The sequence below is a fragment of the Pseudoalteromonas sp. 1CM17D genome (assembly GCF_023161805.1).
GTDB classification, from domain to species: domain Bacteria; phylum Pseudomonadota; class Gammaproteobacteria; order Enterobacterales; family Alteromonadaceae; genus Pseudoalteromonas; species Pseudoalteromonas atlantica.
This window is the reverse complement of the sequence record NZ_JALNTP010000011.1, coordinates 1-45,338: the sequence shown is the minus strand read 5'-3', so window position 1 is coordinate 45,338 and position 45,338 is coordinate 1. Positions and strand designations below refer to the sequence as shown.

Annotated in this window: 39 protein-coding genes, 3 tRNA genes and 1 pseudogene; 16 read left to right on the top strand and 27 right to left on the bottom strand. The window is 41.1% G+C overall.

Going from position 1 to position 45,338, the window contains the following annotated elements:
* Positions 1 to 537: 537 nt before the first annotated feature.
* Positions 538 to 2,178, top strand: coding sequence for a response regulator (locus MSC25_RS17005; protein WP_248444017.1), 1,641 nt, complete (start codon positions 538 to 540; stop codon positions 2,176 to 2,178).
* A 62-nt stretch (positions 2,179 to 2,240) separates the two neighbouring features.
* On the opposite strand, the gene msrB is transcribed toward MSC25_RS17005, so the two are convergent.
* The 7 genes from msrB to MSC25_RS16970 all read right to left on the bottom strand — a co-directional run bounded on the left by msrB (position 2,241) and on the right by MSC25_RS16970 (position 11,057).
* A complete protein-coding gene (gene msrB / locus MSC25_RS17000; protein ID WP_248444016.1) occupies positions 2,241 to 2,681 on the bottom strand; it encodes a peptide-methionine (R)-S-oxide reductase MsrB in 441 nt (146 codons plus the stop codon).
* A 294-nt stretch (positions 2,682 to 2,975) separates the two neighbouring features.
* Entirely contained in the window at positions 2,976 to 3,416 is a 441-nt protein-coding gene (locus MSC25_RS16995) for a hypothetical protein (protein ID WP_248444015.1), read from the bottom strand.
* Between the two features lie 11 nt (positions 3,417 to 3,427).
* Positions 3,428 to 3,934 carry a DUF2919 domain-containing protein gene (locus tag MSC25_RS16990; protein WP_004588866.1) on the bottom strand — a complete coding sequence of 169 codons (507 nt, stop codon included), beginning with the start codon at positions 3,932 to 3,934 and terminating at the stop codon, positions 3,428 to 3,430.
* A gap of 9 nt (positions 3,935 to 3,943) precedes the next feature.
* On the bottom strand, positions 3,944 to 5,962 hold the full coding sequence (gene ligA, locus MSC25_RS16985; RefSeq protein ID WP_248444014.1) for an NAD-dependent DNA ligase LigA: 2,019 nt from the start codon (positions 5,960 to 5,962) through the stop codon (positions 3,944 to 3,946).
* A 72-nt stretch (positions 5,963 to 6,034) separates the two neighbouring features.
* Positions 6,035 to 6,790 carry a cell division protein ZipA gene (gene zipA / locus MSC25_RS16980; RefSeq protein ID WP_248444013.1) on the bottom strand — a complete coding sequence of 252 codons (756 nt, stop codon included), beginning with the start codon at positions 6,788 to 6,790 and terminating at the stop codon, positions 6,035 to 6,037.
* 72 nt (positions 6,791 to 6,862) lie between these two features.
* The gene (locus MSC25_RS16975) at positions 6,863 to 10,258 is read right to left on the bottom strand and encodes an AAA family ATPase (RefSeq protein WP_248444012.1); all 3,396 of its coding nucleotides are present in this window, start codon (positions 10,256 to 10,258) and stop codon (positions 6,863 to 6,865) included.
* Positions 10,259 to 10,325: 67 nt separating this feature from the next.
* Entirely contained in the window at positions 10,326 to 11,057 is a 732-nt protein-coding gene (locus MSC25_RS16970; protein WP_248444011.1) for an RNA methyltransferase, read from the bottom strand.
* Positions 11,058 to 11,219: 162 nt separating this feature from the next.
* Between MSC25_RS16970 and MSC25_RS16965 the strand changes: the two genes are divergently transcribed.
* From MSC25_RS16965 to MSC25_RS16955, 3 genes are read left to right on the top strand one after another with little or no spacing between them, the layout of a single operon-like run.
* Positions 11,220 to 12,329, top strand: a complete 1,110-nt coding sequence (locus MSC25_RS16965) for a YjgN family protein (RefSeq protein ID WP_248444010.1) — start codon at positions 11,220 to 11,222, stop codon at positions 12,327 to 12,329.
* Positions 12,330 to 12,338: 9 nt separating this feature from the next.
* Positions 12,339 to 13,361 (top strand): M48 family metallopeptidase, encoded by a 1,023-nt coding sequence (locus MSC25_RS16960; protein ID WP_248444009.1) that lies wholly within the window; start codon positions 12,339 to 12,341, stop codon positions 13,359 to 13,361.
* Positions 13,348 to 13,746, top strand: a complete 399-nt coding sequence (locus MSC25_RS16955) for a DoxX-like family protein (protein ID WP_248444008.1) — start codon at positions 13,348 to 13,350, stop codon at positions 13,744 to 13,746. The genes MSC25_RS16960 and MSC25_RS16955 overlap by 14 nt, the downstream gene beginning before the upstream one ends.
* A 53-nt stretch (positions 13,747 to 13,799) precedes the next feature.
* Here MSC25_RS16955 and speB read toward each other — a convergent pair whose 3' ends face one another.
* Positions 13,800 to 14,723, bottom strand: a complete 924-nt coding sequence (gene speB, locus MSC25_RS16950) for an agmatinase (RefSeq protein WP_004588858.1) — start codon at positions 14,721 to 14,723, stop codon at positions 13,800 to 13,802.
* Between the two features lie 3 nt (positions 14,724 to 14,726).
* On the bottom strand, positions 14,727 to 16,640 hold the full coding sequence (gene speA, locus MSC25_RS16945; RefSeq protein WP_248444007.1) for a biosynthetic arginine decarboxylase: 1,914 nt from the start codon (positions 16,638 to 16,640) through the stop codon (positions 14,727 to 14,729).
* A 252-nt stretch (positions 16,641 to 16,892) separates the two neighbouring features.
* On the opposite strand from speA, the gene MSC25_RS16940 reads away from it, so the two are divergent.
* Both MSC25_RS16940 and MSC25_RS16935 read left to right on the top strand, forming a co-directional pair.
* Positions 16,893 to 17,756: an alpha/beta fold hydrolase gene (locus MSC25_RS16940; RefSeq protein ID WP_029772733.1), complete on the top strand. Its 864-nt coding sequence runs from the start codon at positions 16,893 to 16,895 to the stop codon at positions 17,754 to 17,756.
* Between the two features lie 2 nt (positions 17,757 to 17,758).
* Positions 17,759 to 18,364, top strand: coding sequence for a TetR/AcrR family transcriptional regulator (locus tag MSC25_RS16935; protein WP_248444006.1), 606 nt, complete (start codon positions 17,759 to 17,761; stop codon positions 18,362 to 18,364).
* Between the two features lie 44 nt (positions 18,365 to 18,408).
* Here the strand turns inward: MSC25_RS16935 and MSC25_RS16930 are convergent, their stop codons facing one another.
* The 4 genes from MSC25_RS16930 to MSC25_RS16915 all read right to left on the bottom strand — a co-directional run bounded on the left by MSC25_RS16930 (position 18,409) and on the right by MSC25_RS16915 (position 22,893).
* Positions 18,409 to 18,741 (bottom strand): YnfA family protein, encoded by a 333-nt coding sequence (locus MSC25_RS16930; protein ID WP_096041441.1) that lies wholly within the window; start codon positions 18,739 to 18,741, stop codon positions 18,409 to 18,411.
* A gap of 120 nt (positions 18,742 to 18,861) precedes the next feature.
* Positions 18,862 to 19,731 (bottom strand): MYG1 family protein, encoded by an 870-nt coding sequence (locus MSC25_RS16925; RefSeq protein WP_055253080.1) that lies wholly within the window; start codon positions 19,729 to 19,731, stop codon positions 18,862 to 18,864.
* A gap of 268 nt (positions 19,732 to 19,999) precedes the next feature.
* Positions 20,000 to 20,470, bottom strand: coding sequence for a GNAT family N-acetyltransferase (locus MSC25_RS16920; protein ID WP_004588851.1), 471 nt, complete (start codon positions 20,468 to 20,470; stop codon positions 20,000 to 20,002).
* 158 nt (positions 20,471 to 20,628) lie between these two features.
* Positions 20,629 to 22,893, bottom strand: a complete 2,265-nt coding sequence (locus MSC25_RS16915) for an EAL domain-containing protein (RefSeq protein ID WP_096041440.1) — start codon at positions 22,891 to 22,893, stop codon at positions 20,629 to 20,631.
* 368 nt (positions 22,894 to 23,261) lie between these two features.
* Here MSC25_RS16915 and cysZ point away from each other — a divergent pair, with 368 nt between their 5' ends.
* Complete coding sequence (gene cysZ, locus MSC25_RS16910) at positions 23,262 to 23,993, top strand: sulfate transporter CysZ (RefSeq protein ID WP_024034179.1); 732 nt, start codon at positions 23,262 to 23,264, stop codon at positions 23,991 to 23,993.
* A gap of 49 nt (positions 23,994 to 24,042) precedes the next feature.
* Here the strand turns inward: cysZ and MSC25_RS16905 are convergent, their stop codons facing one another.
* The 14 genes and pseudogenes from MSC25_RS16905 to hemA form a co-directional block, all read right to left on the bottom strand.
* On the bottom strand, positions 24,043 to 24,582 hold the full coding sequence (locus tag MSC25_RS16905; RefSeq protein ID WP_096041439.1) for a hypothetical protein: 540 nt from the start codon (positions 24,580 to 24,582) through the stop codon (positions 24,043 to 24,045).
* Positions 24,583 to 27,897 (bottom strand): Ig-like domain-containing protein, encoded by a 3,315-nt coding sequence (locus MSC25_RS20370; RefSeq protein ID WP_096041438.1) that lies wholly within the window; start codon positions 27,895 to 27,897, stop codon positions 24,583 to 24,585.
* A 17-nt stretch (positions 27,898 to 27,914) separates the two neighbouring features.
* Positions 27,915 to 29,000 (bottom strand): 23S rRNA (cytidine(2498)-2'-O)-methyltransferase RlmM, encoded by a 1,086-nt coding sequence (rlmM, locus tag MSC25_RS16895; protein ID WP_004588846.1) that lies wholly within the window; start codon positions 28,998 to 29,000, stop codon positions 27,915 to 27,917.
* 17 nt (positions 29,001 to 29,017) lie between these two features.
* Positions 29,018 to 29,386, bottom strand: coding sequence for a DUF423 domain-containing protein (locus MSC25_RS16890; RefSeq protein ID WP_024034182.1), 369 nt, complete (start codon positions 29,384 to 29,386; stop codon positions 29,018 to 29,020).
* Complete coding sequence (locus MSC25_RS16885) at positions 29,383 to 30,018, bottom strand: alpha/beta family hydrolase (RefSeq protein ID WP_096041437.1); 636 nt, start codon at positions 30,016 to 30,018, stop codon at positions 29,383 to 29,385. Before MSC25_RS16885 ends, MSC25_RS16890 begins: the two co-directional genes overlap by 4 nt.
* Positions 30,019 to 30,020: 2 nt before the next feature.
* A complete protein-coding gene (locus MSC25_RS16880; protein ID WP_004588843.1) occupies positions 30,021 to 30,917 on the bottom strand; it encodes a transcriptional regulator GcvA in 897 nt (298 codons plus the stop codon).
* Positions 30,918 to 31,045: 128 nt separating this feature from the next.
* Complete coding sequence (kdsA, locus tag MSC25_RS16875) at positions 31,046 to 31,900, bottom strand: 3-deoxy-8-phosphooctulonate synthase (RefSeq protein ID WP_054983446.1); 855 nt, start codon at positions 31,898 to 31,900, stop codon at positions 31,046 to 31,048.
* Positions 31,901 to 31,909: 9 nt separating this feature from the next.
* Positions 31,910 to 33,163, bottom strand: a complete 1,254-nt coding sequence (locus MSC25_RS16870) for a DUF819 family protein (protein ID WP_004588841.1) — start codon at positions 33,161 to 33,163, stop codon at positions 31,910 to 31,912.
* Between the two features lie 14 nt (positions 33,164 to 33,177).
* A complete protein-coding gene (locus tag MSC25_RS16865) occupies positions 33,178 to 34,005 on the bottom strand; it encodes a tetratricopeptide repeat protein (RefSeq protein ID WP_096041435.1) in 828 nt (275 codons plus the stop codon).
* Between the two features lie 305 nt (positions 34,006 to 34,310).
* Positions 34,311 to 34,685, bottom strand: a complete 375-nt coding sequence (locus MSC25_RS16860) for a SirB2 family protein (RefSeq protein WP_064384853.1) — start codon at positions 34,683 to 34,685, stop codon at positions 34,311 to 34,313.
* Positions 34,686 to 35,005: 320 nt separating this feature from the next.
* Positions 35,006 to 35,941 (bottom strand): annotated as a pseudogene (locus MSC25_RS16855) (DUF3369 domain-containing protein); the annotation flags it as partial.
* A gap of 57 nt (positions 35,942 to 35,998) precedes the next feature.
* Complete coding sequence (gene prmC, locus MSC25_RS16850) at positions 35,999 to 36,838, bottom strand: peptide chain release factor N(5)-glutamine methyltransferase (protein ID WP_096041434.1); 840 nt, start codon at positions 36,836 to 36,838, stop codon at positions 35,999 to 36,001.
* Positions 36,839 to 36,840: 2 nt separating this feature from the next.
* Positions 36,841 to 37,926, bottom strand: coding sequence for a peptide chain release factor 1 (prfA, locus tag MSC25_RS16845; protein ID WP_004588836.1), 1,086 nt, complete (start codon positions 37,924 to 37,926; stop codon positions 36,841 to 36,843).
* A gap of 7 nt (positions 37,927 to 37,933) precedes the next feature.
* Positions 37,934 to 39,190 (bottom strand): glutamyl-tRNA reductase, encoded by a 1,257-nt coding sequence (hemA, locus tag MSC25_RS16840; RefSeq protein WP_174694608.1) that lies wholly within the window; start codon positions 39,188 to 39,190, stop codon positions 37,934 to 37,936.
* Positions 39,191 to 39,273: 83 nt separating this feature from the next.
* On the opposite strand from hemA, the gene lolB reads away from it, so the two are divergent.
* The 9 genes from lolB (at position 39,274) to MSC25_RS16795 (ending at position 45,336) form a co-directional block, all read left to right on the top strand.
* Positions 39,274 to 39,861, top strand: coding sequence for a lipoprotein insertase outer membrane protein LolB (gene lolB, locus MSC25_RS16835; protein WP_004588834.1), 588 nt, complete (start codon positions 39,274 to 39,276; stop codon positions 39,859 to 39,861).
* Between the two features lie 2 nt (positions 39,862 to 39,863).
* Positions 39,864 to 40,721 carry a 4-(cytidine 5'-diphospho)-2-C-methyl-D-erythritol kinase gene (gene ispE / locus MSC25_RS16830; RefSeq protein ID WP_004588833.1) on the top strand — a complete coding sequence of 286 codons (858 nt, stop codon included), beginning with the start codon at positions 39,864 to 39,866 and terminating at the stop codon, positions 40,719 to 40,721.
* Between the two features lie 90 nt (positions 40,722 to 40,811).
* Positions 40,812 to 41,759, top strand: coding sequence for a ribose-phosphate pyrophosphokinase (locus MSC25_RS16825; protein WP_004588832.1), 948 nt, complete (start codon positions 40,812 to 40,814; stop codon positions 41,757 to 41,759).
* Between the two features lie 151 nt (positions 41,760 to 41,910).
* On the top strand, positions 41,911 to 42,525 hold the full coding sequence (locus MSC25_RS16820) for a 50S ribosomal protein L25/general stress protein Ctc (RefSeq protein ID WP_004588831.1): 615 nt from the start codon (positions 41,911 to 41,913) through the stop codon (positions 42,523 to 42,525).
* Between the two features lie 18 nt (positions 42,526 to 42,543).
* Complete coding sequence (pth, locus tag MSC25_RS16815; RefSeq protein ID WP_024033868.1) at positions 42,544 to 43,128, top strand: aminoacyl-tRNA hydrolase; 585 nt, start codon at positions 42,544 to 42,546, stop codon at positions 43,126 to 43,128.
* Between the two features lie 33 nt (positions 43,129 to 43,161).
* Entirely contained in the window at positions 43,162 to 44,253 is a 1,092-nt protein-coding gene (ychF, locus tag MSC25_RS16810) for a redox-regulated ATPase YchF (RefSeq protein ID WP_004588829.1), read from the top strand.
* 745 nt (positions 44,254 to 44,998) lie between these two features.
* A tRNA-Met gene (locus MSC25_RS16805) sits at positions 44,999 to 45,075 on the top strand.
* 67 nt (positions 45,076 to 45,142) lie between these two features.
* A tRNA-Leu gene (locus MSC25_RS16800) sits at positions 45,143 to 45,227 on the top strand.
* A 37-nt stretch (positions 45,228 to 45,264) separates the two neighbouring features.
* A tRNA-Gln gene (locus MSC25_RS16795) sits at positions 45,265 to 45,336 on the top strand.
* The last annotated feature ends 2 nt before the right edge of the window (positions 45,337 to 45,338 follow it).

Here is a 45,338-nt window from a genome sequence, read left to right as displayed (position 1 = left end):
TAGCTCAGTTGGGAGAGCATCGCCCTTACAAGGCGAGGGTCACTGGTTCAAGTCCAGTATCACCCACCACATATAAACACTTCTTAATAATTATTATAAAATCCTATTTGGGTAATTAACTCAGTTATAAGAAAAAGAAAGCATCGCCGTCCTTTACAAATAATGGCGAGTGTCACCGGTATCAAGCCAAGTAATCACTCACCACCTATAAACACTTCAAAATACCTAAGTTAAAAACTTCCAAAAAAATCACTCTTAATTTGTCTTTTTCAAAACGATTAATCTGTAACATGTAAAGTTCTATATGGGTTATAAACTGCGCCATAAGCAAACATATAGTTAATCGCTCATTTAGAGCATCTTTTTACCTATTAATTAAACATTGATTTTAAATCGCTAAGGCTAAGATAATATGAAGCCATCTAAACGTATGAAAATAACTTAATCTTCTAATAACCTCGGCTAATAGTTAAATTCCCTTGTAAGCAGCTAAACTGTTGATTATAGTCTGTGATAAATCAAACAACATGTAAGCCAATGCCAACTAAGATCTACGCCAAAGCCAAAATACTGATAGTGGAAGAGCAACCCCTCGCTCAAAGCTATATGAAACAGTCGCTAGAAAGGCTTGGCTTTCGGCAGTTGCACTTTGCCGATCATGCAATTGCAGCAAAAGAGCAATGTTTGGCTGAGCAATTTGATTTAATTGTATGTTCGTTTAATTTAAGCAAACACCAAGACGGCTACCAACTCTACGAAGAACTCCGTGTTAAGCAACTGATAAAAAACTCCACCGCGTTTATTTTTATTTCTTCAGAAACCAGTGGTGCGCTAGTGCATAGCGTTTTAGAGCTTCAACCCGACGACTTTTTGGTAAAGCCATTTACGGTACAAGAGTTAAAAACGCGGATTGAGCGTATTCTAAAACGTAAAAATGAGCTACAGAGCATTTATACCTTAGTAGATGATGGCAACGACTCTAAAGCAATAAAAGTGATCGATGCCACTTTAAATAAAAAAAACAATATATACAGCCCTATTCTCCTTCGCTTAAAAGGAGATGCATTGCTTAGGCTAAACCGCAGTGAAGAAGCTAAAGACTTTTTTACATCGGTGCTAGACATACAAAAATTTGCCTGGGCCAAAGTTGGTTTAGTAGAAGCACTGATTGCTAATAATGAGCATATTCTTGCTCAGCGTATGTTAAAAGCCATGCTTGAACGTCATGAAACACGTTTAGTTGCACTGGATTTACTCGGCCGATTAGAAATAAAACTAAACAAATTTGAGTTGGCGCAAGACTTTTTAAGTCAAGCAGTCGATATTGCGCCACGTAATATCCAAAGACAAAAATCGTTAAGCAATGTTTCGTTAATAAACCACGATTATGAAAAAAGCTATTTAGCCCAAAAAGACATAGCCAGCTATGCGCGTCATTCTATTCACGACAGCCCCGACATCTATCTCAATGCAGCCCGTGCCGGTATAGACTTTGCTTTAACCACAGATCAAACAGACCAAATACAACGTATTTCACGTCAAACTAATAAATACATAAATGATTTAAAAAAGCAGTTTCCTAACAACGCAAATCAATCTCAAATTGATGTACTCAATGCCCGTTTACATTATTTAAAAGACGAGCACCAAAAGGCCAAGCGCTTGATAGAGCAACTCGATGACGACGATACGTTAATACGCTCTGTAGATGGAGCGCTTGATAAAGCAAAAGCGTTTCACGAGCTGGGTTTTCATCAAAAGGCACAAACATTATTTAGCCAAATAGTTAGCCACTGTGAGCGCCATCCTAATATGAGTGATGCAACTTACCTGCGTTACATTCAAAGGGAACAAAGTGAGCGTCGCGACATTAAAATGGGCCCTAAAGAGCTTAACAACCATGCAGTAACTCAGTTTAATAGAGGGCAATTAAATACGGCGTTAGAGGCGTTTACGCAAGCATTTAGAGTAATGCCGCGTAACCCAAGCATTGCTCTTAATTTATTACAGTGTTTGTTTGATTCGACAAAACAAAAAGGCGGCACTTTTAACTTGGTTATTGCTAAAAAGTGTTACGCCCTTTTGAGTAATTCTACACTGCAGTCAGATCAGTCGCAGCGATTAGATAAAATTTTGCATATGGCAAAAGAAATGAAACTCGATATACAATCCCCCTAGCGCTAACTAGCGGCTAAAATAGCTGTTTTATCTAGATTGAAGGCTAACTATATACTATATAATTAAAGCTTTTTCATTGCAGCGGCATTTACACAATAGCGCAAACCCGACGGTGCTGGCCCATCAGGAAAAATATGCCCTAAGTGTGCATCACACACATTACACACCACTTCAACGCGCTGCATACCATGGCTTAAATCGTTCACATAACCAATTGCATCGACAGTTGCAGGCTGCGTGAATGATGGCCAGCCTGTGCCGCTATCAAACTTTTCATCGGCATCAAAAAGTAAATTATCGCAGCATACACACGCGTATTTACCCGGTTCTAGTAATGTGCAACTTTGTGAGCTGTGAGGGCGTTCTGTGCCCTTTTTACGTGTCACATAGTATTGCTCATCACTTAGCATTGCCTGCCATTGCACGTCTGTTTTTACAACCTTTTCGCGTGGCGTAGGATTGCCATTATTGGCAAAATTTATAACATCATTCCAAGTAAGCATAATAGCCTCCTTCGGTATTAATAAGTGATTAGGGTCTGTTGATCTTTTAAGGTTAAATTTGCAGCAGTCTGTTTGGTATTTAGGCAAGGCAGAGCCTATGCAGTGTGGTTATTCCCCATAATTGGGCGATAACGTAGCATTAATGCCAAACAGGCGCTGCCCAACGGGTTCTTCCTAGGGGTTATTTACTCTTTGTTGCTCAGCTTTTACTTAGCCCACTAGGTTACAAACTTCGCGCCGCGATTAAATAGCCCCTAGTTTAAACAAACTTTAATCCGCAAAGTTCAACAGCCCCTAACTAAAGCGAATAGTTTGCTTTTCTTGATCTGAAAGTATGCGCTTCATGTAGGCGTCTATGTCATTTTTTTGTGCGGGTAAACTTACACTAAATTGTCGCTCGTTATTGCTATGAATAATAAGCTCATCGTTCTTACTTTCTATATGTTCAATGTTGCCAATAACAAGCCATTGCGGGCCAAATTTTTTATCAAAAAAACCTGCCAAGCTAAATAACATTAAGTGCTGTGCATCGCGCTGAATAAAATTATCAAGTGTATTGCGCTTTTTAAAGGCGGGTGTCAGCCTGTAACAACACGAACAAAACACAAATAACCATAACCCTATTACGGCACAAAACCAAATATGATCAGTTAACGATGTAAACAACACCAAAGCGCCTAAAATAATGCCAATACCAAGCACTACAATGGCAATTTTTTTATTAATGTTATCCATTTAGCTCCCTTTTATTTAGCGTTTTTATCATCTGCTTTTTCGGTAGGCTCTGGCCAATCGTTAAAAAACACCTGCAAATAACGACTCTTTGCCAAGTACCACATTACCCAAAACACAATCACCATTTGCACAGCTAAAAATAGTGAAAACCTGTAATGACTATGTGCAGCTTGTATTGTTAACCAGCTTAAGTCGGTTATTGCACACACAAGTAACGGCCAGCGCATGTAGCGCCACACCATCGCTAAACGCGCACTTTGTTGATGAGAGTCGCGCGGTCGTCTTAAGCAAAATAAAAAAGTGGGCACTATCGCAATAGCGCCAATCGAAATTGCGATAAAAAAATCGTTTTTAGATTTAAAAAATAACGACATTAAATCAAGCTCAGGGCGACGACTCAGCGCCGCTATAACCCAAATAAAATACGCACGTAGTAACACCAATAAACTTAGATGAAATGCAATCGGCGTACGGTAGCTTCCGTATTTATCCCAGTACTCGGGTCCATATCGGCTCATTTTATTACCCTAAGCATTGTACTTATCAAACAGTGCAATTAAGTCATCTTCGCTAAGTATGTCTATGCCTAAATCTTGTGCTTTAGTTAATTTAGAGCCGGCTTTTTCGCCCGCCACCAATGCATCTGTTTTAGCCGACACACTACCGGCTACTTTTGCACCTAACTGTTGTAAGCGTGCTTTAGCATCGTTTCGGTTTAAAGTATTAAGAGTGCCAGTTAATACATAGGTTAGCCCAGCTAAGGGTTGCTCATCCTCTGAAGGCGGCGTTAGCGCTGGCCAATTAATGCCTTGTTCAATTAAAGCATTAACCACATCTACATTATGTTGCTCATCAAAAAAGCCACGAACATGAGTTGCTACAATAACCCCTACATCACTCACTTGTGTAAGGCTTTCAATACTTGCCTGGGTTACCTTTTCAAGTGTTAAAAAATGATTTGCTAAGTTTTGCGCTGTGGCCTCGCCAACCTCACGAATACCCAGCGAGTATAAAAACTTTGCAAGCGTCGTTGTTTTTGCAACTTCAAGCGCATCCACTAAGTTTTTAGCCGACTTAGGACCCATACGCTCAAGTGACTCAAAGTGACCTTGTTTTAATATAAATAAATCTGCGGGGGTTTTTACCAGCTCTCTATCAACCAGTTGATCAACTATTTTGTCGCCTAAGCCATCTATATCAAGCGCTTTGCGTGATGCAAAATGCTTAATCGCTTGTTTACGCTGAGCTTGGCACACTAAGCCTCCGGTACAACGAGCCACGGCCTCGCCTTCTACTTTTTCAACGTGTGAGTCACAAATGGGGCAACTGGCAGGAAATACAATGTCGCGTGCATCATCTGGGCGGCGCTCAAGTACTACTTGTGTAATTTGCGGAATAACATCGCCGGCGCGGCGTATAATTACTGTATCGCCTACCTTTACGCCTAAGCGGGCTATTTCATCGCCATTGTGCAGCGTTGCGTTTGATACCGTAACACCGCCTACAAATACAGGCTCTAAACGCGCTACCGGCGTTATTGCGCCTGTGCGACCAACCTGAAATTCTACATCAAGTAACTGGGTTATTTCTTCTTGCGCAGGAAACTTATAAGCAATTGCCCAGCGCGGTGCACGTGCAACAAACCCTAAACGCTCTTGTAAGGCTTTTTGGTTTATTTTAATTACTACGCCATCAATTTCATATTTAAGCTCGCTTCTGCGCGTTAAAATATCACTGTAGTAATCTAAAGCCGCTTGCGTACCTTCAACTAACTTTGTTTCTGGGCACAGCGGTAAACCCCAATCGGTTAATTTTGCCAATTGTTGGTAGTGATCCTCAGGGATTGTGCCATCGGCCACCAGCCCTGTGCTATACGCATAAAACATTAGTGGGCGCTTAGCGGTGATTTTTGAATCAAGCTGGCGTAGGCTACCTGCGGCTGCATTTCGAGGATTTACAAATACTTTTTCGCCACGTTTTTCGGCTTCGCTGTTTAGTTTTTCGAACCCAGCGCTATCCATAAATACTTCGCCACGTACTTCAAGCTCTGCGGGGTAATCGCCACGCAGCTTAAGGGGCACGTTACGGATTGTTTTTACATTTTGTGTAATATTCTCGCCAGTAAAACCATCGCCACGAGTTGCGGCCTGCACAAGCACGCCGTCACGGTAAATAATCGACACAGCCAAGCCATCTAACTTAGGCTCACAACAAAAAGTAAGCTCATCTTGGCTCATTAAACGCTCTTTAATACGGCGGTTAAAGGCGCTAAATTCTTCTTCACTAAAGGCGTTATCAAGCGATAACATAGGCACTTGGTGAGCAACTTGTTCAAATTTACTCAGCGCAGCGCCTCCGACCTTTTGAGTGGGTGAGTCAGGCGTTAAAAATTCTGGGTTTTCTCTTTCAAGGGCGCTTAACTCGCGCAATAGTCTATCGTATTCTGCATCAGGAATACTGGGTGTATCAAGGACATAATAATTGTAGTTGTGTTGCTCTAACGTACTACGAAGATGATTAATTTGCTCACTAATGCTGCTAGACATTTAAACCTCAAAAAACATAAAAAAAGCCACTTTTAGGTAAGTGGCTTAATAAAAATAATGTGTGCGTATAAATTACGCAGAAAATGCACGAACCTGCTCAACATATTGGCGAACGCGCTCAACGGTCATTTCTTCACGCTCGGCATCTAAAATTTGTGCACCAAATTCATCGGCAATTTTCTTAGCTGCGCTATGTAACATATTAAAGGCAGCTAGCCCGTCGCCTTCACAAGGTAAAGTCATAAATAAGCTAACCCCTGCGGTGCTAAACTGTTCCATATTATCAATATCAAACGTACCTGGGTTATACATATTTACTAATCTAAATAACACTGGACCTTGCCCTGCAGGGTCTATGTGGCGATTAAAAAAGCCTTCTTCTGAATATTTAAATCCTAAGGTATTTACTGCAGGCAATAACTTACTGCCTTGCATGCTTAGTCCTTCAGGCATTTGAATATGCACAATAACAAAGTCAGACACATCTGCTGGCGCTTCTTTTTCGCTCTCTGGCTCTGGTTCTAGCTCTGGCTCTTGAACTACTTGCAGGTCGTCTTCAATGGGTGTTTGCGCCACGCTAGTATCTATTTGCGGCTCGTTTGCATCAAAGTTTAGCTCACCAAATTGCGGCTCATCTAGCTGGGCAACAACCGGCCCTTTAGGTTCAACTGGTGTATGCGAAGGTGTATCTTGCATTGGTTCAACCCGCTCTGAAGGCGCTACCTCTGGGCTGTCTTTTTTTCTAACTGACCATAAACCATGCACTAATAAGCCACCTATGACAAGTACACTGATCACAATTAAAACCAATCTTAGTTCTTCGGCCATCCCCTCACCTTTTATTATTTGTTATGCCTAAACCCGTGTATTAATTAACACTAATACGCTTAAAATAAACTGTTATGTGTGTGCAAGTTGCACTGCTTGTTCTATATCTACTGCTACCATGCGTGATACGCCTGGCTCTGCCATAGTAACGCCAGTTAAACGCCCTGCCATTTCCATTGCAATTTTATTATGACTAATATAAATAAACTGCACCGATTGTGACATTTCTTCAACCAAACGGCAAAAGCGTACCACGTTAGCATCATCAAGCGGCGCATCTACTTCATCCAGCATACAGAATGGAGCTGGATTGAGCCTGAATATAGAAAACACCAATGATAATGCGCTCAGCGCTTTTTCTCCACCACTTAACAGGTGAATTGTCGAATTTTTCTTGCCTGGCGGCTGTGCCATTATACTAACACCACTTTCGAGTAAATCGTCACTGGTTAATTCTAAATACGCGCTACCACCGCCAAATACTTTTGGAAATAGCTCGGCAAAGTCGTTGTTCACTTGATCGAAGGTAGCTTTAAAGCGTGTTTTGGTTTCGCTGTCAATTTTACGAATCGCCCCTTCAAGCGTATTTAGCGCTTTGGTTAAATCTTCAAGTTGATTATTCAGATAATCACTGCGCTCTTTAGCTTGTTCAAACTCATCTATTGCGGCTAAATTAACTGGACCTAGCTTATCTAATTGATGCACAAGCCCACTGATCTGATTTTGCGCTGCATTTAAACTCAGTGAATCAGGTAGTGTATCTAAAACACTTTTTAAACTTTGCTTTAATTCTTCAAGCGGCTCAAGTGCTGCCTGCGCTTTTATAATTAGGCTTTGCTCTTCAATGCTTAGCTTTTGATGTTGTTCTTGCAAACCTGTCAGCTCACCTTGAGAGTGCTTAAGGCTGGCTTGTTTACTTATAAGTGTTTGCTTTGCCTCGTTAAGCTTTTTTTGTAACGCGACCAAGCTAGCTTCGCCCTGCTGATGTTTTATTAAAAGCTGTGCTATTTGCTCAGTGAGCTCTTGCTCGGGTATTAGCAACGCTTCCATTTGCGATTGCAGCTCTTGCGCTTCTTCTTGCGCACTCATGAGTTCTTGCTCAGCATGATTAAGCTTTGTTTGACTAAGCTGCCACTCACTGTGTGCTTTTTGCTCTTTTAACGTGGCTTGATGCGCTTGTGTTTTATATTGCTCAAGTGTAGCTGCAGCTTGGCTGTATGCAGTATTACTGCGTGTGCAAGCAGCGTCGGCGCTTGCCAGTTCGTCAGCTAAATTACGTTGCTGTTGATGTAACGCTTCAAGCGCAGTGTTGTGCTCATCGCGCGTTTTTAATAATTGTGATTGCTCAGTGGTTAATGCACGCTTTTGTTGCTGGTACTTTTCTAGTTGCTGTAAAAATTGTGCTACTTGCTCTTTTAACATGTCGCTGCGCGTAGTGGCCACGGCAATGTTTTGTGCTAATTGATGAATTGCGCTTTTAAGTACCGCTAACTCATCACTTAACTTTTGCTGCTGTGTTTTTAGCGCATTAAGATTCTCAAAATCCCTTGCAAGGGTATTTTCGGCCTCTACTAAGCTCGCTGTTTTTTGCTTTAACTGTGTGTGTTTTAAAAGTTGTGAGTTTTCGGCGTTTTTGTCTGCGCTACGGTGCCAGTTTCGAGCATGTAAAGCACCGCTTTTATCCATAACCGCAATATAAAACGTATCATTTAACGCAGCGAGTTCAGCGTTTTCACTGTACGCAATGCGGGTCAGTAAATCTGGATAAACACCCTCAGTAATCAACGCCGCAACGCTATTGACTGGTATTTCACTTTTATGCGGCCACACACTATTGTTGCTTTGCACATCAGCTACGTTTAGGTGCTCAAGCGTTTGCAGTGCCTGTTCAACTATATGTTCAAACCCTTGCTTTACTTGTAATTGATTAAATAAAGTGTGCTGCTTATTGTCATCTTCAATCCCTAAACTGCTTTTAAGCCCAGCAATGCGAGCTTTTAGCTCATTAACGTGCTGTAAGCTTTGCTGATGCTGTTGCTCAGCGTCATTTACTAAATCGGTTTGCTCTTTAAGCGCTGCGGTGCAGTGTGTTTGCGCCGTTTGCTTACTGGCAAGCTCTTGAGTAAGGGTTTGTTTGTATTTTTGTTGCTCGGCTAGTTGCTGCTCTAATTGGCTACTTTTAATATCGTCAATTTGGCTATTTAGTTGGCTTAGCTGTGTGTTTACATGGGTTAAGGCTTGCTCTGTTTGCTTAACACTACTTTGCTGCGCCTGTACTTTATTATTAAGCGCGTGCTGTTGTTGATTAAGGCTTTGCCACACGGCTGTGTGCTTATTTTTTTCATCAGCTAAATCTGCAAGTGTAAGGGTAAGCTCTTCAACTTGTTCGCTGCACTCTAAACTGTACTCGCTTATCTCTTGGTGGCTCACTGCTAACTGCTCACACACATTTTGCTGCTGTGTTTTTAGCGCTTCACTTTGCAGCTTTCTCTGCTCAAGCTTAGCCACACTTTGTTTAAGTGTTTGCGTTTGCTGTTTAATATTAATGTGTTGTTGTTCGGCGCGGGTCAACTCTGTGTGGGTAACGTGTTGCTGATGCTGCGCATCGTTAAGCGCATCTTGCTCTGCATTTACTTGAGCCTCTAGGCTTGCAAGCACATCGTCGTGGCCTGAGTGGGCCGTTTTAAAAAAGGCGATTTGCTCATTAAGCTTTTTAATTTGCTCACTTTTTTCAAGCTGTTGTTGATGCAGCTTTTGCCATTTTAATACAGCCACTTGGCCTTTTAAGGTACGCTCTTGCGCTTTTAAATCTCGGTATTTTTTCGCATCAACCGACTGCACAGCCAGTTTATCTAGTTGCGCTTGTAACTCTTTGCGCACATCAAGTAAACGCTCAAGGTTTTCGCGGGTACTTTTAATTCGGGTTTGCGTTTCGCGGCGGCGTTCTTTGTATTTAGACACGCCCGCGGCTTCTTCTAAAAATACGCGCAGCTCTTGAGGTTTGCTCTCGATTAAACGCGAGATCATCCCTTGCTCTATAATTGCGTAACTACGCGGGCCAAGCCCGGTGCCTAAAAATATATCGGTAATATCGCGCTTACGACATTTGCTCCCATTTAAAAAGTACAGCGATTGGCCATCGCGTGTTACTAAACGCTTAATCGCTATTTGGTTTCTGTGGGCAAATGTATTAGGTAAATCACCTTGGGTATTATCAAAAATAAGCTCTACTGAGGCTTGCGAGATAGGTTTACGATTAGTTGAGCCATTAAAAATAACATCGGTCATGGCATCGCCACGTAAGTTTTTAGCTGAGCTTTCACCAAGCACCCATCGCACAGCGTCAATTACGTTTGATTTGCCGCAGCCGTTAGGCCCAACAACACACGTCATTTGATCAGGAAATGGAATTTTAGTGGGCTCTACAAACGATTTAAAGCCCGCTAATTTAATAGTGCTTAAGCGCATCTTATTGTTATTACCGATTATTATTGTTATTACTTACAAACAATTTAACTCATAAACAGTTAAAAAGTTAAGCTTGGCGTTTAAAGTTATCTAAAATAATACCTGTGGCCATTGCTACATTAAGTGACTCTGCCTCACCAAAAGCCGGTATGGTTATTTTGTCGCTTACTAATTTTGCACACTGCTCGCGTATGCCATGCGACTCACTGCCCATAAGCAATACACCCTTTGCGCTAAGGTCCGTTGTATGTACGCTTTGCCCATCTAAAAATGCCCCATAAATAGGCATATTTAATGTTTGTAAGTATTCAGGTAGCTCTACTTGGCTTACCGATACTCTGACAAACGAACCCATGGTAGCGCTAATTGTTTTAGGGTTGTAAGCATCGGCGCTGTCGGTACTTGTTACTATATGTTTAATGCCATACCAATCAGCAACTCTGATAATAGTGCCTAAATTGCCCGGATCAGAAACTCCATCAAGCGCCAATATTAAGCCGGTATTATTAGGTAAATCAGCCTTTGGCATATCAACCACTGCAATGGCCGCGTTATTACTCACTAAGGTACTGGCTTTAGTCAGCGACTCTTCTTCTGCTGGCGTAAAATCTACATGTGGAAACTGGTTTTGGTGAGTGTTTATAAACGCCTGTGTTGCAAATATATCAACCGCCTTTAATGGGCTGTTTAACAACTCAAGTACGTTTTTTTCACCTTGTACAAGGTATTGATTATATTGCTTTCGGTACTTTTTTTGGCCAAGTTGGCGAATAAGCTTGAGTTGGTTTTTTGAAATCATAACAGCCCCATAAAATTATCGCCCTAGTATACCAGAGATGATTTAAAGTGCAGCACCACATATATTAAAAGCAGCGCCATTGTAGGCTGTAAGGCTTTTAAAGATTGAGCTTTGCACCAAATTTAGGTAAATTAACAAAAAAACAACATGGATATAATTTTAATGGAATCAATACACCCTACTCCCCCAGAAACCACCCCTGCAGTAAATGAACCTGCTGCCCCTATTTTTAGCGGTAAAGTACAGTTTAGCGGTAAAGGCGGTGAGTTTTTTGGTATTTGGATAGTCAATATTTTACTGAGCGTACTTACTTTAGGTATTTACTCGGCTTGGGCAAAAGTACGCACAATGCGATATTTTTATGGCCACACCCGCATTGACGGACACAGCTTTGACTACTTAGCCACCCCGATGCAAATTTTAAAAGGCCGTATTTTAGCGGTTATTGTATTTTTAATTTACTCCTTTGGTAGCAGCTTTTTTCCTCTTGTAGGCTTATTATTTGCGATTGCTTTTATCTTTTTAATGCCGTGGATTATTAACCAAGGCCTGCGCTTTAATATGCGTATGACCCGTCATCGTAATATACGCTTTGAATTTAAAGGCGATTACGGCGAAGCCTTCATTAACTTTATTCTTTTACCTATTGCCAGTATTTTTACCCTTTATTTATTAATGCCGTATGTTTTAAAACGTATCGACACGTACATACATAGCAATATTAGCTACGGTGACACGCCATTAACCGTAAACCTTAAAGGTGAAACCTACTACTTAACCGCCCTTATTTGCTTTGTGGTGAGCTCTATCACTATGGTGATATTTATGGCTGTATTAGGCTTATTTGGGCTTGATTTAATGAATGTAGAAAACCAACAAGCTGCACAAGATCCAGCCAAAATGGGCATTATGTTTGGTGGATTAATGATTGCTTACGTATTTATGATTGCGATAGTAACCGCTGTGTGGGCTGCGGCTATTCGTAACCATATTTTTGATAACAGTCAATTTGAAGACGTAGCATCATTTAAATCAGAGCTTAAGCCTATTCCTTTTGCCATATTACTATTAACCAATATGCTGGCCATTGTGTTTTCTTTAGGGCTTGCCTACCCGTGGACCAAAGTGCGTACATCGAGAATGCTTGCCGAGGTTACAACCGTTAATATTTACCCAAGTGCGCTAAATTTAGTGGATACCGCGCAGCAAGAGCAGTCATCGTTTGCTGAAGAAGCAGCCAATGTATTTGATATTGACCTATCGCTAACCTAAGAGCTTATTATGCACGTACAGGGACATTACTTCCCCAAGGCATCAAGCAATTACCAGCAAGGTGTCGCTAACATTCGCGACACCTGTGTTGAGATTAGCTACGATGACCAGCTTATTTCAAGCCATGCAATAAGCGATATAACACTCACCTCTGGCCTAGCTGGGCTTGCTGATGAACTAAATTTTAATGATGGCAGCCGCTTTATCCCTACTGATGTAAATTATCGCTGGCCTTTTAAAGCAAATAAGCATGACCTACTAGAGCGCCTTGAAAAAAGTAAATGGGCTATTATCGCGGCCGTTATTTTTACACCGCTTTTTATGTGGCTAATGCTTTATAAAGTTGTGCCCGCTATTGCTGTTTACAGTGTTGATACCCTGCCGCGCAGTGTAGTAGAGCAAATGGGTGAACAAAGCTTTACCCTAATTGAAAAGCTCGCGCTTGATGACAGTGAGCTGCCTAATGAGCAACAAACTAAAGTACAACAACATTTTAATACCATGCTTAATGCGCTCTCGCTTGAGCCATCGGTTTATAGGTTATCGTTTTATAAATCAGAGGCCTTTGGAGCGAATGCGTTTGCAATGCCCCATGGACGTATTGTCGTAACCGATGAGTTAGCAAATTTATTAGCCGATAAGCCCAACGCATTAAAAGCCGTATTACTTCACGAAATTGGCCACGTAGTCCACCAGCATAGCGTACGCATGACTGCGCAATCGGCAGCCAGTACCATTGTACTTGCAGTTATATTTGGTGATTTAGAAGGCATAGCAGAAGTGGTACTAGGTACGGGGGCATCTTTTGCACAGCAAGGGTTTTCTCGTGATATGGAGCGCGAGGCAGATAGCTATGCACTCATTCAACTTGAAAACTTAGGGTATTCAAGCAACGACTTTGCCGATGCCATTGAAGCATTACAAGGCGCGCATACCAGCGAAAACGAACACCTTGAAAAGGTAAATAATTTGCTCGAATATTTATCTAGCCACCCAAGCGCACAAGAGCGAATAGACAATGCGAGGAAATAACCCCGGTTATATACAAATTGCTCGCTATATTGTGGGGCTGAGTTGGGTATACCACGGCTTTTTTCCAAAGCTTTATCATATTGCCCCGCTTGAAAAACTAATGACTGGTAGTGCGGGTTTTTCAGCAGAAGTGTCTTACTTAATTACACGTTCGGCGGGTATTGGCGAAATTATATTTGGGTTATGCTTATTAGTGTTTTATAAAAATAAGCACATCGTTATTTTAAATATTTTAGCGCTTGTAGGGCTTTTGTTCGCGGTTGTAGTAATGCAGCCACCATTACTCATTGAAGCATTTAACCCAGTAACCACTAACCTGCCGCTGATTGGGTTAAGTTTTATTTGGTTAAAAGAAATTAAGCTGCAAAATAATCGACACCTCTAAAATAAAAAAGGTATGCCTGCGCATACCTTTTTTGTAGTGCTTAACTTATAGCGTTAGTACTTATTTTTATGTGTCCACAGGTGCAATAATTCACTGGCAATTGTTGCTGCAGCAATCGCGGTAAGCTCACTTTGGTCGTACGAAGGTGATACTTCTACCACATCCATACCCACCATATTTATGCCTTTGAGTGCGCGCAGTATTTTAAGCACTTTATCTGATGTTAAACCACCGCATACAGGTGTGCCTGTACCTGGTGCAAATGCAGGGTCTAAGCAATCTATATCAAATGTTAAGTAAACGGGTAAGTCGCCTACTCGCTCGCGTACTTGCGCTGCTATTTCATTAGCGTGCAAATCGTTAGCTTGCATTGCATCAATCACTGCAAACTCATGCTTTGATTGGTCAAAGTCGGTACGAATACCAATTTGGATACTGTGCTCTACATCAATCAGCCCTTCCATGGGTGCATGATAAAACATAGTGCCGTGATCAAAGCGCGAGCCATTGCTGTATGTATCAGTGTGCGCATCAAAGTGAACCAGTGCCATTTTGCCATGTATCTTTGCATGCGCGCGCAATAGCGGAAGCGTTACAAAGTGATCGCCACCAAGTCCTAACAGCGTTGCCCCTTGGCGAAGTATTTGCTCTGCAGCCATTTCTAGCTGTGCCGTAAAATATTCAGGATCGCCTACCGGATAAGTAAAGTCCCCCGCATCAGCAACCGTTAAACGCTCAAACAAAGGAAATGTCCACGGGTATTTAGTATCTTCCCAGGCTAAATGTACCGACGCACGGCGAATGGCATCGGGTCCTAAGCGTGCACCGGGGCGGCCCGATGTTGCTAAATCAAAGGGTAAGCCTAGTACAACGACATCTGCATCAATGGCATTAATGTTTTGCACCATAGGACGACGTAAAAACGTCATCCCATTTGAATACAATGAGTGGTCAACATGACCAAATAAGCTAGACATTGCTTATAACTCTTCTAAATAAGTGTAGCCATTAAGGCCGCTTTGCAACTCGTCTAAAACGCTTTGCTGTTCATTTTTATCTATTTTTGCAGCCACTAACTGTGCGTACGAATGTTGAAAGCTCTCAACATCTAAATGTACATAACGCATCATATCGGCTACGGTATCACCTTGGTTTATTTCACTAATACTGGCAACGCCTTGCTCATCCATATTGATAATGGCGCTGTGCGTATCGCCAAATAAATTGTGCATATCACCTAAAATTTCTTGGTACGCACCCACTAAGAAAAAGCCCATTAAGTAAGGTTTATCAGCACTGTACTCAGGCACGGGTAATGTGCTTTCAATGCCTTGGCCATCAACATAGTGCTCAAGCGCGCCGTCTGAATCACAGGTAATATCAAGTAATACAGCACGTTTTTTTGGTGCTTCGGTTAAGCCACTTAATGGCAATACCGGAAACACTTGATCAATCCCCCACGCATCAGGCAATGATTGAAAAAGCGAAAAGTTTACAAAAAATTTATCGGCTAAACGTGCGTTCAACTCGTCAATAATCGGGCGATGAAAACGGTTTTTGTTATCCATGTGTTTGTTAAGCTCATAACAAATACGTAAGTTAACTTGCTCTGCCCACGCACGCTGCGTTAAATCTAAAAGCCCAAGTGCAAACTGGTTATGCGCCTCTGCTAAATCCCCTTGGCTGTCGTGGTAAATTTCAATCAGTGCGCGGTCATCCGTTAAATCGGTTAACTGCACAAAAGATGCCCACATATTATTTAATAAAAGCGGTGCATCGCCAGCAGGCGCTACTAACTCTTCTGGCGTGTAACTTTCTGTGCCTATCACGTTTGATATAAGTACTGCATGGTGCGCCGTTAGTGCACGCCCCGATTCAGAAATAATCGTCGGCATGGGCTGCGCGTACTGCTTACAAGTATCGCCTATGGTGTACACAATATTATTTGCATACTCAGCTAAGCTGTAGTTCATTGAGTTATGCGATTGGCTGCGGGTACCATCGTAATCAATAGCTAAACCGCCCCCTACATCTAAGCACTCAATGCTTGCACCTAATTTGCGTAACTCACAGTAAAAACGCGCGGCTTCGCTCACACCTAAACGTACATCACGAATGTTTGCCATTTGCGAGCCTAAGTGAAAATGCACAAGTTGCATTAAATCAAGCTGGCCGGCCTCTTTTAAACGATTTACTACATGTAAAACTTGCGACGCTGATAAACCAAATTTAGATTTTTCGCCGCCACTTGCTTGCCACTTACCTTTGCCTTGCGATGCTAAACGAACGCGAATACCAATACGTGGTTTAACATTTAGCGCTTTTGCTTGGCTAAGTACCATGTCGAGCTCAGAGAGTTTTTCAAGCACTATGTATACTTTGTGGCCTAGCTTTTCGCCAATCAGTGCTAAGCGCACATACTCTTTGTCTTTGTAGCCATTACATACAATTACTGCACTGGTTTTTTCTGCCATTGCCAAAACAGTTAATAGCTCTGGTTTGCTGCCCGCCTCAAGGCCTAATTGTTTTTTTTCTAATTCGGCTTGGCTTGCTACTATTTCTTCAACTACTTCGCGTTGTTGGTTTACTTTAATTGGGTAAACTAATAAGTAATCTTTTGGGTAACCATAGTTTTCAATCGCGGTATTAAACGCGCCACATAAACTGTGCACACGATGATGTAAAATTTGTGGAAAGCGCACTAAAGCCGGTAAGCTTAAGCCTTTTTCTTGAAGTTGTTTTGCAATATCTGTAAGTGCAATAGTTTGCTCTGGGGCGTGAGCCTTTGGCGCAACATACACATCACCTTGATCATTAATTCCAAAAAAACCTTGGCTCCAATGACGAACATTGTAACTCGTGCGAGCTTGTTCTAGTGATGTTGTCTCTTTCATTTATCTTTCTCTTGTATTTAATGAATGCCGGTTCGGCTAGTTGCGCGCATTAAAAGAAAAATAGACTTTTAAGTCCAACAAGTATTTTTACTCGTAACGAGTGATTTTTAGTGTTGAGAGAAAAAACACCTACACCTTAGCTTTTACAGCTAACCGCCTTTAGTAAAGCAAGCTGGTTATGCGGCTAAAAAAATAAGTACAGCTGTACTTTTTTAAGATAAAATAGAACAACTGTACTTATTTGGTATAAGCATGAAACAAATTTATTTTAATCAAAACAAGCCACCTAAATTTTCTAAAATAACAAAGGCTGCCACTTTTGGTCTGACCAAAACATTTCCTAAACTCAGTGCCCGCCTTGCCATGAAGGTATTTTGTAACCCGCATAGCCGACGCCAATACGAATTTAGAACATGTATACAGCCAATTAATATTAAACTTACTACCGAGCTTGGCGCTGTAAACCTGTACTATTTTAGCCAAGCCGAAAACACTAAAACGGTATTTTTATCTCATGGCTGGGCCGATAGCACTAATCGGTTTACTGCTTTAATAGATGAATTGCTTGAAAAAGGCTTTAATGTTTACTCAATTGATCACATAGGCCATGGCTATTCGCACGGCAATACCTCGCACTTATACGGGTATATGCAGGGGCTAACAGCGGCTTTTGAGTACTTTAATGGGCAAAATATTACAATTAATAGAGTCGTTACACACTCTATGGGCGGTGTTGCTTTGTTAAACTTAGCGCCTCATTATTTAGAGAATAAAAAAATTGTGATGATCTCTGCCCCTGCACAAATATTTGAAGCCATGTTTGCTAAGGTCAGGCAAGTGGGTATTTCTGAGCTCATGCTAGAAAATATGCTTAATAAGGTGTCAGACAAATATGGTATTAACTGGCAAAACCTTCACCCTGATCATTCTAAAGATAAAATTAACGAAAACATGTTGTTTATTCATGATAAAAATGACTCAGTGGCAAGCTTTGAGGCAATAAAATTATTAACTGAGAACACACCCGCAACACTTGTGGCCACACAAGAGCTGGGGCACGTGCGCATTTTAAAAAGCCAATACGTGTACGACCAAATAACACGCTTTATGGATTAACGATGAAAAAAAGTGAGAGCACAAAACGCAATATTTTGCACAAAGGAATGGCCTATGCGGCTGCACATGGTTTTTATAGCTTGTCGATAGGAAAAATAGCGGCAGTGACTAACATGTCGCGTACTGGGGTGATCTCACACTTTGCCAATAAAGAAGATATGCAAGTGGCTATTTTGGCCTACACCGAAGAAGAGTTTAGAAAACAGGTTGTTGATATATCTGCTGATGAAGATGCGTTAATTCATTTAAATAATTTTCAGCAACGCTGGCTTGAGTGGCTCAATTTTTTAGATACGGTATCGCCTGGTAAGCAGGCAAGTTGCCCGCTCATTAAAGCGTCGGTAGAGTTTAAAGCAAGCCCCAACTGTTTGGTAAGGCAGTTTATGCAAGACCAACACTTAAAAATGATTAACTACCTCACTAAACTTGCAGTTAACTGCCAAGCACAAGGCTACTTTTGCCAAGACAAAGAGCCGAGCATTTTTGCGTATGAGTTTTATGGCTTATATACTGGGCATGTTGTACAAACAAGCTTAATAGATAATCCAGCTTTAACGCTTACTTATAAAAAAGTAGTTGGCAATTTAATTGCGCGATATATGCGTTAACAGTGGCCTGCAAGGCGTTTTTTACCTTTAATATGGCGTACTTTTTAAGCGCTTTTAGGTGCAAAAATAATAATAGCCATGCCCAGTAAGGCAACCGCCCCGCCCACTATATCCCACATTGTAAGCTTTACGCCATCAACTGCCCACAACCACAGTAAAGCCACGCATATGTACACACCGCCATACGCGGCATACACCCGTCCAGCGGCTGCGGGGTGTAACGTTAGCAACCATGCGAATAGCGCTAAACTGAATGCTGCAGGTATTAAAAGGAATATGGATTTATCTTCTTTAAGCCAAAGATAAGGTAAGTAACAGCCAATAATTTCTGCCAGTGCGGTAATAATAAATAGCGCGATAGTTTTTACTTCAAACATAAAACCTCACGTGATTTAAATAACGAGAGCATAATAAAGCTAAGTAACTGCAAACTAGTTAATTAGCTAAATAGTACTAATTTGGGTAAAAAAATTTTACCCATATTTAAGTAAAACAGGTTACTCAGCTAGGGCCGCGTCGGCCAGCTTCATTGTACTTTCGAACGATTTAGTACCGGCTATAAATAAACCATTGTGGCAAAATACAGCGTCGTCTAAGCCTGTTTCAGCTTGAAACTCTTCGTCAGATAAACCAGCCCACGCTTTAGGCAGTGACTTTCTGTCTTCAAACGAACCAGGCTCTACTGGTACAGTTTGAATAATCCATTGGTCGTTTTGCGAAGGGTAAACCATAAATAAAGCGTCGCTTGATAAATGGTGTACTGTTTTTTTCCATGGTGTGTATTTTTCTAAAATAATCACGCGGGGATCTTTTGCCTCTTCTATTGCTTTTGCAACAATATCTTTGGCGTTAATGCTTCCTTTTGCTGAGGCAATAAAACGGGTTAATAAACGCGCAGCAAACTCAACGGCTTCATCAAAGCATTCATCAAAGTTGCCTTCCTCTTCCCATGTTGGATTAAACATAGAAAGCGTTTGGCTAAGCGTTATGCCCTCAACCACACCTTTAACGTAGCCACAATCTATGGCATCAATTGTAGAGACTAAACCAGCGTCAACTCTATCAGCCACCGCTTGGTTATTATCACACAGCGCTAAACCATACTTTTTCCAAATTAAGCCAAATGACGAGTATGGCGTGCCATTTTCGCGCTCGCCTGCGCCGCCGCGTTGGTGGTGATCAAAGCGTCCTGTGTCAGGGTTGTATTCGCCACCTACATCAACAACAATATCGGCACTTTCTATTACTGCTTTATCGCGGGTTCGTACCAAGTTAAAGGCAGGCAATACATGCTTAAGTACCGCAATACTAAACACGTCATCGGCATGGAAATTACCACTGTGGGTTACTACTGTTAAATCGCTCATTGGTTTTGGGCTACTTTTAAAAAAGATAAAATTCTCACTTATGAAGTGCTAAATAAAGGTTTATACCCGTTTGCTTAATCAAGTAATTTATTTTGAAGCAAAAAAGCTTGTTTATAGCCAGGTTTTGCCTCTTAAAATCATTAAGTATTACTGTGCACAGGTATTAAATATACGTGGCGAATTTTATACGAAGATAGCAGTGAAAAACAGTGAAGTATTTTTTGCGCCTACAGAGTCAGCTATAGGCACACAGGAGTAAATAGCTTATTTATTCTGGCTCAGGGCTCAGGGCAAGCTCCATAAATACACTTTGTGGGTTATCTTGATACGAGCCAAAGCTTGCACAGCGCGCAAAACCTAAATCTTCATATAAACTAATTGATTCGGTTTGCTTTGGGCCTGTTTCTAATCGGATAAGTGGAATTTTTGTTTCGCCGGCGTAATGCAGTAGGTTTTGCATTATGCGTCTTGAAAAACCTCTACCACGGTAACTTGGTTTTACGTATAAACGCCTTATTTCGCCATATAGCGCGCCGTCATTTTGCTTAACAATAGCGCCACAGGCAATAATGCCATCTTCGTTTTTTAAACCAATTGCATAAACGTTGTCTTTGCTTAATTCTTCTAATTTGAGAGATTGGGCTGTAGCCACGGGGTATAAGGAGTTTATCAGTCTATCTATATCTGCAAACACATTAACTACATCAGGATCCTTAGGGGTTAATTCGACTAACTGCATCTCTTGTCGTCCATTTTATTATTTTGAATCGTTATAGTGACTTCATAATATATACTTAATACGCGTGTTCCTAGTGTTGTTTAAACAAAATGTTTTAATAAGGTAAAAATGGCTTTATTAAAACGTTAGCTTAATTTACAAAAACGACGCACAGCCTGCTAAGCACTTAGGCTTTGCTTTTTTAATTGATGGGCATGCCACTTAATATAATTACTGGCATTCATAGGTTTTGCGACTAAATAGCCTTGTATGCAATCTGCATTGAGCAAGTTTAGTAACTCAAATTGCGCCTCTTGCTCTACACCTTCAGCAACAACGGTAATGTCTAAACTTTTCCCTAGGCTTATAATCGTATTAACAATATTAAAGCCTTTGCCTTTATCTAAAATCTTATCGATAAAGCTTTTATCAATTTTTATTTCCTGTACGGGGAAAGCATTTAAATGAGCTAAACAGGAGTACCCTGTACCAAAGTCGTCAATAGAAAACACAAAACCTTGTTCTTGTAGCTCCGTCATTTGCTTTATTGTGCTGTCAATATCGCCCGATAGCATGGTTTCGGTGATCTCAAGTTTAATATGCTGCGGCTTTATGTTGAACTCTTTAATTGTAGAGCAGAGCTCACGGGTAAGCTGCGCAGAATTAAACTGTATGTGACTAATATTTATAGATACGCTAAAGTGCTCATCTATCATGTTTTTTTCATTAAGTTGATTAATAAGGCTGCATATATTGCGAAGCACTATGTTTTGCAGTTTTTGAATCAGGCCATATTGCTCTGCAATAGGAATAAACTGATTAGGCGCAATAACCCCTTTATTAGGGTGCATCCACCTTATCAGGGCTTCTGCACCTACTATCTTTCCTTGCATACTAATTTGCGGCTGAAAATACGCACAAAATTCGTTATTTGCGATTGCTCTTACAATATCCGTTTCTAATTCGGCTTGGTTTTCGAGTAAAGTTTGCAGTTTAGGGTCATAAAAGCTGCAGCTATTGCCGCCTTTTGCCTTAGAGCGGTACATAGCAGTATCTGCAAATTTTAATATGTTATCGGTGGCTGTGTGCTCTTCGTTAATTAAGCAAATACCTATACTGCAACTAACTTGAAATGCCAGCTCCCCTATTGCAAACTTATCATTAAACACGCCTTGTACTTTTTTAGCGACTATTTCGGATTCAATACAGGCTTGGTGGTTATGCTCGCCAATGTATTCGAGTAAAATAATAAATTCGTCACCGCCCACTCTAGCTAAAGTATCAGATGATCGTATTACGCCACCTAAGCGTTTTGCTAATTCTATTAATACTTGATCTCCGGCGCCGTGGCCTAATGAATCATTTATTCTTTTAAAGTTATCAACATCTAAAAACAGTAATGCGCCCGTTTTTTTGGTGCGTTTAATACGCTCTACACACTTTGCTAGGCTGTCGCTGAGCATTCGTCTATTAGGGAGCCCTGTTAGTGGATCAAAAAACGCAAGCCGTTGAACTTCTTGCTCGGCTTTTTTGCGAAGGGTTACATCTCTTGCCATCCACACTACGTGCTTAAGTTCTGGTTTTTCTGGCTGGTAGTTAGTAAGTGCAGCCGCTCTTCCTTCAAAGGTTATGTGGCCTTTGGGCACGGCTAAATCGTACTCAAATATTTGCATTTCATTGGTGCGAATGGTTTTTTTAATAATCCCCATGATCATGTCGGCATCTTTAGCTGGGAACAAGTCTTGCACATTTTGACCAATTAAGTCGGTAGGCGATTCAAGTAATAAGTCACTCGAGGTTCCGTAAATATCGGTATAGACGCCCTCTTCGTTCAAAATCAAAATAAGATCGGGCATCACTTGCGTAAATGCTTTAAATTTTTCATTACTTTTTTGCAGATCTGCCACTAGCTGCCTAGCTTTGAGCGACTCTGCGTTTTTTTCTAGTGCTATGCTAGAAAAGTGTACAAAATAGTCAATGAGTTCTAAATCTTGCTGTGTAGGTGCTTTAGGGGCGCCGTGGTAAATAGCAAAAGTGCCTAATATTTCACTGGTGGTTGAAATAATCGGGGTTGACCAACAAGAATATAAACCGTAGCTGTGCGCTAAATCTTTGTAACCTTCCCACAAGGGCGAAAGGTCAATATTTTGCACAATAACTCGCTCATTTTTATAAGCCGCGGTGCCACAAGACCCTACATTAGGGCCTATAAACACACCATTAATTGCCTTTAAATATTCATCGTCAATATTTGGGGCAGCACGATGAAATAACTGATTACCTGTTAAAGACAGTATTGAGCATCTTGCAGAGCTGTCTTCAATAACTTGCTCTATAGCTAAACAAATATCTTGTAAAATATCGTCTAAGGCAATGCCTAACGCGATTTTAGATAATATATCCTGCTGGTGAGATAACAATTGTTTTAGTTTTGCAGTATTCATACTTCACCATGCATCTAGGTGCTTTTATGTTGCTACGCACTTTAAAAAAGTGCAGTGCATCAACAAATTCCTGCTCTTAGTTCATATATTTAAAATGAGTATAGTTAATAAACTTACAGCACGAGTTTTATTATTACGATTATGGAAATTGTTTTTTAATAAAATAGCTAAAAAACAACTTTAGTATGCGTTAAGCCTACATTATTTTGCAACAAAAAATAAACATCCATAACAAAAACAATCCAGCCAACACACTCTAAAACTTTTTTTAAATTTTGCAGGTTTAACACTTTGTTACTTAAAAAGGCTGTTCAAAATTATCAGTCTAATTATACTGCATGCAGATATGAGTCTTTTTTGAGGTTACTGTGCAGATCATACAAGGTATGGAATATTTTTTTTCAGGCTTTAAATTAATTAGCCAAAAAGGCCTTAAGCGCTTTGTGCTTATTCCACTTTTACTTAATATTTTATTGTTTGGTAGTTCACTATTTTTTTTATTTGGTTGGTTAAGCGACAGCTTTAATTATATAAACAACATGTTACCTGAGTGGCTAAGCTGGCTTGAATGGTTAATGTGGCCCATTGCGGTGCTTGTGGTGCTATTTAGTTACAGCATGCTATTTACAGTAATAACCAACTTCATTGCGGCCCCTTTTAACGGACTACTCAGCGAAAAAGTAGAGCTTTATTTAACGGGTCAAAAAATAAATGACGACGGTTTTGCTGATTTAGTAAAAGACATTCCACGCATGGTAGGCAGAGAGTGGACAAAGCTTTGCTATTACTTACCCCGCGCTATTGGCTTTTTTATTTTGTTGTGGATTTTACCCGTTATTGGACAAGTGTTATGGGTTTTATTTACATGTTGGATGTATGCTGTGCAATACAAAGATTTTGCCTTCGATAACCATAAAGTAGGCTTTAAACAAATGAAAGACGATTTAAAGTCTAAACAAGGTTTATCTTATGGCTTTGGCTTTGCTGTTATGCTGCTCACTGCAATCCCATTTATTAACCTAATTGTTATGCCCGTTGCTGTGTGTGGCGCTACCCGTTTGTGGGTAGATAATTATCGCTCTAAATACCGAGCGGGCTAAATAACACTACGGCAAATAATAAAAGCACCTTTTGGTGCTTTTATTTTATCTATATCAACTTAAGTGCAGTGTAATTTAGTCTAGCGCGCCTTGGCAGTGCTGCATTTTTTTCATCTTGTAAAGTAAACGCTGTGATCACTATCGAGAATAACTGCTTTTTAAAAGTAATGTTAATGACTTCGCCTATTTTAGTTTTATAAGTGTGTTGCTGATTAAACAATTTAAGTTCACCGTTACCTAATTGCTCAACATACAAATAGGGGGTGTGCAAAGGCAGTTTTAACCTTATAACATTTAAACTGCTTTGCTCCTGTACTGCAACCCACTCCCCATCTTTATAAAGCGTATAAAAACGCGTTATGCCCTCGGGCTGAAGTACAGAGTCGTTTTGTATTGAACACGTGCTACACCCGTTTACTCGCCTTTGCTGCCAATTTACTGGCTTGTTATCATAATAAAGCGCATCAGTTAGTAACCATTCACTACTATGGCTACTACTGGCTTTATTAATAGCGCCTTGGCTACAGGCAGCAACTAAACAAATAATAGCTCCTTGTAAAAGTGCAGCATTTATAAATCGGTAGCTCATTTAGCGCTCTTTAATTGCTTTAATTTGGTTAATTATAGCCTCGCTTGGCGCTGCTTCTTTTATATAGCTAGGCAATGAAGTAGAAACAGCGTGAACACGCTGCTGTTGATACAGCTTATGGCTCATCGTATTTGCCACACCAAATCGGTTACCTGCACTTTGTGAGTAAAACTGTAAGTTAATCATGCTCCACTCATCGGTATCCGTTAATACAGTAATTTGCGAGTCTTGGTTTGCATCAAAGTTAGTTAATGTATCGCCTAAAATTGCATTACAATTATAATCGACCGCCTCAGAGCCAGGCCTGTTTAATCCTGCGCTTTCATCAATAGCACTTTCATTTATATTTGCAGCGCTGCCGTTTGAATAATCAATGATAAAATCATCCGTTGATCCTGTTTGATTATTGGTATTTGGCACAAGGTCGCAGTTAATGTTGTTGGTATAAAACCGGTCGTAATAACGATCACCTTCGTTATTACCTATGCTTGCAAGCCCCGTTAATTGATATAGATAATTCATAGAGCTTAAATGATTTGGCTTAAAGTTCACTTCTTCGTCGCCGCCATGATAAAGCCCTAAATTATGCCCCAACTCATGAAAAATAGTAGACGCTTGGTAATTATTCGTCACATTTTGTGATGTTTGATCATCAACCGATAACCCCCATCCGCCCATAGTCAGCATTAGGTCATTACCATTTATTTCGGCAATACCTGAGCCACTAATGCTGCCATCTTCGTTACCACTGTTTGCCATTAATAAATAATGAAAAATTGGGCGGCGCGTTGTATCGGCATATTCCATTTTATAGGCAAATAAATTAGCAGTACCTTGGTCATATTCAAAGGGCGTGTAGCTGTTAAACGGTACGGTTGTACCGCCTCCTAAATCAAAGTTAGCGGTGGAAATACCTGTGCTTTGGTCAAACAAATCGCCTACATCAAAATGCACTGTGTAACCGTTACTTGCAAATACGCTCACTACTTTTTCTAATGCTGTACGCTGTGGCGTAATACCTATATCGGTACTGTCCATATAATCAATTTCTATAAATATATCTTTTTGATTTTCCCGTGCGCCCCATTCATATAAAGGCAGCCCGCCAAATGTTGTGCCTTCTTGCTCACTGCAATCAGGGATCCCATCTAAATCTGTATCGGTATCACAGCTAATATCATTTTGCCCTGCCGGCGTATTAAACACTGAGTAAACCCAATCACTTGCTTGATTAGTATCTGTTGCATTAAGCGCACGTTTTAAGCTTGACCCTTGTTCGGCCTGCATTTGAGGTGCGTTATCGCCTTGCCATTGCGTGGCACTAACCGGTTGCTGGGTAGAATTACCAAATTTAACAAAGTCGATTGTTTGTGTGGCGGCGCTATTTAATAACTCTGCAAAGCCATTTATATACCAATAAGGACGTAGGGCATCGCTTTGGTTACCCACCAGCACAATTTTAGGGTTATTAAGTGCCGCACTTGCTAAAAACTCATCACCAAAACGACTTTGCAGTAAAATATAACTGCCGTTTTCTAATACTTTGTTGGGTAATGTAAATACTTGCTCTGCGCTCACTGAGCTATCAAGCATATTAATTGCGCGCGTTTTTAATGAATAGTTTTGTAAATTAACAGCCTCTCCAGTGCCGTTATAAATCTCTACCCAGGGCGTATCATTAGTAAATTGCACCGATATGAGTTCGGTTATTTTTAAATCTTGGGTTGAGGTGGTAAATTCACTCACTTGGCCTGCTGTCGCAGCAGTACCAGAAAAATTAACTAATTGATCATTTACACGCACTTTGTAAAGCGTGTTTTCTGAAAAATCAGCGCTTAAGTTAACGTTTTTAAAATAGTCACTCGTCTCATCAGGCGCTCCAGATACGCTCTCTACATTAAGTGCAACACAGCTTGAAAAATCATCACTTGATACCTGAACACTGCCTTCACAGCTCCCCGCGCTACTATTTACGGTTAACGAACTGCTCAGCATCACATCTGAAAACGTAATACTGATGGGGGTGTCAACCAATACCGGTTCATCTGCCCCATTAGGCGTTATTTCTGTCACCGTTGCAGCGCTGGTATCAATAATTATCGTATTAAGCAAAAAGTTGGTGCTGTCTTCACCATCACTAGCAGTCAGTGTGTAGCTTTTTGCAGAAATACTATTTACAGGCGGTGTATAGCTAAAGCGCAGCGCTTGGGCATCAATAACACTCACCTGCGCCCCTTCTAGGTCATTTGGAAAAGTAATTTGTACCGTATCGCCATCGGCATCATTTACCGTCAAATTAAATTCAGCACTTAAGTTATATTGCACCTCAACGGTTACATCGTCTGCCACAGGAGGATTGTTAGGCGGCACCACAATCACCGTTTTTTGGGCGCTATTAGTTGCATCGTCGTTATCTCTAACGGTGGCTAAAAAGGTAATATTGGTATTTTGAGCAACCGTTGGGGCATTAAACGTAATACTGGAGTCGGTTTGCGTAAATTCGACCACGGGGCCGTTTGTTTGCTGCCAGCTTAGCTCGCTAATGGTGCCATCGCTGTCCTGCGCTGTAGCTGTTATTGTCACTGACTCATTTTGCATTGCCTCGTCAGGCCCAGCTAAGGTAACACTAGGTGCGCTATTTAATTGCGTAATAAGTACCGTGGCACTGCTTTGTACAGTGCCCCCGGCATTGTCGGTTACAGTAACACTAAAACCAAGCGTTTCACTTTCACTTACATTTGGGGCGGTAAAGCTTAATTCACCTTCAGTTTGGCTAAATTCGATGGAGGAGCCAGCAGATTGTACCCACACTATGGTGCTAATTGTGCCATCTATGTCTTGTGCATTAGCAATTAAACTCACTTGGGTATTAGCCAGTGCACTGCTTGGGCCTGTAATATTAACTGTGGGAGGGGTGTTTTGAACCGTGATAGTCCCAGAAAACACTTGCTCTGTAGTTGCGCCGTCATTATCGGTTACTAGCACCGAAAAACTAAAATCAGTGTCGCTCTCTACACTGGGGGCCGTTGCTGTGAGTATGTTGCCATTGGCAGTAAAGGTAAATTCAGGCCCCGACAGCTGCTGCCATTGATAACTAGACACCTGCCCGTCACTATCGCTTGCCTGAGCCGTAATAGTAAAGGTTTGGTTAGCAACAATAACGCTGCTGCTTACATCAACACTCACAGTAGGGGCGGTATTGCCAGTTGAGCCACTATCGGTGGCGTCACTATCGCTGCCACCGCCGCCGCAACCGGCTATTAAAAGTGATAAAAAAAGTAATCCTAGCCATTTATAAACATTATTTAATACCACTTTTATGCCTCTATGATTTAGCTATACAAATTTTGGGGTACCTTAACAACGTTTAAATGAACGGTAATTTCCTCACGATCATGATACAAATGCTTAGCTTGCAACTCATAGGTTATACCGTACTTAGTAAGCTCTTCTTTGATCATCGTTAGGCATTCATAAACACTATCAAAGCGTTTTTTCATAGGCAGCTTTAAATTAAATATAAGCTCTTTGGCGTATGCGTTTACTGCCCAGTCAATCATTAGATTAGTCACTTTGGTTGGTTTTTCCACCATATCGCACACTAACCAGTTAATATTTCTTTTTTCTGGGCGGTATTTAAAACCATCGGCTCTAAAGTGTTTAACTTGGCCTGTTTCCATCAAACTATCATTCATTGGGCCATTATCTATTGCGCTAACAAACATGCCTCTGCGTACTAATTGATAGGTCCAACCGCCTGGGCAAGCGCCTAAATCAACCCCTCGCATGCCTGGTTGTACTCGCGCTTCTCGCTCTTTTTCAGGGATAAAAACATTAAAGGCTTCGTCAAGTTTTAACGTTGAGCGGCTCGGTCCGTCACTTGGCATACGTAAACGTAAAATGCCCATAAAAAACGGCGAATTATTATAACTATACGAATACCCTACATACGCGGCATTGTTTGCTAAAAATAGTACATGCATTACCGGGCGGTTTGCCTTTGGCTCACGTAATACCGTGTTTTGCTTTTCGAGTGCTTTTTTTAACGGCGTTGATATTTTTTTACAAAAGGTCAGTAGCTCTTTGCCTTCGTTAGTATCGGGGGTTTCTACGCGCAATTCACTACACAAAGGAAAATCCTTTGCGGCTTCTTTTAATGCAGTGACCCTATCTTCTACCGGCATATTTTCGATTAACGTGCCAGCAAACCACTGGCGCGCAAATACCATATTTTTAAAGTCGACCTTTTTGATTATTTCGTCGCTGTGTTGCGCTTCAAAACATTCATAAATCACGTAGCCGGTATTTGGTTTGGCTTTTACATAGCCGGCAAAACCTTGCTCGGCAGCATGAAACGTTATTTCAGCAGCCGCATCGTTTTCAAAACCACTACGACAATAAATCACAACACTAGACATATTAACCCTTAAACTCTTTAAAACTTAAATCGTGCAACTTGCACTAAAATAACAACCCAACCAATTATAAAACATAACCCACCTAATGGGGTTATTGGGCCTAACCACTTCATGCCGCTTAGGGCTAGTAAATATAAACTGCCACTAAAAAGCAGTGTACCGGCAATAAAAAAACCTCCCGCCACGGTTAAATTAATACCCCACTTAATAAGAATCGCCACGGCTATAAGCGCTAAACCATGCACCATTTGATACTCAGCTGCGGTTTTAAATACCCCGAGTGAATACTCAGTTAAACGGCTTTTTAAGCCATGCGCGGCAAATGCCCCTAACATAACCGACAGCATGCAAAAAAAGCTGCCCGTGAGTAAAAATAATTTAATCATAATTGCTCCACTCTATTGGCTATAAATTTACTTGCTTCAAGCGCTGCAGTTTCACGATTTTGCAGCTCGCTCATACCACTTTTTTTGCGTGGTTTGAGTGAATGGTCGCCATCGCTAAGCCACACATAGCTTGGCTGTTTTGGCATAGAAAGCGTTTTAAGCTCTTCACGTGTGCCAAAGGTATCTCGCTCGCCTTGTAAGACTAAAAACGGGCAAGGTATGTCTGCAAAATGATCGGTGCGCAGCTTATCTGGCTTACCGGGCGGATGAAACGGATAGCCAAACGCTAATACACCTGCAATCGGTTGTGTAGAGCTACAAGCAAGCATAGACGCCATACGCCCGCCCATCGACTTGCCGCCAATAAATAACGGTAAATTAGGTTGCGCATTTGTTAGTACTTGCTGGTAATAAGCTAACAGTTTAGGGGCTCGCTCTGGCGGTCTACGTTTTTGTGTTTGTTTAGCAATTTGCATGTATTCAAAATCAAATAAACCTACATCAATACTCTGCGCACTAATGAGTTTAGCCATATGCTGCATAAAATCAGAATCTGATCCAGCTCCGGCACCATGCGCAAATATAAACTGTGCAATAGCCGGCTGCGTTGCGCTTTTAAACCATTCAATCATTATTAATACTCTTGTTCTTGTTCAACTAAGCTCAGCATCCAATCTTTAAACGAGACTATTTTACCCAGCTCTGTTTGCGACTCTCTAATCACTAAGTAATACGCGTTTTTACTCTCTAAGCTGTGGCTAAATGGGATCACTAAACGGCCCGCGTCAATATCGGGTTTGGCAAGCACACTATTGCCTATTGCTACACCTTGGCCGTGCACCGCGGCTTGGAGCACCATTGATGAGTGGCTAAATATAGGGCCTTGATTCACTTGTACATTACGTACACCCGCCGTTTTCATCCAGGTTTTCCAGTTACGGCGCGTGGTATCGTGTAACAAGGTGTGCTGAGCTAAGTCACTCGGTTGATTAAGCGGTTTATGCCCGCTTAATAACAGTGGGCTACATAAAGGCACTAAATACTCGGTGTGTAATTTGTAAGTTTGAACCCCACTCCAGTGCCCTCGGCCGTAGTAAATAGCAATATCTACATCATCGGTTAACGAGTTTTCGTCTTGGTCTTGCGCTTTTATACGCACATCTATTTCGGGGTGGAGTTCGTTAAATAAACTTAATCGAGGTACCAACCACTGAATTGCAAAACTCGGGGTTAAACTTACGGTAAGCGAGCCTTTTGCACCGCGAGCAAGTAGCTTTTCGGTGGCATCTATCAGCTGGGTAAAAATCTCTTTAATATCTAAAAAGTAGCCTTGGCCTTCTTCGGTTAATAATAACGAGCGATTTTTACGTAAAAACAATTTTAAGCCTAAATGCTCTTCAAGGGTTTTAATTTGATGGCTCACTGCCGCTTGCGTTACATACAGCTCTTCCGCTGCTTTAGTAAAGCTTAAATGGCGTGCCGCGGCTTCAAAAGCTTTAAGTGCGTTTAATGGGGGGACTCGTCTTGACATAGTAACCAAGCTTAGAATTAGTTTTTCTTATGCGTAAGATTATATACAGCATCGTTGTGTGTGTATATTAATGGAATAAAAAAAGCGACCTAAGTCGCTTTTTAACTATTACCTAAATAGGTGTTAAATTATAAATCGCTTGCGCTTGTATCAAGTGGTGCAAAGCTTTTAATTAAATCATCTACCGCTTTCATTTGCGATAAGTACCCTTCAAGCTTGCTAAGTGCCAATGCACATGGACCATCACACTTTGCTTCATTAGGGTTAGGGTGAGCCTCAATAAATAGGCCCGCAATGCCCAATGCCATGCCGCTGCGAGCAAGCTCGGCAGCTTGTGCACGGCGTCCATCAGCAGAGTCAGCTCGCCCACCTGGGCGCTGTAGTGCATGGGTGGCATCAAAAATAACCGGCGCCATGGCTTTCATGTCATCCATACCTAGCATATCAACAACTAAGTTGTTGTAGCCAAAGCTTGAGCCGCGCTCACACAGTGCCACATTATCATTACCTGCTTCATTAAATTTAGTAATGATATGGCGCATTTCGTGCGGCGCTAAAAACTGTGGTTTTTTCACATTAATAATGGCACCCGTTTTAGCCATAGCTACCACTAAATCGGTTTGGCGTGCTAAAAATGCAGGTAACTGAATTACATCAACCACTTCAGCAACAGGCGCTGCTTGGTGTGGTTCGTGCACATCGGTTATAAGCGGAATGTTAAAGGTATTTTTAATCTCTTCAAATATTTTTAAGCCTTCTTCCATACCAGGGCCGCGGTATGAATTTATTGATGAGCGATTCGCTTTATCAAACGAGGCTTTAAATACATAAGGAATATTTAATTTAGACGTTACTTCTACATAGTGCTCTGCAATGCGCATTGCTAAATCGCGCGACTCTAAAACATTCATACCACCAAATAATACAAATGGTTTGTCGTTTGCCAGCTCAATATTATTAATATTAATTACTTGGTTGTTCATTTAAATTCCTTAAGGTGCAACTGCTTGCATCATTAATCCACAAATGTAGGCCATATATGTACCTACACCATACCCTAGTACAGCTAATAAAACGCCCACTGGCGCAAGCGAAGGGTGAAACGCAGAAGCCACCACAGGCGCCGACGCAGCGCCGCCAACGTTAGCTTGCGAGCCCACCGCCATATAAAATAACGGGGCTTTTATTACTTTGGCTACAATCAGCATTAAACTTGCGTGCGTTAGCATCCAAATAGCCCCAATTAAAAATAACCCAGGGTTACTAAATATAGCGGTTACGTTCATATGTAAGCCAATTGATGCCACTAAAATATATAAAAAGCTTGAAGCAACTTTTGATGCGCCAAACGCTTCTATTTGCCTTACTTTAGTAAATGATAAACTAATACCAATCGTGGTTGAAATAACAATTAGCCAAAAGAATTTACTGTTTAAACTGTACTCTTTAGCCCACGCGTAATTGTTTGCAAAAAACGGCCCTAAAAAGTCGGCACAAAAATGAGCAAGCCCCGTTATACCAAATGCTATGGCAATAATGGTCATGTAGTCATTGAGTGTCGGCATGCGGGCATGCTCTGCATGGTATTGCTCAACACGGTTTTTTAAATCTTCTATGGCGGTTGTATCAGCCCCTGTTGCGGCATCAATTTTTTTATGGTTTGCGGCCATTAGTAATAAAACAGCCATCCAAATATTCGCCACAATCACATCAACGGTCACCATAACCGAGAATATATCGCCGCCCACTTCAAACATTTCTTTCATTGAGGCTTGGTTTGCGCCGCCGCCAATCCAGCTGCCGGCAACCGTTGTCATACCACGCCAAACAGCATCTGGGCCGTGGCCGCCTACTAAATCAGGGCTAAATACACTAACCACTAAAATAGATAAAGGCCCACCAATCACAATACCCAGCGTGCCCACTAAAAACATAATTAGCGCTTTGGGGCCTAAATTAATAATCGCTTTTAAATCAATACTAATGGTAAGTAAAATTAAACATGCTGGCAGCAAATAGCGCGAAGCAACATAGTAAACATTTGAACTATGTCCATCTACAATGCCAAACGTATTGAGTAAAGAAGGTAAAAAGTAACACAGCAATAATGCTGGTACATATTTATAAAATGCTTTTAGTTTGGGGTTTTCGCTGCTAGAGGTTTTAAAAATGAACCCTAAAATTACAGCAAGCAAACCCAGTACAACAGCATCATTAGTAATTAATGCAGTGTGAGTATCAGCCATATTTGTTCCTATTCTTAATGGTGTGTTTTATTATTATCTTCAAGTTCTTCTAGTTGATGCTGAATAATTTCAATTGCCGGATCATCCGGGCACTCATCAATAAAAAACTGTAAATCATCGCGTGCCATTTTAGGACAATCTAACTGATTGAGTAAGTAACCTCTGTCGCGTCTCTCGTACGGATCATCGCCTAATAGCTCCATTAGCAACTCAACACATACCAGCGCGTGGCCAAATTTATTTTCGCTAATAAACGACCATTTTTGCTGCGCTAAAAACAATTTATAAACTTCATCGTTATAAATAAGTTCAAGTGGCTCTTGCTCTTGGCCATTTTCTTCATCCGCATTTTCAGGAATGATGTACCAGCTCTGTTGCCCACTGCTAGGCTCAATAATGTAGCCTTCTTCATCACTTATTGCGACATGCACGCTAATATCTCCCTGATTAATACACACACTGGCATCTAATTGCGCTTGCTCAAGCAAATGGCTCAATAAAATACCTAATGTGGTTATAGAGCCGCTGCGCATAGTGAGTGTATAGCTTAAGCTATTTATTTTATGCTCTGGCACTTTTAGCCCAGAGGCGCTAAATAGCCATTTGCTATAAAAAATATCAAGAAGGGCTTCTAATCTATCGTGTGGGTCTTTTTGCTTTGCGCACATAGTAGTGATCTGCTGCTCAAAGTCAGTTAATACAGAAAAAGTTGGCGCTAAATCTATTTGAGGGTCCCATTTCGACTCTGCATTAATACACCGATACAGTGGCGGTGGAGTAAATTCATCATATGCATCATCTAAATAAGATTCGTCGTGTTCGTCATACCCGAGGGTGGTCATCAATACTACAACATTTATTAAAAAACGAAGGCGTAGTTTACCTAATTTTACGGATAGTTACCAATACAGCGAAGCTCCCACCCGTAATTATACCCCATAGGGTTACTTTATAGTAAAAGGAGTGGCCAGCCTGGCTGAAAAATGGTGAAGGCTATAAAGCGTGCATAGGTGTATTAACTGTATTAACTGTTACTTAAGTTCCTTACGTATTAGCTCCTTACGTATAAGCCCCTTACTTATAAGTATCGTGCGTGTTTAAAAAGTTATATACACGCACCGACACTTAACTTGCAACAGAGTAGGTATTATAAAAGTAGCGGCGATTTTGCCGTTGCCAAATACCCTATCGCTAAAATCACAACCGTGTTAACTACCACATACATAATTTTTGGCAGCGTATTAGTTTGTTTTGCACTAATAATACCTATCGCAATATAAATCACTACAAGCACTATTTTTTCTAATAACCATAGTTGCTCAAAGGGGTTTATTTTTGCCATGAACACCAATGTTATTGCAGAAATAAGTAATAAAGTGTCAATGCTGTGACTGCCAATAAAAACCAGTTTATTTTTGGCAAGCTTGCCACTGCCCATACGCGAAAAAGAGCGGATGTAAAATAAGATAACGCTTAGCATAGCAATTGCCATGTGTGAGTGTTTTACTGCTAAATAATCCATAAGCCTCAGTACTTTTTGTTTTGTTAAATTTAGTTAAGTGCGTTTAATACCAATCCGCTTAATTAAGTGATCTATTTTGAGGATGGAAAAACGTGTTGATAGCTAGGCAAAAAATTTGCTATTTAGTTGTTCTAAATGAGAATTTTTTAACGCTGATAGCAACACGTTTAGCCCCCTCAAAATGATTAAGTATTATTGCTGCTTGGTATAATACCAAGTACTACGCACTGCTTTGGCTATTATGCCTCACAAACTAAAAAGCACATAGTCGCAAGGCTATGTGCTTATTAAATTTATAGTAACGATTAACGTTGTTGTCGTTGCACGTTCTCAAATGCTAGTTGTACATTTTGCGAAAAAATCTCAATTAAATTACGTTGCGTATCGGTTATATTTTTAGGGATCCCCGATATAAATAACATCGAATTGTGATTGTACTCGCTACTACAATAAGCAAATAAATAGTTATCTTTATAAATTATGCTTTTATCTTTAAGTGCTTGATGACACGCCTCTAGTTGCTCGTTTTGCAGCACCGCATCTAACTCTTTACCCTCGCTTTGCTCAAACTCACCGGTACCAGAGCGTACAATTAGCTTATCATTACTATTTTCTTGCGTATTTTGCGCCACTAACGTAGTGGCATACACCGCTTGATCGGCAATGCCTAATAACGAAGTAAGTTGCTGCATCACCCCTTCAATAAACTGCTCTATTGAACGTGTGGCAAATATATCGCGCGAGGCAACAATAATTTTTTCAAGCCCTTCGCGAGATTGCTCTATAGAAATAATATCGCGATACGAGCGTAAGCTCGACATAATCACAGTAAACAGCTTTTGCGCTGTCAGCTCTGTTTTCGATTTATAGTCGTTAATATCGTAATTAATAATGACTTGGCGCTCAGGCGCCTGCCCAGGCTGACCGGTTCTTAAAATAATGCGAATATGATTATTATTAGCTTCTTCGCGAATAAATTTAGCAACCTGTAACCCAGCGTCATCTGTTTCCATTACCACATCTAGCAGTACAATAGCGGCATCTGGGTGCGCATTTATTAATTCTTTTGCTTCAGCGCCCGAGTATGCGCTTAAAAATTCTAAACGTTTGTTCTGAAATTCAAAATCACTCAACGCAAGCTTTGTAACAGCATGAACTTCAGGTTCGTCATCAACGATTAATACTTTCCAAGTGCCAAGCTCTACTTCACTTTCTAACTCATCTGGCTCATCTGAAAATAAAAAATCACCCATCATATTAAAGGTTCCTTAATGCATTTATAGAACACACAATCATGGCTGTTTATTATCAAATTAAGGCCACTGTGCGAGCGTTACACGATCGTTATTTCCCAAGTCTTTTACTGTTTTAATATTTATATACGCCATTTGCTTAAACAAATGCCGAACAGCTTCACCCTGTTCAAAACCATGTTCTATTAAAAGATAGCCACTAGGGAGCAAATAGTCACGTGATTGTGTAATTATTTGTTTTATATCAGCCATTCCTGCCTCATCGGCCACTAACGCAGAAAGAGGTTCAAAGCGCACATCTCCTTCTTTTAAATGTTTATCGTCGTGTTCAATGTACGGGGGGTTGGTCACAATTAAATTAAACTGCTCATTTTTCAGCGCGCTAAACCAGTTACTTTGCTTAACTTGCACATTATCAATGGCTAAACGCTGCTGATTCCGAGTCGCTAAGGCCACCGCATCTGCTACTTTGTCGACTGCTGTAATTTGCCATGTTGGCATTTCACTGCCAAGTGCAAGTGCAATAGCGCCGGTGCCAGTGCCTAAATCAAGCACTTTTGCTTGCTCAGGCACGGTAAGTGCTAAAGCTTGCTCAACGAGTGTTTCGGTATCAGGCCTAGGAATAAGCGTCGTGGCATTCACCTCGAGCGCTAAGCTCCAAAATTCGCGCTGGCCAATAATATGCGCTACGGGTTCACCATTTAAACGCCGTTCACAAAATTCATCATATTGGCGCTGTTCGTCGCTGCTAAGTAGGTTATCTGGCCAGGTAAATAAGTAACTGCGGGGTTTTTGAAGAATATGTAACAGCAGTACTTGTGCGTCTAATTTAGCGCTGTCGCTAGTTGGTGCAAGTTTAGTTGCACCAACCGCTATTGCCTGCTCAAGCGTGTGGCTCACAATTACTCATCGCCCATTGCGGCAAGTAAATCAGCTTGATGCTCTTGCATTAATGGATCGATAATTGCGCCTAAATCGCCAGTTACCACTTCGTTTAAGCGATAAAGCGTTAAATTAATACGGTGATCGGTAATACGCCCTTGCGGGTAGTTGTAAGTACGAATACGCTCAGAGCGATCGCCGCTGCCCACTAAGTTACGACGCTCAGAGGCCTCAGCCGCATGGCGTTTTTCATCTTCGGCTTGCTGCAAACGCGCGGCAAGTACCGACATCGCTTTAGCGCGGTTTTTATGTTGCGAACGCTCATCCTGACACTCAACCACAACACCCGTTGGAATATGAGTAATACGAATTGCCGAGTCGGTTTTATTTACGTGCTGACCACCGGCGCCGGAGGCTCTAAATGTATCTACTTTTATATCGGCGGTGTTTATTTCAATGGCTTCTGCTTCAGGAATTTCGGCCATTACTGCAACCGTACACGCAGAGGTATGTACACGCCCCTGCGACTCAGTCTCTGGTACACGCTGTACACGGTGAGCGCCCGATTCAAACTTAAGCTTACCGTACACACCTTCACCGCTAATGTTTGCTATAACTTCTTTGTAGCCGCCGTGTTCACCTTCGTTGGTGCTCACCACTTCAACTTTCCATTTTTGTGTTTCGGCGTAACGGCTGTACATTCTAAATAAATCGCCTGCAAAAATAGCCGCTTCGTCACCACCGGTACCCGCGCGTACTTCTAAAAATACATTGTTGTTATCTTTAGGATCTTTAGGAAGCATAAGCACTTGTAGCTCATCTTCTAATGATAAAATTTGCGCTTTAGCTTCTTTATATTCTTCTTGCGCCATTTCACGCATATCTGGGTCTGAATCTTTTAACATTTCTTCAGCAGTCGCTACATCGTCTTGCGCTTGTTGGTATGCTAAAAATGTTTTTACAATTTCTTCAAGCTCAGAGTATTCTTTTGAAAGAGCACGAAAGCGGTTTTGATCACTAATGACCGACGGATCGCTCAGTAGCGCTTGTACTTCTTCGTAGCGCTCTACTAAGGTTTCTAATTTACGATATACAGACTCTTTCATTTAACTGTTATTCCTGATCAATACCTAACATTTTTTTCAACTGAGTTAGTTGTGCCACTTCACCTTTTTTAGCCGCATCTTGAATTGCACGGGTAGGCGCGTGCATTAAGCGGTTGGTTAATTTATTGGCCAACTCTAATATAATTTTTTCTGCGTCTTTACCTGTATTTAGCTGGCTAACCGCCCGCTCAACAAGTTCTGACTTAATGGTTTGTACGTCGTTTCGGTAGTGGCGAATTATATCAACCGAATCGAGAGAGCGAACCCACATTTCAAATTCTTTTACGCGCTCGCTTATTATTAATTGTGCTTGTTCTGCCGCCTGTTCACGCGCGGCCATATTCTCGCTTACAATGGCTTGTAAGTCATCAACGGAATATAAATAGGCTGCGTCAAGCTCGCCTACTTGGCTTTCTATATCGCGTGGTACGGCAATATCAATAAACAGCATAGGTTTATGGCGGCGCTGTTTTAATGCTTGCTCCACCACCCCTTTACCTATTATTGGTAACGTACTGGCGGTTGAGCTAATAACAATATCGGCTTTGTGTAAACGCTCAGGGAGTTGTGCCAGCGCAATCACATCGGCCGACACTTCCTGCGCTAAACCGCGTGCACGCTCAATGGTTCTGTTGGCAACCGTAATTTGTTGCGGCTCATTTTGATATAAATGTTTAGCTACAAGCTCTATTGTTTCGCCGGCACCAATTAATAACACATTGGTTTTATCAAGCTTGCCATAAATATGTTTTGCTAAATTAACCGCTGCAAACGCCACCGACACAGCACTGGCACCAATATCAGTGTCGGTACGGACCTGCTTAGCTACCGAAAAGGTTTTTTGAAACAACCTATCAAACTTAACGCCTACGGCATCGTGCGTTTTGGCGCTATGATAAGCTTGCTTAATTTGCCCTAAAATTTGCGGCTCGCCCAATACCAACGAATCTAAGCCGCACGCAACACGCATTAAATGATTAATGGCTGCATCACCTTGGTGGCAATATATATTTTTGCTCAGTTCGTGTTCATCCAAACCATGGAAACTGGCAAGCCAAGCTAGCAGTGCTTGGGAATTTGACTGCTCAAGGCTACAATAGATTTCGGTACGGTTACAGGTAGATACAATAACGGCTTCGTTAAAGTCGGCATGACCGCTTAATTGCTGGAGCGCCTCAGACATTTGCTCAGGCGAAAAAGCCACTTTTTCACGTAATTCTACGGATGCGGTTTTGTGATTTATACCAAGTGCTATGATGGTCATATTTGCCAAATATTGCTGCGCCCTACTTTAAAGGCGGCAATTTTACCAAAAATCAGCGGAATATGGAAAGTAAGGAACAACATTTGATTCGACATTATTTAATTTTATTCACTCTTTTTTTGTTTTTAGCGGGCTGCGCCCACCAAATTGATACAAAAACAACGCTTTACGATGATTGGAAACCACGCTTAGCAGCGCAAAAAACCTGGCAAGCACAAGGTAAATTAGCGTTTATAAGCCCTGATGAGCGCCAATCTGCAAACTTAAATTGGCAACAAGACGAAAAACAAAACAACTTAGTGCTCACTACGTTTATTGGTACTCGTATATTGTCGCTTAAACAAACCCGCACAGGTGCGGTGCTTGATTACGACGATAAAACATACACAGACACTAACGCCGCGTTATTATTAAAACGCTTAACCGGTTTTGACCTGCCAGTTGATAACGCCGATAACTGGTTAAAAGGCACATTAACGTCGCAAACATTAAAAGTAGACGAACTTGGCCGTGCACAACAAGTTATTTGGTACGATAACAGCAATAAAAAGTGGCAAATAACGTATTCAAACTATAAACAGCAAGGTGGCTTTTGGGTTCCTGGCAATGTCACGCTAAAACATCAGCAAATTAAAATCAAAATTCAACTCTACAATTGGCAATTTAATTAAGTATGAATACTAAAACAGCTTTTTCGGTCATTGCACCGGCAAAACTTAACTTATTTTTACACATCAATGCGCGCCGTGATGACGGTTATCACGAACTAGAAACCTTATTTACCTTTTTAAATTTTGGCGACACACTCGACTTTTCAGTTAACGAAGCGCCCACTATTTTAATAACGGGTGATACGAAAGGCATAGCAGATTGCGATAATCTCATCTATAAAGCCGCGTTATTGCTTAAAAATCACTGTGGCATTTCATCAGGTGTAAAAATAAATCTCACTAAACGTTTACCTATGGGTGGCGGCGTGGGAGGCGGTTCATCTGATGCAGCCACCACGTTACTTGCACTTAATAAAATGTGGAATACACAACTAAATATTGATGAATTAGCAAACTTAGGCCTGCAATTAGGCGCCGACGTGCCGGTATTTATTCGTGGTAAAAGCGCCATAGCACACGGTATTGGCGAACAATTGGTTGACGTAGAGCTTGAACAAAAATGGTATTGCGTTGTGCACCCTAATCAGCATGTCAGTACCGCTAAAATATTCACTCACCCAGATTTAAAACGCGATACACCAAAAATTTCAGGTGATTGGCGAACCCATAAATTAACCAACGATTGTGAGCCTTTAGTTAAAAAGCTCTGCCCCGAGGTTGAAAAAACCCTGCAGTGGTTGCTAAAATACGCCCCGTCGAAGATGACCGGAACAGGTTCATGTTGTTTTGTCGAATTTGCTAGCCAAGTTCAAGCACAAGATGTACTTGATAACCTCCCCCATACTTGGCAGGGTTTTGTTGCTTCTAGCGCAAATGTCTCACCTGCTCATACGGAGCTTGCCGCCATATTCGATCAATGAAGTAACGTACAAGTAATCATAAGTTAACGCGTAGTGGGTTTTACCTATTTACCCGTTAGTCCAAAAATTCAGTGCCTGAGGAACCCTACCGTGCCTGACATGAAGCTCTTCGCTGGTAACGCAACACCTGAGTTAGCTCAAAAAGTTGCAAAACGTTTGTATATTGAATTAGGCGATGCTGTTGTTGGCCGTTTTAGCGACGGTGAGATCAGTGTTCAAATAAATGAAAATGTTCGTGGCTCGGATGTTTTTATCTTGCAATCAACCTGTGCCCCTACTAACGATAACCTAATGGAACTTATCGTTATGGTTGATGCTCTACGTCGTGCATCAGCAGGTCGTATTACTGCCGTCATTCCTTATTTTGGTTATGCACGTCAAGACCGTCGAGTACGTTCTGCGCGCGTTCCAATTACCGCTAAAGTTGTTGCCGATTTCTTATCAAGTGTAGGTGTTGACCGCGTTCTTACGGTTGATTTACACGCTGAGCAAATACAAGGTTTCTTTGACGTACCAGTAGATAACGTATTTGGTAGCCCTGTATTACTTGAAGATATGGAAGAGCGTGAGTTTGAAGACGTTGTTGTAGTATCACCAGATATTGGTGGTGTAGTACGTGCCCGTGCTATTGCAAAACTACTTCACGACACAGACCTTGCTATTATTGATAAACGTCGCCCTCAAGCTAACGTTTCTCAAGTAATGCATATTATTGGTGATGTTGAAGGCCGCGACTGTATTATCGTAGATGATATGATTGATACCGGTGGTACTTTATGTAAAGCCGCAGAAGCACTTAAAGAACACGGTGCTAAACGCGTATTTGCCTATGCAACGCACCCTATTTTATCTGGCAAAGCTGCAGAGAACATTCGTAATTCAGTAATTGATGAAGTAATTGTAACTGACTCAATTCCGTTATCTGATGAATTAAAAGCGCTTGATAAAGTAAAAGTACTAACTCTTGCTGACATGTTAGCCGAAACAATTCGTCGCATCAGCAATGAAGAATCTATTTCAGCGATGTTTGAACACTAAAATCACACATTCGTTGGAACATATAAGCGCCTTTTGGCGCTTTTTTTGTATGTGTTGTTTATTTTATCGGGGGGCGGTGTTATGATAGCGCGCCTTTTGGGTAGGGACCTTGGTCGCAAAGGCCCTAACACTTTTAATTATTGGAGACATTATGTCTAACGAAACTTATACTTACAACGCTGAACTTCGCGTAGAAACTGGTACTGGTGCGAGCCGCCGCCTACGTCGCGAAGACAAAGTACCTGCTATCCTTTACGGTGCAGATAAAGAAGCGGTATCGCTTACTCTTGCTCATAAAGACATGATCAAAGCACAAGAAAGCGAAGGTTTTTACACGCACATTCTTACGCTAAATGTTGGCGGCGAGTCTGTTGAAGCTATCTTAAAAGATATTCAACGTCACCCATTCAAGCCAAAAATCACTCACCTTGATTTCCAACGTGTAGATGCAACTCACAAATTAGTAACTAAAGTTCCTCTTCACTTCATCGGTGAAGAAGCAGTTACTAAAGCTGGCGCAACTGTTGTTCACCAGTTAACTGAAGTTGAGATTTCTTGTCTTCCTAAAGCACTTCCAGAATTCGTTGAAGTTAACGTTTCTAATTTAGTAGTTGGTGATTCAGTTCACATTTCTGACCTTGAACTTCCTTCAGGTGTTCAGTCTGTTGAACTAGGTAAAGGCGAAGGCCACGACCTGTCAGTAGTTACAATCAAAGCTAACAAAGCAGCTCCTACTGAAGAAGAAGCTTCAGACGCTGCTGAATAATATTTAAGGTCTTGCACCTTGAATTCTATTCAAATGCTTGTGGGCCTGGCTAATCCAGGCCCCGAATACGCAAACACACGCCACAATGCAGGTGCTTGGTTCATTGAAGAACTCGCAGCACGCTACAACTGCACGCTCAAACACGATCCTAAATATCACGGCCTAACTGGCAAAGTGATCATCCAAGGCCAAGAATTCAAATTATTGATCCCCACCACCTACATGAACTTAAGTGGTAAAGCGGTCGGTAGTTTAGCCAATTTTTTCAAAATCCCCGTGGAAAACATACTTGTTGCCCATGACGAAATGGATTTAGACCCAGGCGTTGCCAAACTTAAAAAAGGTGGCGGTCATGGCGGTCATAATGGCTTAAAAGACATTATTGCAAAAATGGCAAACCAAAAAGATTTTATGCGTTTACGCATAGGTATCGGTCATCCAGGGCATCGTGAAATGGTTACCGGCTGGGTGCTTGGAAAAGCAGCCAAAGAAGACCAAGAAAAAATGGATGCAGCGGTTGATGAAGCAGTTCGTTGTATGGAAATACTTGCAAAAGATGGTGTGTTAAAAGCACAAAACAGACTACATTCTTTTAAACCATAATCGTTTAAACGAATCTTAACAAGGTATCTTACTATGGGTTTTAAATGTGGCATCGTTGGCTTGCCTAATGTTGGTAAATCAACGCTTTTTAATGCACTAACTAAAGCGGGTATTGAAGCCGCTAACTTTCCTTTTTGTACCATCGAACCTAACACAGGTGTAGTACCGGTACCCGATCCTCGCTTAGACGAGCTAGCAAAAATTGTAAATCCTCAACGTATTCTACCTACTAGTATGGAATTTGTTGATATTGCTGGTTTAGTAAAAGGCGCATCAAAAGGTGAAGGTTTAGGAAACCAATTTTTAGCAAACATTCGTGAAACGGATGCAATTGGCCATGTAGTTCGCTGTTTTGAAGACGAAAACGTAATTCACGTTGCAGGTACTATTGACCCTGCTGACGATATTGACGTTATCAATACCGAATTAGTACTTGCCGATATGGACAGCGCTGATAAAGCAATTTTCCGTAACGCTAAAAAAGCGAAAGGCGGCGATAAAGACGCTAAAGAGCAAAATGCAGTACTTGAAAAAGTTAAAGTACACTTAGACGAAGGGTTAACACTTCGCTCTTTAGAGCTTACTAAAGAAGAAAAAGCAGCAATTAGCTCAATTAACTTCTTAACTATTAAGCCTACTATGTACATTGCTAACGTAGCTGAAGATGGCTTTGAAAATAACCCACACCTTGACCGTGTACGTGCTATTGCAGAGTCTGAAGATGCTGTAGTAATTCCGGTGTGTGCTGCAATCGAATCTGAGCTTTCTGAACTAGATGAAGAAGACAAGCTTGAATTTATGGCAGACCTAGGTTTAGAAGAACCAGGCCTAAACCGTGTTATTCGCGGTGGTTACGAGCTATTGCATTTACAAACCTACTTCACTGCAGGTGTAAAAGAAGTACGCGCGTGGACTATTCCAGTAGGTGCAACTGCGCCGCAAGCGGCTGGTAAAATTCACACCGACTTTGAACGTGGCTTTATTCGCGCACAAACCATTGCTTATGACGACTACATTGCCTTTAATGGCGAAGGTGGCGCTAAAGAAGCCGGTAAAATGCGTCAAGAAGGTAAAGAGTACATTGTTAAAGATGGCGATGTAATGAACTTCTTGTTCAACGTATAATTACGCCTAAACAATCTGTTTATAAAAGCCCGCTTAATGCGGGTTTTTTTATGCCTTTACCCAAATAATTTTTATCCAAAAGACAAATGGCCTTAATCATTTTTGGCTTTTTATAGCAATTAGCATAATTAAGCGATCTATTTTGAAGATAGAAAAACCTGTTGATAGCTAGGAAAATTCGCTATTTAGTTGTTCTAAAATAATTTATTAACACAGATAGCGACACGTTTAGTCCCTAAAAATGATATAAGTCTTATTATGGATTGGTATTATACTAACGAGCTAAGTTAAATACTTTATTTAACGTAAGAAATACGCATCAGTAGTAAGCAAATTGCCCTACCAACTCCCCCCGCGCGGTGATTAATATGTAATTTTTAACGCAACTAGTGCAAGTTATGCCTACTTAAAATGATTACATAGCCTGGTTGTTAAGTATCATAACTTCATTCAATAGCTAAAATACTCAATAAACTCGGCTTTAATACAACTTGATCACAAAACGACTGCTGAAATACTCAGCAGTTTTTATATTAACGGTTTTAAGTTGTTACTACTTAGTGTACTTTGACAGTTGATTTACAGTTAAAAAAAACAGCAAATTTATTAAAATTTAGCCTCTTAGCTTAATTTTCCTGCAAACAAACCCTGTTAAGTGTTTTTTTGCAAAAAAGGTGTTGACGGATTTGGGTCATATCAGCATAATACGCCCCGCACTCAGCGATGAAGTGATAACAAAAGAGATGGCTAAGTAGCTCAGCTGGTTAGAGCACATCACTCATAATGATGGGGTCACAGGTTCAAATCCCGTCTTAGCCACCATTTTTCTTTTGTTGCTCAATGAAGAGTTTAAAATAACTACCTTCCTTTGATTATTCAAAGTGAAAATGCGGGAGTGGCGGAATTGGTAGACGCGCTGGATTTAGGTTCCAGTATCTTAGGATGTGAGAGTTCAAGTCTCTCCTTCCGCACCATGTTCTGATATGAACTAAACTATCAATTGTTTTCTGTTGGGATATCGCCAAGCGGTAAGGCACCAGGTTTTGATCCTGGCATTCCCAGGTTCAAATCCTGGTATCCCAGCC

Coding starts and splice junctions, on each gene's coding strand:
- MSC25_RS17005 (WP_248444017.1), top strand. CDS start 538: ATGCCAACTAAGATCTACGCCAAAGCCAAAATACTGATAGTGGAAGAG.
- msrB (WP_248444016.1), bottom strand. CDS start 2,681: ATGCTTACTTGGAATGATGTTATAAATTTTGCCAATAATGGCAATCCT.
- MSC25_RS16995 (WP_248444015.1), bottom strand. CDS start 3,416: ATGGATAACATTAATAAAAAAATTGCCATTGTAGTGCTTGGTATTGGC.
- MSC25_RS16990 (WP_004588866.1), bottom strand. CDS start 3,934: ATGAGCCGATATGGACCCGAGTACTGGGATAAATACGGAAGCTACCGT.
- ligA (WP_248444014.1), bottom strand. CDS start 5,962: ATGTCTAGCAGCATTAGTGAGCAAATTAATCATCTTCGTAGTACGTTA.
- zipA (WP_248444013.1), bottom strand. CDS start 6,790: ATGGCCGAAGAACTAAGATTGGTTTTAATTGTGATCAGTGTACTTGTC.
- MSC25_RS16975 (WP_248444012.1), bottom strand. CDS start 10,258: ATGCGCTTAAGCACTATTAAATTAGCGGGCTTTAAATCGTTTGTAGAG.
- MSC25_RS16970 (WP_248444011.1), bottom strand. CDS start 11,057: ATGATTTCAAAAAACCAACTCAAGCTTATTCGCCAACTTGGCCAAAAA.
- MSC25_RS16965 (WP_248444010.1), top strand. CDS start 11,220: ATGGAATCAATACACCCTACTCCCCCAGAAACCACCCCTGCAGTAAAT.
- MSC25_RS16960 (WP_248444009.1), top strand. CDS start 12,339: ATGCACGTACAGGGACATTACTTCCCCAAGGCATCAAGCAATTACCAG.
- MSC25_RS16955 (WP_248444008.1), top strand. CDS start 13,348: ATGCGAGGAAATAACCCCGGTTATATACAAATTGCTCGCTATATTGTG.
- speB (WP_004588858.1), bottom strand. CDS start 14,723: ATGTCTAGCTTATTTGGTCATGTTGACCACTCATTGTATTCAAATGGG.
- speA (WP_248444007.1), bottom strand. CDS start 16,640: ATGAAAGAGACAACATCACTAGAACAAGCTCGCACGAGTTACAATGTT.
- MSC25_RS16940 (WP_029772733.1), top strand. CDS start 16,893: ATGAAACAAATTTATTTTAATCAAAACAAGCCACCTAAATTTTCTAAA.
- MSC25_RS16935 (WP_248444006.1), top strand. CDS start 17,759: ATGAAAAAAAGTGAGAGCACAAAACGCAATATTTTGCACAAAGGAATG.
- MSC25_RS16930 (WP_096041441.1), bottom strand. CDS start 18,741: ATGTTTGAAGTAAAAACTATCGCGCTATTTATTATTACCGCACTGGCA.
- MSC25_RS16925 (WP_055253080.1), bottom strand. CDS start 19,731: ATGAGCGATTTAACAGTAGTAACCCACAGTGGTAATTTCCATGCCGAT.
- MSC25_RS16920 (WP_004588851.1), bottom strand. CDS start 20,470: ATGCAGTTAGTCGAATTAACCCCTAAGGATCCTGATGTAGTTAATGTG.
- MSC25_RS16915 (WP_096041440.1), bottom strand. CDS start 22,893: ATGAATACTGCAAAACTAAAACAATTGTTATCTCACCAGCAGGATATA.
- MSC25_RS16905 (WP_096041439.1), bottom strand. CDS start 24,582: ATGAGCTACCGATTTATAAATGCTGCACTTTTACAAGGAGCTATTATT.
- rlmM (WP_004588846.1), bottom strand. CDS start 29,000: ATGTCTAGTGTTGTGATTTATTGTCGTAGTGGTTTTGAAAACGATGCG.
- MSC25_RS16890 (WP_024034182.1), bottom strand. CDS start 29,386: ATGATTAAATTATTTTTACTCACGGGCAGCTTTTTTTGCATGCTGTCG.
- MSC25_RS16885 (WP_096041437.1), bottom strand. CDS start 30,018: ATGATTGAATGGTTTAAAAGCGCAACGCAGCCGGCTATTGCACAGTTT.
- MSC25_RS16880 (WP_004588843.1), bottom strand. CDS start 30,917: ATGTCAAGACGAGTCCCCCCATTAAACGCACTTAAAGCTTTTGAAGCC.
- kdsA (WP_054983446.1), bottom strand. CDS start 31,900: ATGAACAACCAAGTAATTAATATTAATAATATTGAGCTGGCAAACGAC.
- MSC25_RS16870 (WP_004588841.1), bottom strand. CDS start 33,163: ATGGCTGATACTCACACTGCATTAATTACTAATGATGCTGTTGTACTG.
- MSC25_RS16865 (WP_096041435.1), bottom strand. CDS start 34,005: ATGACCACCCTCGGGTATGACGAACACGACGAATCTTATTTAGATGAT.
- MSC25_RS16860 (WP_064384853.1), bottom strand. CDS start 34,685: ATGGATTATTTAGCAGTAAAACACTCACACATGGCAATTGCTATGCTA.
- prfA (WP_004588836.1), bottom strand. CDS start 37,926: ATGAAAGAGTCTGTATATCGTAAATTAGAAACCTTAGTAGAGCGCTAC.
- hemA (WP_174694608.1), bottom strand. CDS start 39,190: ATGACCATCATAGCACTTGGTATAAATCACAAAACCGCATCCGTAGAA.
- ispE (WP_004588833.1), top strand. CDS start 39,864: ATGAATACTAAAACAGCTTTTTCGGTCATTGCACCGGCAAAACTTAAC.
- MSC25_RS16820 (WP_004588831.1), top strand. CDS start 41,911: ATGTCTAACGAAACTTATACTTACAACGCTGAACTTCGCGTAGAAACT.
- ychF (WP_004588829.1), top strand. CDS start 43,162: ATGGGTTTTAAATGTGGCATCGTTGGCTTGCCTAATGTTGGTAAATCA.